This is a genomic window from Pedobacter sp. W3I1 (assembly GCF_030816015.1).
Taxonomy (GTDB): Bacteria; Bacteroidota; Bacteroidia; order Sphingobacteriales; family Sphingobacteriaceae; genus Pedobacter.
This window is the reverse complement of record NZ_JAUSXN010000001.1, coordinates 1,440,322-1,497,992: the sequence shown is the minus strand read 5'-3', so window position 1 is coordinate 1,497,992 and position 57,671 is coordinate 1,440,322. Positions and strand designations below refer to the sequence as shown.

General features: G+C 38.3%; 42 protein-coding genes and 1 pseudogene (1 of these 43 running past the window's edge). 21 read left to right on the top strand and 22 right to left on the bottom strand.

What is annotated here, in order from left to right; translation table 11 throughout:
* From QF042_RS06405 to msrA, 3 genes are all read left to right on the top strand, one after another.
* Positions 1 to 465, top strand: partial view of a class I SAM-dependent methyltransferase gene (locus tag QF042_RS06405; protein WP_307526434.1) — the 3' portion only. It extends 417 nt beyond the left edge of the window; the window shows 465 of its 882 coding nt (coding positions 418-882); the start codon falls outside the window, past its left edge; the stop codon is at positions 463 to 465.
* A 96-nt stretch (positions 466 to 561) separates the two neighbouring features.
* Positions 562 to 1,611: a hypothetical protein gene (locus tag QF042_RS06400; protein WP_307526432.1), complete on the top strand. Its 1,050-nt coding sequence runs from the start codon at positions 562 to 564 to the stop codon at positions 1,609 to 1,611.
* Between the two features lie 227 nt (positions 1,612 to 1,838).
* Entirely contained in the window at positions 1,839 to 2,381 is a 543-nt protein-coding gene (gene msrA, locus QF042_RS06395; protein ID WP_307526430.1) for a peptide-methionine (S)-S-oxide reductase MsrA, read from the top strand.
* On the opposite strand, the gene QF042_RS06390 is transcribed toward msrA, so the two are convergent.
* The 5 genes from QF042_RS06390 to QF042_RS06370 all read right to left on the bottom strand — a co-directional run bounded on the left by QF042_RS06390 (position 2,382) and on the right by QF042_RS06370 (position 10,368).
* A complete protein-coding gene (locus tag QF042_RS06390; protein WP_307526428.1) occupies positions 2,382 to 3,470 on the bottom strand; it encodes an acyl-CoA dehydrogenase in 1,089 nt (362 codons plus the stop codon).
* A 27-nt stretch (positions 3,471 to 3,497) separates the two neighbouring features.
* Positions 3,498 to 4,118: a nicotinamide riboside transporter PnuC gene (gene pnuC / locus QF042_RS06385; protein WP_307526426.1), complete on the bottom strand. Its 621-nt coding sequence runs from the start codon at positions 4,116 to 4,118 to the stop codon at positions 3,498 to 3,500.
* Between the two features lie 351 nt (positions 4,119 to 4,469).
* Positions 4,470 to 7,376 (bottom strand): DNA gyrase/topoisomerase IV subunit A, encoded by a 2,907-nt coding sequence (locus tag QF042_RS06380; protein ID WP_307526424.1) that lies wholly within the window; start codon positions 7,374 to 7,376, stop codon positions 4,470 to 4,472.
* Positions 7,377 to 7,982: 606 nt separating this feature from the next.
* Positions 7,983 to 9,608 carry a PNGase F N-terminal domain-containing protein gene (locus QF042_RS06375; protein WP_307526422.1) on the bottom strand — a complete coding sequence of 542 codons (1,626 nt, stop codon included), beginning with the start codon at positions 9,606 to 9,608 and terminating at the stop codon, positions 7,983 to 7,985.
* A 271-nt stretch (positions 9,609 to 9,879) separates the two neighbouring features.
* Positions 9,880 to 10,368, bottom strand: a complete 489-nt coding sequence (locus QF042_RS06370; protein ID WP_307526420.1) for a cytidine deaminase — start codon at positions 10,366 to 10,368, stop codon at positions 9,880 to 9,882.
* 108 nt (positions 10,369 to 10,476) lie between these two features.
* Between QF042_RS06370 and QF042_RS06365 the strand changes: the two genes are divergently transcribed.
* The 3 genes from QF042_RS06365 to QF042_RS06355 are packed head-to-tail and all read left to right on the top strand — an operon-like array spanning position 10,477 to position 18,836.
* Positions 10,477 to 15,507, top strand: a complete 5,031-nt coding sequence (locus tag QF042_RS06365) for a translocation/assembly module TamB domain-containing protein (RefSeq protein WP_307526418.1) — start codon at positions 10,477 to 10,479, stop codon at positions 15,505 to 15,507.
* Positions 15,491 to 17,806 (top strand): BamA/TamA family outer membrane protein, encoded by a 2,316-nt coding sequence (locus QF042_RS06360; protein WP_307526416.1) that lies wholly within the window; start codon positions 15,491 to 15,493, stop codon positions 17,804 to 17,806. Before QF042_RS06365 ends, QF042_RS06360 begins: the two co-directional genes overlap by 17 nt.
* Positions 17,807 to 17,813: 7 nt before the next feature.
* Positions 17,814 to 18,836, top strand: a complete 1,023-nt coding sequence (locus QF042_RS06355) for a YihY/virulence factor BrkB family protein (protein ID WP_307526414.1) — start codon at positions 17,814 to 17,816, stop codon at positions 18,834 to 18,836.
* A gap of 632 nt (positions 18,837 to 19,468) precedes the next feature.
* Here QF042_RS06355 and QF042_RS06350 read toward each other — a convergent pair.
* Positions 19,469 to 21,355 carry a DNA topoisomerase IV subunit B gene (locus tag QF042_RS06350; RefSeq protein ID WP_307526412.1) on the bottom strand — a complete coding sequence of 629 codons (1,887 nt, stop codon included), beginning with the start codon at positions 21,353 to 21,355 and terminating at the stop codon, positions 19,469 to 19,471.
* A 413-nt stretch (positions 21,356 to 21,768) separates the two neighbouring features.
* Between QF042_RS06350 and QF042_RS06345 the strand changes: the two genes are divergently transcribed.
* From QF042_RS06345 to QF042_RS06335, 3 genes are all read left to right on the top strand, one after another.
* Complete coding sequence (locus QF042_RS06345) at positions 21,769 to 23,106, top strand: APC family permease (protein WP_307526410.1); 1,338 nt, start codon at positions 21,769 to 21,771, stop codon at positions 23,104 to 23,106.
* 286 nt (positions 23,107 to 23,392) lie between these two features.
* Positions 23,393 to 24,727, top strand: a complete 1,335-nt coding sequence (locus QF042_RS06340; protein ID WP_307526409.1) for an MFS transporter — start codon at positions 23,393 to 23,395, stop codon at positions 24,725 to 24,727.
* A 47-nt stretch (positions 24,728 to 24,774) separates the two neighbouring features.
* On the top strand, positions 24,775 to 24,957 hold the full coding sequence (locus tag QF042_RS06335) for a hypothetical protein (protein WP_307526407.1): 183 nt from the start codon (positions 24,775 to 24,777) through the stop codon (positions 24,955 to 24,957).
* Positions 24,958 to 25,046: 89 nt separating this feature from the next.
* Here the strand turns inward: QF042_RS06335 and QF042_RS06330 are convergent, their stop codons facing one another.
* The 3 genes from QF042_RS06330 to QF042_RS06320 all read right to left on the bottom strand — a co-directional run bounded on the left by QF042_RS06330 (position 25,047) and on the right by QF042_RS06320 (position 30,250).
* Positions 25,047 to 26,759, bottom strand: coding sequence for a RagB/SusD family nutrient uptake outer membrane protein (locus QF042_RS06330; RefSeq protein WP_307526405.1), 1,713 nt, complete (start codon positions 26,757 to 26,759; stop codon positions 25,047 to 25,049).
* Between the two features lie 15 nt (positions 26,760 to 26,774).
* Positions 26,775 to 29,990: a TonB-dependent receptor gene (locus tag QF042_RS06325; protein ID WP_307526403.1), complete on the bottom strand. Its 3,216-nt coding sequence runs from the start codon at positions 29,988 to 29,990 to the stop codon at positions 26,775 to 26,777.
* A gap of 107 nt (positions 29,991 to 30,097) precedes the next feature.
* Complete coding sequence (locus tag QF042_RS06320) at positions 30,098 to 30,250, bottom strand: hypothetical protein (protein WP_307526401.1); 153 nt, start codon at positions 30,248 to 30,250, stop codon at positions 30,098 to 30,100.
* Between the two features lie 392 nt (positions 30,251 to 30,642).
* Between QF042_RS06320 and QF042_RS06315 the strand changes: the two genes are divergently transcribed.
* Positions 30,643 to 31,944 (top strand): DEAD/DEAH box helicase, encoded by a 1,302-nt coding sequence (locus QF042_RS06315; protein WP_307526400.1) that lies wholly within the window; start codon positions 30,643 to 30,645, stop codon positions 31,942 to 31,944.
* 162 nt (positions 31,945 to 32,106) lie between these two features.
* On the opposite strand, the gene leuS is transcribed toward QF042_RS06315, so the two are convergent.
* Positions 32,107 to 34,935 (bottom strand): leucine--tRNA ligase, encoded by a 2,829-nt coding sequence (gene leuS / locus QF042_RS06310; RefSeq protein ID WP_307526397.1) that lies wholly within the window; start codon positions 34,933 to 34,935, stop codon positions 32,107 to 32,109.
* A gap of 310 nt (positions 34,936 to 35,245) precedes the next feature.
* Entirely contained in the window at positions 35,246 to 35,674 is a 429-nt protein-coding gene (locus QF042_RS06305) for a hypothetical protein (protein WP_146175544.1), read from the bottom strand.
* Between the two features lie 199 nt (positions 35,675 to 35,873).
* On the opposite strand from QF042_RS06305, the gene QF042_RS06300 reads away from it, so the two are divergent.
* From QF042_RS06300 to QF042_RS06275, 6 genes and pseudogenes are all read left to right on the top strand, one after another.
* Positions 35,874 to 36,752, top strand: a complete 879-nt coding sequence (locus tag QF042_RS06300; protein ID WP_307526394.1) for an ABC transporter permease — start codon at positions 35,874 to 35,876, stop codon at positions 36,750 to 36,752.
* Entirely contained in the window at positions 36,752 to 36,979 is a 228-nt protein-coding gene (locus QF042_RS06295) for a DUF3098 domain-containing protein (protein ID WP_167296886.1), read from the top strand. Before QF042_RS06300 ends, QF042_RS06295 begins: the two co-directional genes overlap by 1 nt.
* Before the next feature lie 81 nt (positions 36,980 to 37,060).
* Entirely contained in the window at positions 37,061 to 37,855 is a 795-nt protein-coding gene (locus tag QF042_RS06290; protein ID WP_307526391.1) for an undecaprenyl-diphosphate phosphatase, read from the top strand.
* Between the two features lie 121 nt (positions 37,856 to 37,976).
* Positions 37,977 to 38,709 (top strand): annotated as a pseudogene (gene truB, locus QF042_RS06285) (tRNA pseudouridine(55) synthase TruB).
* Positions 38,706 to 39,566 (top strand): YitT family protein, encoded by an 861-nt coding sequence (locus QF042_RS06280; protein WP_307526389.1) that lies wholly within the window; start codon positions 38,706 to 38,708, stop codon positions 39,564 to 39,566. The pseudogene truB and the gene QF042_RS06280 overlap by 4 nt, the downstream one beginning before the upstream one ends.
* A gap of 178 nt (positions 39,567 to 39,744) precedes the next feature.
* Positions 39,745 to 40,734 carry a bifunctional riboflavin kinase/FAD synthetase gene (locus QF042_RS06275; protein WP_307526387.1) on the top strand — a complete coding sequence of 330 codons (990 nt, stop codon included), beginning with the start codon at positions 39,745 to 39,747 and terminating at the stop codon, positions 40,732 to 40,734.
* On the opposite strand, the gene QF042_RS06270 is transcribed toward QF042_RS06275, so the two are convergent.
* Together QF042_RS06270 and QF042_RS06265 are read right to left on the bottom strand one after the other, a co-directional pair.
* Positions 40,735 to 41,139, bottom strand: coding sequence for a type II toxin-antitoxin system VapC family toxin (locus QF042_RS06270; RefSeq protein WP_307526386.1), 405 nt, complete (start codon positions 41,137 to 41,139; stop codon positions 40,735 to 40,737).
* Positions 41,121 to 41,372: a hypothetical protein gene (locus tag QF042_RS06265; protein WP_307526384.1), complete on the bottom strand. Its 252-nt coding sequence runs from the start codon at positions 41,370 to 41,372 to the stop codon at positions 41,121 to 41,123. Before QF042_RS06265 ends, QF042_RS06270 begins: the two co-directional genes overlap by 19 nt.
* 632 nt (positions 41,373 to 42,004) lie before the next feature.
* Here QF042_RS06265 and QF042_RS06260 point away from each other — a divergent pair.
* The 4 genes from QF042_RS06260 (at position 42,005) to QF042_RS06245 (ending at position 46,962) form a co-directional block, all read left to right on the top strand.
* Positions 42,005 to 44,218: a cation:proton antiporter gene (locus tag QF042_RS06260; protein ID WP_307526382.1), complete on the top strand. Its 2,214-nt coding sequence runs from the start codon at positions 42,005 to 42,007 to the stop codon at positions 44,216 to 44,218.
* 123 nt (positions 44,219 to 44,341) lie between these two features.
* Positions 44,342 to 45,376, top strand: a complete 1,035-nt coding sequence (locus tag QF042_RS06255; RefSeq protein WP_307526380.1) for a DUF2157 domain-containing protein — start codon at positions 44,342 to 44,344, stop codon at positions 45,374 to 45,376.
* Positions 45,377 to 45,448: 72 nt separating this feature from the next.
* Complete coding sequence (locus QF042_RS06250) at positions 45,449 to 46,534, top strand: YhcG family protein (protein ID WP_307526378.1); 1,086 nt, start codon at positions 45,449 to 45,451, stop codon at positions 46,532 to 46,534.
* A 5-nt stretch (positions 46,535 to 46,539) separates the two neighbouring features.
* Positions 46,540 to 46,962, top strand: coding sequence for a secondary thiamine-phosphate synthase enzyme YjbQ (locus tag QF042_RS06245; protein WP_307526376.1), 423 nt, complete (start codon positions 46,540 to 46,542; stop codon positions 46,960 to 46,962).
* A gap of 2 nt (positions 46,963 to 46,964) precedes the next feature.
* Here the strand turns inward: QF042_RS06245 and QF042_RS06240 are convergent, their stop codons facing one another.
* The 5 genes from QF042_RS06240 to QF042_RS06220 form a co-directional block, all read right to left on the bottom strand.
* Positions 46,965 to 47,933 carry a YihY/virulence factor BrkB family protein gene (locus QF042_RS06240; RefSeq protein WP_307526374.1) on the bottom strand — a complete coding sequence of 323 codons (969 nt, stop codon included), beginning with the start codon at positions 47,931 to 47,933 and terminating at the stop codon, positions 46,965 to 46,967.
* 159 nt (positions 47,934 to 48,092) lie between these two features.
* On the bottom strand, positions 48,093 to 49,412 hold the full coding sequence (locus tag QF042_RS06235; protein WP_307526373.1) for a DUF3887 domain-containing protein: 1,320 nt from the start codon (positions 49,410 to 49,412) through the stop codon (positions 48,093 to 48,095).
* 155 nt (positions 49,413 to 49,567) lie between these two features.
* A complete protein-coding gene (locus tag QF042_RS06230) occupies positions 49,568 to 49,945 on the bottom strand; it encodes a DoxX family protein (RefSeq protein ID WP_307526371.1) in 378 nt (125 codons plus the stop codon).
* Between the two features lie 2 nt (positions 49,946 to 49,947).
* On the bottom strand, positions 49,948 to 50,361 hold the full coding sequence (locus QF042_RS06225; RefSeq protein ID WP_307526369.1) for a VOC family protein: 414 nt from the start codon (positions 50,359 to 50,361) through the stop codon (positions 49,948 to 49,950).
* 6 nt (positions 50,362 to 50,367) lie between these two features.
* Positions 50,368 to 50,793: a transcriptional regulator gene (locus QF042_RS06220; RefSeq protein WP_307526367.1), complete on the bottom strand. Its 426-nt coding sequence runs from the start codon at positions 50,791 to 50,793 to the stop codon at positions 50,368 to 50,370.
* A 129-nt stretch (positions 50,794 to 50,922) separates the two neighbouring features.
* Here QF042_RS06220 and QF042_RS06215 point away from each other — a divergent pair, with 129 nt between their 5' ends.
* Positions 50,923 to 51,909: a GlxA family transcriptional regulator gene (locus QF042_RS06215; protein WP_307526365.1), complete on the top strand. Its 987-nt coding sequence runs from the start codon at positions 50,923 to 50,925 to the stop codon at positions 51,907 to 51,909.
* A 263-nt stretch (positions 51,910 to 52,172) separates the two neighbouring features.
* On the opposite strand, the gene QF042_RS06210 is transcribed toward QF042_RS06215, so the two are convergent.
* From QF042_RS06210 to QF042_RS06195, 4 genes are all read right to left on the bottom strand, one after another.
* Positions 52,173 to 52,562: a hypothetical protein gene (locus QF042_RS06210; protein ID WP_307526363.1), complete on the bottom strand. Its 390-nt coding sequence runs from the start codon at positions 52,560 to 52,562 to the stop codon at positions 52,173 to 52,175.
* Positions 52,563 to 52,951: 389 nt separating this feature from the next.
* Positions 52,952 to 53,641, bottom strand: coding sequence for a ribose-5-phosphate isomerase RpiA (gene rpiA / locus QF042_RS06205; RefSeq protein WP_307526362.1), 690 nt, complete (start codon positions 53,639 to 53,641; stop codon positions 52,952 to 52,954).
* A gap of 525 nt (positions 53,642 to 54,166) precedes the next feature.
* Positions 54,167 to 56,131, bottom strand: a complete 1,965-nt coding sequence (locus tag QF042_RS06200; RefSeq protein WP_307526360.1) for a hypothetical protein — start codon at positions 56,129 to 56,131, stop codon at positions 54,167 to 54,169.
* 11 nt (positions 56,132 to 56,142) lie between these two features.
* On the bottom strand, positions 56,143 to 57,546 hold the full coding sequence (locus tag QF042_RS06195; protein ID WP_307526358.1) for a DUF1080 domain-containing protein: 1,404 nt from the start codon (positions 57,544 to 57,546) through the stop codon (positions 56,143 to 56,145).
* Positions 57,547 to 57,671: the final 125 nt, after the last annotated feature.

Sequence of the window (57,671 nt, the reverse complement as noted above, 5' to 3'; positions counted from 1 at the left end):
TCGCTAATTGCCAATGCAGCAGGTGCCGAAACTACCCACGTTGATTCAATTAAACAGGTAGTTACCTGGGCAAATGAAAACCAGGAACTTTCAGGTTTGAAAGACACCCGTTGGATGGTAGAAGATGCCTTAAAATTTGTAAAAAAAGAATTAAAAAGAGGCAAAAAATACAATGGAATTATTTTAGATCCCCCTGCTTATGGCCACGGCCCTAATGGCGAAAAGTGGAAACTCGAAGATCATATCCAGGAAATGATGCAGGATGTAGTACAGCTGCTGGATGAAAAAGAACATTTCTTAATCCTAAATACCTACTCATTAGGTTTTTCGTCAGTAATTGTAGAAAATTTAATCCGTACCTCATTCCCATCTGTTAAAAACCTCGAAACTGGAGAACTCTTTCTACAGGCTACATCGGGCATTAAATTACCATTGGGTGTTTTTGGCAAATTCTGCAATGTGTAAATGTTGATTACTTTATTTTAAACTACCAGATTTCCAACCTACTTTCATCAAACAGATTCGGAAACTGTCTAAACTTTAATTATCTATATAATATCTATGAAATTTCCTCAATTAGCAGGCACACTAATACTTGGTTTTGCCGCAATCAGCTTATTTGCCAACTGTAATTCAGACGGCAAGAGTAGTAGCGGTATCGGTAAAATCTTTTCTTCTGATTCGACCAAAAAGAAAACGGACTCAACAGTTAACGTAATGAAACCCGTTGATCCAAAGCTTTACGATTCGTTGGTAAAAAAACTGGCAAACGGAGATACTACCGGAAGATGGCCGGTAAAAAAACAACCATATCCTTTAGCAGGCGCTATCTTACCTTTTAAACGCATAGTTGTTTATTATGGAAACCTGCATTCGAAAAAAATGGGTGCGCTTGGCGAATATGCGCCTAAAGAAATGTGGCAGCGCCTAAATGCTGAAGTTAAACATTGGCAAAAGGCTGATCCTTCTACCCCAGTACAACCAGGATTACACTATATTGCCGCAGTAGCAAGTGGAACACCAGGAAAAGATGGAAAATACATCAACAGGATGGGCAATAAACAGATCGATTCTGTTTTGAAAATCGCTAAAATGCAACCAAACACTATTGTATTCCTAGATCTTCAGGTAGCTTTAAGTACTATTAAAGCTGAATTGCCACATATCGAAAAGTATTTGCAATTGCCATATGTTCACTTAGGTATTGATCCTGAATTTTCTATGAAAGACGGAACATTGCCAGGAAAAAAAATCGGCACTTACGATGCTGCCGACGTAAATTATGTAACAGGCTACCTTGCAGACATTGTTAAAAAATACAATTTGCCTCCAAAAGTATTTGTATTGCACCGTTTCACGAAGAAAATGGTAACCAATTCGCCTAATATTAAATTACGTCCTGAGGTGCAGGTGGTGGTACATATGGATGGATGGGGCGAACCTGAATTAAAAAAAGGAACCTATCGCCATTTCATTCAGGGAGAACCTGTACAGTTTACAGGCTTCAAGCTGTTTTATAAGAATGATTTAAAGAAAGACCCTAAGCGGTTAATGACTCCTGAAGAGCTATTAAAGCTTACACCAAAACCAATATATATTCAATATCAATAATACTTAAGCCCGTGAACGAAAATCATGGGCTTTTGCTTATCAAATAATTTTAACAGAAAAGTTTATAGTTTGTTCGCATAGCATATAAATACTATATTGACCTCCTGTAGGTTATCGGCTTTAAAACCTACAGGAATAATCATTCTTTAACCATACTTTTAATATCAAAAAAATGTCTTTTTTTGATTGTTTTATAAAAGTTGGAATAGATTTTAGATAGGTAGAATATGCAAACAGCAACATTTGGCGGAGGCTGCTTTTGGTGCACCGAAGCCGTTTTTCAAACGTTAAATGGAGTAAGCCAGGTTACAGCAGGCTATATGGGGGGAGATTTAAAGCATCCAACCTATATGGAAATTTGTAATGGCAATACCGGGCATGCAGAAGTAATTCAAATCGCATTCGATGAAAGTATTATTTCATTCCGTGAGCTTCTATTGGTATTCTTTAAAACCCATAATCCAGCAACCCTAAACAGGCAGGGTAATGATGTTGGTACACAATACCGCTCGGTGGTTTTTTATGGAGATGAAGATCAGAAAAAAATAACGGAGGAAATGATAGAGGATTTAACCCAGCAACATATTTTCGACAAGCCAATTGTAACAGAAATTTCTCCTATAGCCGAATTTTATGAGGCTGAAGACTATCATCAGAACTATTTTAACAACAATCAGGGAAAACCATATTGCGCATTTGTGATACAACCAAAGTTGAATAAATTTACTACTGATTTTAAAGATAAAATTAAAGCAGAGCTTTTGGAATAATTAAATTTCGAAGGTAAGTAAGGCATGCTGACTAGCCGTATGAATATCTCTCCAAACCCTATTAATTTCTGATTCTTTTTTTGCTGCCTCTAAACCACAGTATGGAAATAAAGTAGCTGCTGATCTCCAACAGGCATGGGCTAATTTACGGCTGATTGAACTTACTTCGCTTAATTTGTCTTCAGCAATTTCACCATCACCCATTAACTGCTTCCACGATTCATCAAATGTATGATAGAATTTTGTACGAAGGTTTAACACTTCTTCCTTACAACGGTTAAGTTCGCTGTTAAAAAACAAAATTTGCGCATCGCTATATCTCCCTAACCCAGAACGCGAATAAAAAGATTGTTCTACCAGTTTAATAAAATGATTGGTCATTCCTAAACTATTTACCGTTAACGTGGTTTCTGCGAGTTGTAAAAAGGGATAATCAAAGCCAGCATCTTTCACCTCAATGTGCTGGTTAATTTTAAAAGTCCTGTTTTCATTAACGTTTAAGTCGTTAACTTCAAAAGCATGGCTACCGGTAGCGATTAAACCAAAATAAGACCAACCTGGTAAAATATTTACTTCTTCTTTTTTAAGGATGAATGATTTAATTTCAGGTTCTCCATTTTCATCCAAAATATCATTGCCATTTTGGTCTTTAAGCGCGCAGTTGGCTGTAAATATAGTGGCATGCAATGCCCCGCTAGCATAACTCCATTTTCCATTAAGCAGATAACCCGTTTGCGTTTTAATGGCTACCCCGCCAACAGCACCACTCCCGGCAAAACAAACTTCACGGTCGGCAAAAATCTCTGCAGCCAATTCAGGATTTAAAAACCCGGCAAACCAGGCTGCACCAGCACAAAGTGTAATGGTCCAGCCTAAACTTCCGTCAGCTTCAGCCAATTCTTCTTCTAACCTTAAAATTTCGGGGAGTTTCTTATTTGGTCCTCCATAAATTTCGGGTACAAAAAGCTTAAACCAATTTTCCTGATAGGCCAGTTCCAAAATTTCGGGATGAAGTTTACCCATCTCTTCTGAAAGCCCTGCATAAGCTTTTGCTTTTTCCTGCCAGGTGGTGGTTAATGTTTCTTGCATGATATTATTTCTTACTAAAGAGGATAATTAAGCCAATTTGAGTTTGCTCTTGTTAATGATCTTCTTCCAGTCTAAAAATCCAAATATGGCTACAGTGAACAAAAAAGTAGTTAAGCAGGCCATAAGTGGCAGCTTTTTATGGAACAGTAACGGAATGGCAACAATATTAGAAATATTGAGAAAAATCCAGTTTTCTATTTTACGTTTGGCTAACAGCCACATACCTGCCCAGGCCGTTGAAGACACAAAGGCATCAAAAACCGGCACATCCGAATCGGTATAATGCCTCAACACGAGGTAGAGGACCCCAAAACCTATCACAGAAATTAAAACAGCAACGGTTAACTCGTTATTACTCGACCACGAAACCTGGTTTTCTCCGTCTTGTTTTCTTTTTTTCCAGATTATCCATCCGTAAACGCTCATCACCAGATAATAAATGCTCAGTAAGGTTTCTGCGTACAGCTTTACATTTAATAATAGAAACATCGATAACAGGATCGAAATTATCCCTGTTGGATAAAGCCAGATACTATTCTTCTTCGCCAGTAAAACTTCAGATACACCAAAACCAACAGCCAACCATTCAATTAATGAAGTGTGTAAAATCTGCTCCTGAAAAAGCTTAAACCAATCTTGAAAATTCATTTACAATAATTTGCTTTGCAGCCGGTAAAAATAATCAGATACTGTTTTCGGGGCGAAACAGTTGTAAATTTAACCTCTTCCTACGGCGGCATTACCCGCATCAGGTTCATTTAAGGTTGAGGGCTGGATGGTTTTAAGGTTGAGGGGAAACCCTCTGCCTTTTACCTTTCTACCTTTCACCTCAAAATGGGTATAATCTCAGCAAATTGATGGCAACAGACATTGCATCACCAAAAAGCACCCCTTTGAGCAAGGCAAATATAAGTTTAAAAATGAAAGGTTCTCATGGAAATGCGAAGAGTTGTCAACTTTCTTGCTAATTGCCATTAGCGTTGACAACTCACGAATCTATTAGAACAGGCCCAACTGTCCCTTATCGTCGATATCGATATCATCCGGATTGGTGATTTCGAAATCTATCTTCTTAGCTGGTTTCTCTTCTGTCTTGGGTTTATCTTCGGTTTTAATTTCTTCCTTTTTAACAGCTACAGGCTCTGGCTTCAGCTTTTCTACCACTGGCTTTTCTACAGCAGCAGGCTTTTCTTTTGCCTCTGGTTTTTCCGGCTTAACCACAATTTCTTCTTCAGGCTCTTCTTTGCGTTCGAACTTTGGTTTTGGCTCCTCTGCAGCAGGTTGATCAGCTATGGGCTTAAGTGCCTCTGTAGTTACTGTTTCATCGTTTGTAACTCCCTCCTCAGCGGTTAATTCATCACCTTCATGCTCTTCTTCAATGGTACTTTCCTCTGGCTCTTCAACGGCTATTTCAGGCTCCTCCAGTACCACTTTCTGTACATCATGTGGCGATAATCGGTTGCCATTTGCTTTCAGTCCTTTCACATCAATCAGTTCTGCTAAGGTTAAATCCAATGTTTCAGGAATTTGGGTTTTGCCTTTTAAAACATCAACGATAATTTTTGCTGCTGGATTTGAAGTAAGGTGCAATAACCTCGATTTCTGCTCCTCACTGATAAATATGGTTTTCCTTCCGTTAGCTTGCAGTTCGAATGTAAAACGTTTGATAAAGTAGTTCTGCGCTTTACCTTCAAAATGAACCGCTGCAAAAATCTTTTCAGGATTAAACTTCTCGATCAGAATCAGTCCATCGTCGAAATGGTTGCTCAGTTCGAAAGAACTTAATTCGTAATATCCATCTTTGTGTACCTGTAAAATACGATCGTCGCCATCAAATTCACCCAGATATTTTCCACGGCCGTCAACATTTAAGCGTTTTAATAAATCATCGTACCAGATTTTCAGACCCGATAAGGTAGAAACGCCTTTACTTTTCAGAATAATTTTTTTAACCGGATATTTCGAAATGATATTCCCCTGCGAGCCACGCCCTTTAATGGCAACCTCGGCAAAATCCTGATCGAACTGAAGCTTGCGCAATTTAGAGTGCGGTTTTAACGCAACATTCACTATCTCAGCTTCTCCGTTCGGGTTGGCAGTAAAATATAAAACCTTCGAACCTTTCGATCCTTTGGTTAAATCGTATTCCTTATCGCGTGTTACGCCAACTACGGCAAACCTTTTAATATAAGATGTACCGCTGGCACCATCTTTATAAACCATGTTGTAAATGGTACGCTCATCGTTTTTCTTAAATACCTGTGCGTGAATAATGCCTTTACCGACAAAGGTTTTATCGGCTACCTTGGTGATAATACATTTACCATCTTCACGAAAAACAATTACCTCGTCTATATCCGAACAATCGGCCACAAATTCGTCCTTACGTAAACCCGATCCAATAAATCCATCCTCACGGTTCATGTATAGTTTCACGTTCGCCAATGCTACTTTCGACGCTTCTACCCGATCAAACAAACGGATTTCGGTTTTACGCTCCCTTCCTTTTCCGTATTTATCTTTCAGTTTCTGGTACCAGGCAATGGCATAATCGGTTAGGTGTTTTAAATGGTTTTTAACCACTTTAATCTCATCTTCCAGGTTTTTCATCTGCTCATCTGCCTTTTTCACATCAAAACGGGTGATGCTACTCATTGGCTTATCAATCAGCTTCTTAAAATCTTCAGGTAATATTTCGCGGTAAAGCGACGGTTTAAACGGAGCGAATAAAATGTGTAATACCTCAACTACGGTTTCAAAATTGGTTGAGTTTTCATATTCAGGATTTTTGTACATCCCTTCCTGAATAAATATTTTAAGTAACGAACTAAAGAAAATCTTCTCTTGCAACTCGTGCAGGCGAATCTCCAGCTCCCTTTTTAATAAATTTTTAGTGTGTTTTGTATTTTCAATCAGGATATCGTTCACACTCAAAAAGAGTGGTTTATCACCTTGAATAATACAGGTATTTGGTGAGATCGACACCTCACAAGCTGTAAAGGCATAAAGTGCATCAATGGTTACATCAGGCGAAATACCCGGTGCCAGGTGCACTACAATTTCTACATTGGCCGCCGTGTTATCCTCAATCTTTTTAATCTTGATTTTGCCTTTATCATTAGCTGATAAAATACTATCAATAACAGAACCTGTTGTGGTACTAAACGGGACTTCGGTAATCACCAAAGTCTTTTTATCCTTCTCGGTAATTTTTGCACGCACGCGAATTTTACCTCCACGCTGTCCTTCATTATAATTCGAGAAATCGGCCATACCGCCCGTAAAAAAATCGGGCAATATATTCGGGCGAACCCCTTTCAGCGCTTCTATCGAGGCATCCAGCAATTCGATAAAATTGTGTGGCATTACCTTGGTAGCCAAACCTACAGCAATACCTTCAGCCCCCTGCGCCAATAACAAAGGGAATTTAACCGGTAAAGTTATCGGTTCGTTGTTACGTCCATCATAACTTAACTGCCATTCCGTAGTATCTGCATTAAACACCACATCATTGGCAAATTTTGATAAACGAGCCTCAATGTAACGTGGGGCCGCAGCACTATCGCCAGTAACCGGATCGCCCCAGTTACCCTGCATATCAATCAATAAATCTTTTTGACCGATCTGTACCATCGCATCGCCAATAGATGCATCACCATGCGGGTGATATTTCATCGTATTACCGATTACATTGGCCGCCTTATTAAAACGTCCATCATCCATCTCCTTAAGCGAGTGCATAATGCGCCGTTGAACAGGCTTTAGTCCATCGTTAATGTGCGGAACTGCCCTATCGAGAATTACATAAGACGCATAATCGAGAAACCAGTTTTCGTATAAACCGTTGATTGGGGTTATGGTATGTTTGTGCTCTTCGTTTACGTTTTGATCTAATTCTTCACTCATTTATTTACAAAAATTGGCAGCCGTAAATATAATAAAAATGATTTCATAGAATGAAGAGAGGTTATTCACATTTCGAGATCGAAAATTTGTTTTTAATGGATTTGAAAAGCAGGGTACAATGGTTTTGTTTAGCGTTTCCACCGGCTTTCCGATGCGATCTTTTTTGCCCTTCAGCCAAGTTCAGGGCAGCAAAAAGGATCTCCCCTGCAATCCGGTTTAGAAAGATAGTTTTGTGGTACTATTTGGGGTTGCAGGGTGTATAGAACCAACCCTAGACGCTATTTGAAAAGTAAAAAGAAGAAAACAATTATAGGTCAACCGAGCTTATATTCCCTTAAATGCCTTATATGGTAAAAAAGAGGCAAGAAAAAGATCCTTCACTGCGTTCAGAATGAAAGATTTAATAGAAAAGTCGTCATCTCGACTGTAGCGCAGTCCCGAACTTTCGGGAGAGAGATCTATCTAGACAGATTTCTCGACTGCGTTGCACTCCGCTCGAAATGACGATTCGCATGAGGATACTCATCTCCCGAAAAAATATTGCACTATTCCACCCCCAACAACACGCCTGAAACATTCCAAGCGCTTGAGCTCGAACCTTCAGGCTTACCCATTGGGGATGGTTACTTTTATGGTATGCGCGCCTGCCTTTAAATCTCCTAAACTGATCCATTCAGGATTGGTAACTGTTCCCGGGCACCAGTTGGAACGGCTTAAATCTGACGAGGAAAGGCCAGTTTCGAAATTTCCAGAGGCAGGGTTCGATAATCGGTACGAACCGCAATCCTGGCGCCATGGCGTAAAAGCGAATGTTTCTTTTTCATCCAGCCAGATGGTGTTTTTCCGTGGCACAAACTCATCACCATTACCCCAACCACCATGCCCGGTTGTAATGTAACGCAGTTTAGCATCCTTTAAGTCTTTTGCTAAGGTGAAAGAAACTTCCAAACCTTTATCACTGCTAAACATGGTTGCATATTCTTGCCCGGCCATTTCCATTACATTAGTCGAATTGAATAAAGGCAAAATTACTTCTTTGGCTTCTTTTTGTCTTCCATTATTGTGCAGCGTAATATTTAAAGAAACTTTATGTCCGCCCTTATCATAGTTACCAACAAAAACAGCTATCCAAACTTCTTTTCCATTTACTATCGGAAACAACTCCGAAATATCCTGCCTGTAGTAAACTTTCTCCGCCCAATTTTTATCCTTCAATTTTAAAGTATTGTATTTACCAACACCGAAAGGGGTAAAAAAACGCATCAATTCTATTACAGGATTATAATTTGCGGTGGCCACAACGCCCTGGTATTTCTTTCCATTGCCATTATCGTAAACAGGTAGGTCTTTAACAGAGTTTTTAAGTGCATCCATTAAACTAATCTGTTTATCAGTCGGGATGATAAATACCGATCCGGTTCTATCATAAGCATCGCCGTTCGATTGTTCAGTTAAATCGACAAAAACATTGGGGTTGGAGTGTAACTCAGGAAATTTAACTTTCCTTGCAATCACGGTTCCTCCAGCAAAGCGGAATACAGAATCGTTCGATTGTGGTTTATCCATAAAATTAATCGTTTCGTTATTAAAAACACTTAGTGTGGTAAACCTGCTTTTCCAGAGTAAATCTTTATAGGTTAACCCATCAGTTAGCTTAGCGCTTATTTTTTGCAGATCAATCGGTTTCGAATTTTTAATTTCTTCAATTTTTGTAGCGGTTACAAAACTATTGCCATTGCGCACCTGCTCTAAAACCAAACCAAGATTCTGCCCTAAACTGGTTGGCGCTGCTTTTATACCAGCATCGGTTGTGTACCATAAGTCTATTCTATTGGAGTTAACCACCGTGGAGGCCTTTTTACAGGTATAACCCAAAATCACTTTGGTTTCGTTGCTTAACTCAAAAGTTTGCTTGCCAATTGCAGTACTATCGGCGGTTGCGATCTGCTGATCCGCACTTAAATCGGCAACCTGAAATAAAATTTGTGCTGGTTTGGTAACAATGCTTTGTTCGTAAGGATACTTTGCTTTATGATCAAGAACAGTTGCATTGCTGATTAGATTCTGATTTGATGAAGCCAGTATCACTGTAGCATTACGGTCTTCTTTCGGTTTTCCATCAGCCGAACGGAAATACACTATTTTATAAGTTGCATTGCTTTTGAGTAAGCCCTGGGCTTGCAGGTTAAAAGAAAGAAAAACAGAAAAAATAAGGATGTAGAGATGTTTCATTGTGGTTAAAAAACAAATATAAGTATAAAAGTCTGATGTCCGAGGTGGGGAGTTGGAAGAAATATCTACATAATTAATTTGTAATATAATCGTAATATGCTGTAAATCAGATATATGGTAAATATACTGTCATTAATAGATTTCAATAATTAAATGGGCGTCATTTCGACTGTAGCGTAGCGAAATGGAGATATCTACCAAGATAGATTTCTCGACTGCGTTGCACTCCGCTCGAAATGACGACAAATCTAGAGAGGTAATGCTTCCGCCACTACCGCTCCAACCTATCCTCTACAAAAGCGAAAGGCAATAAACTTTTCACACTTTGCACTTTCAATACTTCCCCGTTTAGGCAATAAAAAATCACTTCAATTGGTGTATTTTGCTTACGTTCAAACTCTGCCATCACCTGCAAACAGCCACCACAAGAGGTAACGGGTTTTAGAATCTCAAAATTATCAGTTTGGGCAGTTATGGCCATACTTTCTATAACTGCATTTGGATAGGTAGCGCCAATGGTAAAAAGGGCAACGCGCTCTGCACAAAGTCCGGATGGATAGGCCAAATTTTCCTGATTGCTTCCCAGTACCGTTTCACCAGAGGCCAAACGGATTGCCGTACCAACCCTAAATTTAGAATAAGGAGAATATGAAGTATTTAAAGCCTGTTCTGCAAGTTCACAAAGCGTTCTATCCGCCACTGTTAATTCTGTAATACTTTCGTATTGTTCAAAAGATATATTTAGATTTATTGAATTCATTTGTAACTAATTATAAACCGCCAATGTTAAATTTTTATAGCGGGCGAACAATTTAAGTTATTTTTTGTATTATTTAATAAAAAGTGCCTTAAAATTAATTTTAATGGCATGCTTTTAGCATTTATCAAACACCAAACACGCTTAGCTTTGAATAAATACGTACGCAAAAGTCTTAAAATTTTATTGTGGGTAATTGCCTCCATCATCATCCTGGTTGTTGGTTTAGCCCTGTCTCTAAATATTCCGGCCGTTCAGAATTTTGTTAAAGAAAAAGCTATTAACTATCTTAAAAACAAAACCAAAACGGAAGTAAGTTTGGAAAGCATTAAAATTGCCTTGCCAAAAGATGTGGTTTTAAATAAATTTTATATCGAAGACCGTAAAGGCGATACCTTATTATATGCCGAAAAACTGGCAGTTGATATCAGCTTGTTTAAGCTATTAAAAAACACCATCGAGGTAAATGACATCGAACTAAAAAATGTACGTGCGAATGTAAAGCGTGTTAATCCCGATACAACGTTTAACTTTTCGTTCCTGGTTGATGCTTTTGCCAGTGATCAAAAAAAACCAGAAGAGAAAGTAAAGAAAGACACTACTTCTACCTTAAAATTCTCTGTTGATAAAGTTTCTTTCGAAGATATAGGCATCACCTATCGTGATGATGTAGCGGGTAATGACGTGAAATTATATCTTGGTGCGTTTAAAACTAAAATCAAAGATTTCGATTTAGCCAATCAGCATTATGTAATTAAAGAGTTGAGCCTCGTTAATACTTCCTTAAGTTATTTACAACAAAAACCCTTAACCCAGCTGGTGCAGCACATTACCAATAGTGTTGATAGCAGTGAAAAGGAACAGGGTAAATTGCCATTAATAGAAGTTCAGAACTTTATTTTCAACAATGTAAAGGTAAATTACGACGATCAGCTCTCTACAACCAAAGCTGTTGCCGATGTAAATGACCTGGGTTTGGTGAACCTGAAAGTAGATCTAACCAATAGCAAATATGCTGTTGATGATGCACATTTAAATAAATCTAATATTCTCTTTGCTTTTAAACCAGCGCCGAGTAATGATTTAAAAAAAGTTAAAGATACCGTAGTGCCCGAAAAATCGCCTCTGGGTTTGATCATCAAAAATATCAGTTTAGCGGATAATAAGGTACAGTTCGATAATCTTGGCGCAAAACCTACCGCCAAAGGCATGGATTTTAACCACCTAAAAATTAATCAGCTCAATTTAGGGGCTAGCGATGTAAGTTATAGCGCAGCAGGGATAAAAGCCAATGTTAAAAACGGCTCACTAAAAGAGAAAAGTGGCTTTGTATTGGATCAGTTGAGAGGTAATGCGGTGTATAACGACAAACAGATCAAGCTGAGTAATTTTATTTTAAAAACGCCCAATACTTCAATCGAAAATGCAACTGAATTAAATTTTACCTCGATGGATGATTTAACAAAACATCCTGAACGTGTGAAATTAAATCTGGCCTTTAAAAATACAAGCATTGGTTTAAAAGATGCTGGCTTTTTCAGCGATGCCATTCCAGCCAATTACCGTAACGAAAAAATAAAACTGAATGCCAATGTTAATGGTTACCTGAATAACCTGAACATTCCAAAACTGCAGATCAGCGGATTGAAAAATACGCAGATTGATATTAGTGGAAAGGCGAAAGGCTTACCGGATATCAAAAAAACCTACCTCGATTTAAACATCAAAAAACTTCACATTACCAAAGGAGATATTTTGGTGGCTGTACCTAAAAAATCATTGTCGCCAACCATCGAACTACCAAATGTAATTAATGCGAAGGGTAATTTTAAAGGCTCAATGACCGATTTTAACACCAACATGAATATCCAGACGGATATGGGTGGTGCTATTTTGGTGGCCGGAATGAAAGGGCCAAAAGGCAAAGAAAGTTATAAAGCAGATATCACTTTAAACAACTTTAATGTAGGTAGACTCTTAAAAATGCAACCTAAACTGGGCAGGGTTTCAGCTAAAGCAAATGTTGCCGGTATAGGGCTCGATCCGAAAAAGATTAATGCAAAGTTTAACGCAAAAGTGCTTAGTGCTTACTACAATAAATATACCTATCGTAATTTAAACCTTGCCGGCAATTACAGCAACCAGAACATCAGCATTAAAAGCAGCATGCCTGATAGTAATGCCAACTTTAATTTAGATGCTAAAGTGAATCTGGCAGGGAAATATCCAGCTGTAAAAGCCAATTTAAATTTGAAGCAAGTGAACCTACTGGCTTTAAATTTCAGTCCAACGGTATTAAGTGCAGCAGGCGTTGTTAAGGTAGACCTGGCCACTGCCGATGCCGATTATTTAAACGGCTCGGTTGATATAACCAGCCTGCAATTGGTAAAAGACAAACAAAAAATCAATGTAGATACAATTTCCATCCGGGCAAAATCAACCGCTACGGAAAACGAACTGACCTTAAGATCAGAAATTTTATCGGCAAAAATTGATGGCAAATATCAGTTAACAAAGGTAAGCAATGCCATTATCAATGAAATTAATAAATACTATGCTTTTGGCACTGTAACTAAAGTTCCCGATCAACGGTTAAGGTTTTTTGTACAGGTTTACGATTCTAAATTATTAAAAGAATTTGTACCCGAATTAACAGTATTCAAACAATCGCAGTTTTATGGATTAATTGATACACAAAAAGACAGTTTACAGATTAAGGGTAATTTCCCGCAGGTGGTATATGGCGACTTTAAAGTAGATACCACGGTTTTAAACATCAACAACGACAATAACAAATTAGATTATAGTTTAACCATCAAAAGTCTTCAAAGCCCAGCTATTGCCCTTTTCAATTCAGAAGTAAGTGGCGATGCTTCAAACAACAATTTAGGTGTTAATATCTTCCTGCGCGATAGGCAGCTTAAAAATAAATATGTAATTGGTGGCACCTTCCAATCGATCAATAAGGATTTCAAATTCACTTTAGATCCACAAAAACTCTTACTCGATTATCAAAAATGGATGGTTTCGCAAGATAATTATATCCAGTTTGGCGCATCAGGGATCCTGGTTAATCAATTCCAGATCAGCAATAGCGGTCAGTCGCTTTCCATTAATAGTAATCCTACCGAGCCAAATGCACCATTGGCAGTAGCATTTAAAGATTTCCAGCTGGAAACCCTAACCAAATTTGCAGAGACTGACACTACTTTGATTGGTGGCCGTTTAAACGGAACTGCGAACGTTAAAGACCTGGCCAGCACGCCAAAGTTTGAGGCAAATTTAACCATCGATCAATTGCGTTATCAAAAAGATCAGCTGGGCACCTTACGTCTTGCCGTAAACAATAACACTGAAAATGCTTTTGAGGTAAATGTTGCTTTAACCGGCGTGCATGAGTTAAGGGTTAACGGATTTTATTATACTGCACCAGAAAGCGCTTTAGATCTTACGGTAAATATCGATAAGATTGAAATGAAAAACATTGAGAGTTTATCTGCAGGTCAGCTTAAAAACGGCACGGGTACCTTAACCGGAGCACTTACCGTTAAGGGTGCGCTAACAGCGCCCAAAATACTTGGCGATTTAACTTTCAATAATGCAGGGATCAGAGTGGCTTATGTAAATTCGTATATCCGTATGCCGAATGAGAAAATATCGTTTACAAATGAAGGCATCAGTTTTAACAACTTTACCTTAATCGATTCTTTAAATCAAAAAGCAACCATCAACGGAAAGGTTTACACCACCGATTTTAAAAATTACCGTTTCGGTTTAGATATCCGGACGAACAATTTCAGGGCAATTAATTCGACCGCAGCTGATAATGATATGATTTATGGAACGGTATTTTTAACCAGCAACATCAAAGTCCGCGGAGATTTAAACCAGCCGGATGTGAACATGAACATCAATGTGAATAAGGGTACTAAATTCTTCTTCGCTTTGCCTTCAAGTGATCCATCGATTATTGATCAGGAAGGTATAGTGCAGTTTATTGATGCCGATGCACCTCCTTTTAACGGGCAAAAAGCGCTTAAAGTAGATAGTATCAGTAAATCACCTATTAAGGGCTTAAACCTGGTGGCATCGGTTAAGGTAGATCCGGAAGCAGAATTAAATGTAGTTGTAGATCCATCTACAGGCGATAACCTAAAAGTTAGGGGCGATGCAGATTTAAATGTAACGATGGATCCTAGTGGTAAAATCAGCATGACCGGTCGCTACGAGATAGTTGACGGATCATACAATTTAACACTGGCCGTTGTAAAAAAAGAATTTAAGCTGGTTAAAGGTAGTAACATTGTTTGGACAGGGGAACCTACTTCAGCTACTGCAAATATTACAGCATTATACGAAGTTAATGCTGCTCCTATCGATCTGTTAAATCAACCAGATCTATACGAAGCCAGGACTAAATTGCCTTTCCAGGTTTATTTGATGATAAAAGGTGAATTATTAAAACCAAGTATATCCTTTAAGCTCGATTTACCAGAAAATGAACGCGGTGCTTTAAATGGCCAGGTTTATACCAAATTGATTAATGTAAACCGTGATGAAAGTGAGTTGAACAAACAGGTTCTTGCATTACTTGCCCTAAACAGGTTTATCGCAAACAATCCTTTTCAAAGTTTGGCTGGTGGCGGCGGTGGCGTTTCTACCCTTGCCCGTTCGAGCGTAAGTAGACTGTTAACTGAGCAATTGAATAATTTAACTTCCGATTTAATCCAGGGTGTTGATCTTAATTTCGGCGTAAATTCATCTGAAGATTATTCAACAGGTTCAATGCAGCAAAAAACCGATCTGGAGGTTGGCTTATCGAAAAAACTTTTAAATGACAGGTTAACCGTTAGCGTAGGAAGTTCATTTGCTTTAGAAGGACCGCAGGCACCGGGAGAAAAGTCGACCAATATTGCAGGAAACGTAAATGTTGAATATGCACTCTCTGCCGATGGAAGATACCGTTTAAGGGCTTACCGCCGAAACCAGAACGATATGATTGTACAGGGCCAGATTGTTGAAACAGGTTTGGGTTTTACGCTGGTGGTAGATTACAATAAATTTAGAGAGATATTCCAAAAGAAAAGAATCAGAAGAATAAGAAACATTGAACAGAAAGCACAAGATGAGAAAACTAACTAGACCTCTTTTATTTTTATTGGCCTGTTTAGTTTGGGCGGCTTGCAGCAGTACCAAATCGTTAAAACCAGGGCAGATTTTGTATACCGGTGCTGAAGTAAAAATCAATCCTGATTCATCCGGGAAAATTGACAATGAAAAACAGATTAAAACCGACCTGGAAGCTAAAACAAGACCACGTCCCAATAAGTCTATTTTGGGGATAAAGTTTAAACTGGGCTTATACAATCTTGCAGGGGAACCCAAAAAGCCAAAAGGTTTTAGAAACTGGTTACGCAGACAGGGAGAAGCACCTGTGTTATTGAACGAGGTAAAGCTGAAATACAACAATGATGTATTATCCAGTTATCTTATTAGTGAAGGATATTTACAGGCAACAGTTACCGGCGATACCGTTGTAAAAGAAAAAAAAGGTAAAGCTATTTATACTGCAGTTACCGGGCAGCGATATAAAATCAATAAAATTAATTTCCCTCCTGATACCGGGGTAATCACAAAAATCATTAATGCCAACAAAGATAAAACCTTGCTAAAAGCTGGCGATTATTACGATATCGATACCTACAAAAATGAGCGGATCAGGATTGATAACGACCTGAAAGAAAACGGCTATTTCTATTTCAGTCCCGATTATTTAATTATGCAAGTGGATAGCACCATTGGTAAAAACCTCGTTAATGTTTCGGTTAAAGTAAAAGACATTGCTCCAGATGCAGCATTAAAACCCTATACCATTAAAAACATTAACATATACCCTAATTATTCGTTAAGAAGAGATAGTACATTAAGAAAACTAAAGCCGTTACAGTATAACGATTTCAATATATACGATGACCGTAATACCTTTAAACCAAGACTTTTCGACCGCTTGGTGTTCTTTCAAAAAGGCGAACCTTATAACCGTAAAGATCATAACCAATCATTAAACCGCATGGTAAATGTAGGTGCCTTTCAGGATGTAAGGGCTGAATTTTTACCAGTTGATAGTTTCAAAAACAATCAGCTCGACTTGAATATCTATTTGACCCCATTAAAGAAAAACTCACTTACCTTTTCGGTTGTAGGAACGAGTAAATCGAACAATTTCGTTGGTTCGGAAGTGAAAGTAACACAAACCACCAGAAACTTGTTTAGAAATGCAGAACAATTAGATTTGAGTGTTAGTGGTGGTTTTGAAACGCAAACCAAAGGAACCTCTTTAGGCAAAAATTCCTTATCATTAACTGCCGAAGGAAAACTGACTTTCCCCAGGTTTATTGTGCCATTTTACAAACCGAATAGCACCAATGCCTTCATCCCAAAAACCATTGCCTCGCTTTCTTACCAGATGCTGAACCGTGGTTCTGAATACACTTTACATGCATTTAAGGGGCAATTTGGTTACAACTTTAAAGAAAACCTGTACAAAGAGCATAATTTTAATCCAATATCAGTCAGTTATATTTCTACTGCTTTTCCAAATGACGATGTTAGAGACAGTTTATATGATGCAAATCCATTATTGAGAACTACCTTAGAAAGTCAGTTTATTATTGGCAGTAACTATAATTTCACCTATACTAACCAGATGGAAGATAGCCGCAGAAATAATACTTATTTTTTTGGTGGTTTAGAAACCGGTGGAAATGTATGGGGCACTTTTGTACCAAAAGACGAAGAAGGGAAACGTACACTTTTTAATATACCACTAACCCAGTTTATCAGGGCAGAAGCCGATTTAAGGGATTATTATAAAATTACCAGAAACTTAATCTGGGCAAACCGGTTAAACTTAGGTTATGGTTACGCCTACGGTAACTCTACTTCACTCCCATTTGTTAGGCAGTTTTTTGCGGGCGGGAGTAACGATATCAGGGCTTTTCCAGCCAGGACTTTAGGCCCGGGAACTTTTAAGGTGAGAGATGATGCTCTTTTTGCAGATCAGGGGGGTGATATTAAGTTAATGCTTAACTCGGAACTACGGTTTAAGATTGTGAGTGTGCTTTATGGCGCATTGTTTGTAGATGCAGGAAATGTCTGGCTAAGAAAAGAAGATCTCGGAGAACCTGGCAAACCAGAAACGGCAAGACCTGGATCTGGTTTTAAGCTAAAAAACACTTTTAACGAGCTGGCGGTGGGTACCGGCGCGGGTTTAAGGGTAGATGTCAGCATTTTTGTAGTCCGCTTAGATGTGGCCTTCCCCGTACGTAAACCATACTTACCAGAAGGACAAAGATGGGTGTTCGATGATATCGCATTCGGAAATAAAGACTGGCGTAAACAGAATTTAATTTTTAATATTGGGATAGGATATCCGTTTTAATTTTTCGATGAGAATAATTCACAAGATCAAACATTTTTTTATTGCGCTTTATCATCTTTTCGTTGCTGCCGGAAAAGGTTTTGTGGAAGACAGGGTAACCAAATTAAGTGCTTCGCTCGCTTATTACACCATTTTTTCACTTACACCGCTTATTATCATCCTCCTCTCTGCAGCCACTTTATTTTTGGGTGATAAAAAAAATGAGGAGACCCGGGGGAAATTTTTTGGACAGATTACCGAACTGGTAGGGAAAGATGCCGCAGGCCAGATACAGGGTTTTGTAGAACATGCCAACAGAACGGGTCAATCGGCTTTTAGTTTAGTCGTGGGGATTGTTGCACTTATTATTGGGTCGACTGCTATTTTTATTGAAATACAGGATAGTATAAATATGATCTGGAAGGTAAAGGCTGTCCCTAAAAAAGGCTGGATAAAAATGCTTTCTAACAGATTGTTGTCTTTTTCTTTAATTGTATCAATGGGTTTTTTATTGCTGGTATCGCTGGTGGTAAATAGCGTAGTGGTGGGCTTGGGTTCCAAATTGGCTAACCTCCTTTCAAAAAGCAATATAAATGACGTTATTCCGGTTGCAAATGATACTATGGCCCTGCTGATTTATATTTTAAACAATGTAATTACGCTTGCTGCCGTTACTGCTGTATTTGCTGTTATATTTAAAGTATTACCCGATGTTATCATCCGCTGGAAATCGGCAATAATCGGTGCTTTATTCACTGCTGTTCTCTTTAGTTTAGGTAAATACCTGATTGGGATTTATATTGAAAAAGGTAATCCAGGCTCTGCTTTTGGTGCAGCCAGTTCGATCATCGTTATTTTATTATGGATTTATTATACCTCGATTATACTCTACTTTGGGGCCGAATTTACACAGGCCTATGCAGAAAAGTATGATAATGGCATCTCCCCTAGTAAGTATGCGGTGTTTACCAAAATCACTATTGTAGAGAAAAAGGTAGATGTATTGCCTCCGCAACACCCCGAAGATACGGTGAATTTACCTAAGGAATAACGCGATCGTCATCCTGAACTTCTTTCAAGATCTTTTCAAAAGCGGTCGTCATTCCCAGATACTGGTTTTTTTTTGCAAAAGCAAAATTGTTGGAAAACAGGCTAATATAAATCGTCATTTCGACCGCAGTGGAGAGATCTTTGAACTATCCCATAAACATAGTTCAAAGATCTCTCCACTCCGCGTTGCTTCGGTCGAGATGACGATTTTTCTATTGGAGTTTGTCAATGGTATAGCATGAATTAATGCAATCTCCTAATACGGTCGTCATCCTGAACTAGTTTCAGGATCTTTTCAACAGGCGGTCGTCATTCTCGCGCAGGCGGGAATCTTAGCTATAATAAAATGGTTATAGCCAAGATAGATGCTGAAACAAGTTCAGCAGGACGTACATCATGAATTAATGCAATCTCCTAATACGGTCGTCATCCTGAACTTGTTTCAGGATCATTCCAGCAAAATAGTTGGATAACAGGTTAATATAAATCGTCACTTCGACCGCAATGAGAAATCATTGAACTATCCCATAAACATAGTTAAAAGATCTCTCCACTGCGCGTTGCTTCGGTAGAGATGACGATTTTTCTATTGGAGTCTGTCAAGCAGTTCTTTTAAAACTTGACTTTCTTTCTTTAGGCTACTTCTTCAGTAATCACTTCTTCAGTAATCACTTTAGGCTCTTCCGTTACCTCATCTTTCTCTACTCTTAGGTTACGGATAATATGCTGCTGCCTGTCTGGGGTATTTTTACCCATATAATATTCAAGCAAACTTTTAATCGTTTGATCTTTCAAAATAACTGGGTCTAACCTGATATCTTTTCCGATAAACAACCCAAATTCATCAGGCGAGATTTCTCCTAACCCTTTAAATCGGGTAATTTCTGGCTTATTGCCCAGTTTTTCGATGGCATTTCTACGCTCCTCATCACTGTAACAATAAATGGTTTCCTTTTTATTTCTCACCCTGAAAAGTGGTGTTTGTAAAATATAAACATGTCCTGCTTTTACCAGATCCGGAAAAAACTGAAGAAAGAAAGTCATCATCAACAAACGGATGTGCATACCATCCACATCGGCATCAGTTGCAATTACAATATTGTTATAATGAAGCCCTTCTAAACCATCTTCGATATTTAAAGCATGCTGTAGCAGGTTAAATTCTTCATTTTCGTAAACCACTTTTTTGGTAAGCTCGTAACAGTTTAGCGGTTTACCCTTTAAACTAAATACAGCCTGGCAATCTACATCGCGCGATTTTGTGATAGAACCCGATGCCGAATCCCCCTCGGTAATAAACAAGGTAGTTTCGTAACGTTTCTCGTGTGTGGTATTAAAATGCACCTTACAATCGCGTAATTTTTTATTATGTAAGGATGCCTTTTTTGCCCTGTCGTTTGCCAGTTTCTTAATACCTGCAATATCTTTACGTTCGCGCTCCGACTGAATAATCCGCTTTAAAAGGGCATCAGCTACATCCGGATGTTTGTGCAGATAATCATCAAGCTCTTTTTTAACAAAATCGTTGATAAAAGTAGCTACTGATGGCCCTTCTGGCCCCATATTCTGCGAACCCAGTTTTGTTTTGGTCTGCGATTCGAAAACCGGCTCCTGTACACGCACTGAGATTGCTGCGATAATAGACGAACGCACATCTGCCGCATCAAACTCTTTTTTGAAAAACTCCCGAACGGTTTTCACTACCGCAGCCCTAAAGGCCGCCTGGTGGGTTCCACCCTGTGTAGTGTGCTGTCCATTCACAAAAGAGTGGTAATCTTCGCCATATTGCTGACCGTGGGTCATGGCGATTTCAATATCTGGCCCAATCATATGAATAATCGGGTAACGGATTTCTTCTGGCTTATTAAATTTAGATAGCAGATCGTAAAGACCTCTTTCCGAAAAATATTTATGGTTATTGAAATTTATAGTTAAACCGGTATTTAAGAACACGTAGTTCCAAACCATACTCTCTACAAAATCAGGAATGTAGTGGTAGTTTCTAAAGATGGTTTCATCCGGATAAAAAGTAATTGCTGTACCATTACGTTGAGTAGTATCGATAATTGGCTGCTCATTTACAATTTCTCCTTTAGAAAATTCGACTTTTTTCGTTTTCCCATCACGGTACGATTGCACCATAAAACTAGTAGAAAGTGCATTTACGGCCTTGGTACCTACCCCATTTAAACCTACCGATTTCTGGAAGGCATTACTATCGTATTTACCACCGGTATTAATCTTGCTTACACAATCGATTACCTTGCCGAGTGGAATACCACGGCCGTAATCACGTATATTTACCTTTTGTTCGGAAACAGTAATTTCGATGGTTTTTCCGGTACCCATTACAAACTCATCAATAGAGTTATCTACAATTTCTTTTAACAAAACGTAAATACCGTCGTCCTGAGCAGAACCATCGCCAAGTTTACCAATGTACATACCCGGACGAAGCCTGATGTGCTCTTTCCAATCTAATGAGCGAATACTGTCGTCGTTATAAATTACTTCTGCCATAGTGTGTTTATCTGTTCTTCAATGAAAAACCCTGCATTTTTTCGCTTGCAAAGTGATGAAGAATTTGTAGAAATAACCCTGATGATTGAAATAAAAATATTTTCAAATACGTTCTTCAGAATTATTATACAATAATAGATTTATTCTGTGAGGCTCGCAAAAGAAAATTTCCACATGTAAACAATGGATGATGAGTGGTTCATTAGTTCACTGGCCATTGGTTCATTTGCTTACCTGTTTAATTGCCTTTGAGAATTACTAATTGGTAATTGCCAACTGATTATGTCCATCATCTCTTTTCCATCCTACATCATTCTCTCATTCAAACCTTCAATCATTCTCTCATTCAATCATTCTCTCATTCAATCATTCAATTTTCCTTATCTTCAACCCCATATTCATCATTCTATTTAATGCAACAAAAGAAGCAACTTTCGCTATTCGATTTATCCATGATTGTGGTGAGTTTGGTTATTGGAATGGGTGTATTCCGTACGCCTGTTAATGTAGCGGCGAAAGCGCAAATTCCAGAGTTATTTTATTTGGCCTGGTTTATTGGCGGCTTTGTGGCTTTTTGCGGTGCATTAACCTATGCCGAAATTGGTTCGCGTTTTCCCGTAACAGGCGGGTATTATAAAATATTTTCAGCGGCTTATCACCCCTCTATCGCTTTTGCCATTAATTGTATCGTTATTATTTCGAGTGCAGCATCTGTGGCGGCAATTTCAATTATTGGTGCAGAATACCTGAGCAAAATTATTCTACCCCTTGATAAACAAACCGAAACTTATCGGGTCGCCATAGCCATCATCACTATTTTAACTTTCTATTTTATTAATCTGTTAGGCTTAAAAGCGAGTTCAAAAACGCAGAACGTATTAACGGTCATTAAAATCGGAATGATTTTAATCTTAATCTGTGCTATATTTTTCGGTGGACAAACACAAACTGTTACGCCCATTTTTAAAACAGTAAGTGGTGCAATACCAACCTGGTCTGATTACGGGAAAGCCTTAGGCTTGTGCTTAATCGCCGTTTCTTTTTCTTACGCAGGTTATGCGCAAACCATCAATTTTGGCGGCGAGGTTAAAGATGCCAAGAAAGTAATTCCACGCTCCATTATTATCGGCTTAACCATCATTGTAATTCTTTATCTCGCCATCAACTATGTGTATGTAAAGGTGATCGGTTTCGAAGAATTAAAATCAGCCGAAAGTATAGCAGCGATATTAGCCTCAAAAATATTTGGTCCAGCGGGATTCAACGCGCTGTCTGTAATTATCTTTTTCTCTGTAATGGGTTATGTAAATGTAAACTTACTAAGCAACCCCAGAGCGATGTTTGCTATGGGCGAAGAAGGTGCACTACCCAAAATATTCAGCAGGATGAATAAAAAAACCGAGGTAATTACCATTAGCCTTACAGTTTTCACTTTAATCGCAGTTGTAATTATATTTTACGCCAAAACTTTCGATAAGATTTTAAACTATACCATTTTCTTAGAAAGCATCAGCATGGCCAGTTCGGCAGCAACAATTTTCATCCTTAGAAAAAGAACGGCACATCTTGATAAAAAAACCATCTACACTGTTCCTTTATATCCTATATTGCCTATTATTTTCATTGCTGCCTATACTTTCGTGGCCTTTAGCATTTATGCGGACGACCCAAATGCGGCATTGAACGGATTATATATTTTTGTTGGCTTTCTGGCAATTTATTTTGTGAGCAGATGGTTTAATAAGAAATAGTCTATATTTTGATTTGAAAAGCAGCTGCAGTGCTGGTCGGTTTCGATAGTCCCGCCATACGCTACAATCTTTTTGTCATTGTCATCCTGAGCCTGTCGAAGGAGCTACAAAAAGTATTTTCGCTGCTGTCGGGTTTAAGATAGTTAGGCAGACCTAAGTAAAATAAACCTGATTGGAATGAACATCCCGATTTTTCATCGGGATAAAATGGAAAGCAGGACTGATCTAACCGATCGACACAGGAACCTGCTCTTCAAAAAATAAAGAATTTAACTTTAAAAATTTAATGAACAAAACACTCTCCTTAAAACAAGAAATTGCTTACGCTGCTGGTATGATTGGTTGGAGCACGATGACGAATATTATCATCGTAATGCTTCCCTATTTCTATCTTCCGCCAAGCAACGCAGGTTTACCTCCATTGGTTCCACAACTTGTTTTATTGGGTGCATTTAATATCCTTTCTATTATTGCAGCATCAGGTAGATTGGTTGATGCCATTTACGATCCTTTTATTGCTTCTAAAAGCGATGCCAGCACCAACAAAAACGGCCGCAGAATGCCCTTTATGAAATGGGCTATTATTCCCGCTATGCTTTTCTGCGGACTGGTTTTTTATCCAATCCAAAAAACAGAAAGCCTGCATAATGCCTGGTGGCTTACCATAACACTTTGTTTATTCTTTGTATCGGTTACCACTTATATTATCCCTTATAACGCTTTACTGGCCGAAGTAACCAATACACCAAGACAAAAAGTTAAGCTGTCCAGTTATCAGCAGGTTGGTTTTGTCATCGGCATCATCTTATCGGCCTGTACCAACAACTTTGCAGATCTGGTTGAGGCTCATTTTCATGTGGCCAACCGCAGCGAATCCATCCAGATTGCCATATGGGGTTTGTGTATCTTGTCAGGACTGGTGATGTTATTGCCGGTTTTTTTCATTAACGAGAAAGAATTTTCGATGGCCAAACCTACTCATGTTCCTTTATGGCCAGCCATTAAGAGCACCTTTAAAAACAGTAATTTTAAATATTACCTGATATCTGATTTTGCTTTTTATACGGCCTTAAGCATTATATCGAGCGGTCTATTGTTTTTCTGTACGGTATTGTTAGGGCTACCAGAATCGGAAGGTGGAAAATTTATGGGTGCCATGGTTTTGGCTTCCCTGCTATTTTATCCGCTGGTTAATTTTGGTTCGGCTAAAATTGGCAAAAAACCCTTTGTTTTACTTGCCTTCGGTGTGTTGTGCTTAATTTTTGTTACCATTTTCTTTTTAGGTAAATTACCATTTGGTCCACATACACAGATTTACATTCTGGTATTATCGGCTTCGTTTCCATTAGCCGCCCTGGGGATTTTACCCACGGCGATATTGGCCGATATTGCCCAAAAAGATACTTTAGAAACAGGTGAAAACCATGAGGGGATGTTCTTCGCGGTGAAATACCTTTTTGTAAAACTTGGTCAAACCTTTGGCATTGCCATTTTCGCCATGCTCACCATTTATGGTAAAGATCCTGGAAATGATTTCGGATTACGGTTAAATGGAATTGTAGGTTTCGGGCTCTGTTTAATTGCGCTGTTGTTTTTTAGCAGGTTTAAGGAGGAGAAGTAGTTTGGCGTTGAGCGTTTTGAGTTTGGGGTCGACATAATCTAATAGATATGAATAAATCACTTATACAAAAAGACTTAAGGTTTAGGTACAAATCATTTTTAATCACTGAAAACGGGCTTGAGGTTAAACAGAAGAGTTTACTGAGTTCGAGTGAATATCTGATCGCTTACGAAAATGTAGGCACCAGAACTTATAAAAGCAATAAGGGTATTTATATCATTGAAGCTTAATAGCAGATTATCCAATAAGCAAAAAATACATGAACGGAAGTAATATCAACTACTACCTCCCGCTCATGTATCTCATTTATAACCTAATTCTAATATCCCGGACTTTGTTTTAATGCGCCCTTACTTCTGTCAATCTGATCCTGAGGCAAAGGAAAATAATCATCCCTAGCTTCAATGGTAATACCTTTTAAGTAGTTAAAGTACCCACCTTCAAAAGAAAAATAACTTTCGAGGGTTTGTTTTGCTATACCCCAACGCACAAGATCAAAAAACCGGTGTCCCTCCATGGCCAATTCCAATCGGCGTTCGAAACGCACCGCATTTCTGGCATAGGTATCATTTGGAAACGATACATACTCACTTACTTTATAAGCCGCTGCCGGCACCCCGTTTATTGATCGAGGTGTTATTTTAGCTGCCCTTGCCCTCACAGCGTTAACCAACGTTAAGGCCCTGTTCAAATCGCCTTTTTCTACCGCACATTCTGCCGCCATTAAATAAACATCTCCTAAGCGGATCAGATTCACATTTAATCCGGTTACGTTGGTATTTCCAGGTGCTGTTCCGCTCGAAATCTGTGCAACATCGATAGTATTCTTAACAGCCAGAAAAGGGCCGCCGTTACTGGCATCACGAATCCATGTATCGCCAGGCATTAAACCCCAATCGCGATAGGGAACGCCGCGTCTTCCTATTGTCGATTCAATTCTTGGATCCAATGGTAAGGTCTTGTCTACAGCATAATTTGTTTTATCTGTACCGGTTAATCCATAATCAGATTTATATGGATTAGTACGGTAGCTGCCATCCAATAGCGGTAAACCCAATGCACTTACCTTAAATGAGTTGGCCAAATCTATAGTTGGCTGAAAGAAACCACAACAGTTAATTGGCGCATTACCATACGGAAAGTTAAGCATATCACCCACATTACCATTATCACCTCCTGTGCCATCTGTTCCCACGGAATGTTGAACCGACATAATGGTTTCTGGACCATCTTCCTTGGTGATATCAAAGTTATCTGAATACGGCATATCAATGAGAGACGGTTTTGCCAAAATTACGGCATTCAACAAATCATAGGCTTCAGAATATTTCTTTTGATATAAAAATACCTTGCCAAGATAAGCCTGAGCGGCATATTTATCTACCCTACCTTTCTGATTTTTTGGTTTGGTTGTGCTTAGATTGGCAACAGCAAACTGAAGATCATCTACAATATTTGGATATATATCTTTATCATTTGGAACAAAAGTACCGCTTGTGGCCTCTGTAATGTATGGTACAACTTTAAATATCCGCACTAAAAAGAAATAATAGTGCGCGCGGAGCAACCTGGTTTCACCCTGAATTTCCTTTGCACGGGCATCGCTAAATTTTGCAGTACCTTTTCCTGCCTGCAGGTTAGCCAAAATTTTAAGGGTATTGTTACAACGCTGTATCCCTTCGAAACACCTGTCCCAGATATTCGATAAATTGTCGTTTGTACTGGTTGGTGCATGCTGTTCTATCGCATTCATTGGTGGCTGATCGCCAATTTCGCTTCCTTTATGTGCATTATCAGAAGCCACCTCACCAAATAACCATTGACTTGGTGCTGCGCCATAATTGCCATAGGTTCCGTTTACATTACCATTGAGCAAACCATAGGCCCCTACCAGCAAACCTTCAACACCATCTTGCGTAGTAAGCTGGTCTTCTGTTAATTCGCCTTGTGGCTGAAGCGTTAAAAATTCCTTTTTGCAGGAAAACGTACTGCAGATTAATAAGGAAAGAAGAATATATTTTATATGTTTCATTTTGATATCTTTTAATTAAAATCCAACATTAATACCGATTAAAAACTGACGTGGCGAAGGATAAACACCCTTATCAACCCCAAGTGCCGAAAAAGTATCAGCAGGCGGGCCCGAACTTCCAACTGAAGAAGCAGCATCTCTAGTTTGACTAACCTCAGGATCTAGACCAGTATAATTGGTAATGGTGAAAAGGTTAGTAGCACTTACATAAACTCTTATTCTTGTAATGCCCGATTTCGGCCCAAATGCTTTAACCGTTGGAATTGAATAACCGATTTGTATATTCTTCAACCTTAAAAAGCTACCATCCTGAACATAATAACTTGAAGAAGCCAGTTCAACATCAGATGCACCCACATAAGCAGATGGGGTAAGGCTTGAAGAATTGCTCGGACTCCAGGCATTTAACAATCTTGTACTTTTAGCACCTGCAAATGATGGAAAATCTGTAAAATAACGGGTAGCCTCAAATAAATCATTGCCTTGAACACCGTATATGAAGGCAGAAATATCAAAGTTTTTATACGATGCATTTAAGTTTACGCCATAGGTAAAGTCTGGATTTGGATTGCCGATAATGGTACGGTCTTTAGGATCGATTACGCCATCGCCATTAATATCCTGGTAACGTAAACCACCAACCCTTGCACCTGCATAAGATGGATTGTTTTGAATATCTGCTGTACTTTGATAGATCCCGACAGTTCTATATCCGAAGAAAGAACCGAAAGATTCGCCCTCCTGTAATACACTGGTTTGTAAACTTCTGTAATTGCCATAAATCTGATTGAAAATACCAGGCGCTAACCTTACAATTTTATTGTCGTTTTTAGAAAGGTTTAAACCAATATCAAATTTAAAAGGTCGCTCTGCTTCTCTTCCGTAGTGATAAGCAACATTAAACTCGACCCCTTTATTGCTCATATCACCGATATTAACATAAGGCGAACTACCTAAACCTACTACACTTGAAGGCAAAGGCAAATTATAAAGCATATCGGAGGTTTTTTTGTTGTACCAATCTAATGATCCGTCAATTGCACCGCCTAACAAAGTAAAATCAAGACCAATGTTTAAGGCCTTAAGCGATTCCCATTTTACATCTGGATTTTGATAAGCATTTTGCCACACACCTGTAGTAAGGCCATTACCACCGCCAACAGCATAAGCCGAGTTAACAATAGAACTTTGGTACCTGTTGATGTATTGGTATGGAGGTATCCGCTGGTTACCGGTTTGTCCGTATCCAATACGAAGTTTTAAATCGGTTATCCATTTAACACTTTTCATAAATTCCTCTTCCGATAATCTCCATGCTGCACTTGCTGCCGGATAATAGCCGTACTTGTTTGCAGGTCCGAAGTTGGAAGAACCATCCCGCCGAATGGTAACACTGGCCAGATAACGATCATGATAAGAATAATCTGCTTTGGCAAATAGCGAGAAAAGAGAGCCTATTGATCCATAACTTGAATTGCTGATGTTAGATGAACCTGTATTCAGGTAATAATAATCCTGACTGCCTAAAATAAAATAGCCATTTCTTCCGGCATTTAACTGTCTTGATCTCGACCTAATGGCTTCAGTACCCACCAGCACATTTACTCTGTGTTTTTCATTAAATACTTTGCTGTAGTTTAAGGTGTTGGTCCAGGTCCATTCGGTATTGTATCCCTGATACTCATTCAGGTTATTCGAATTATTACCTTCAGAAAATTCCAGGTTTGGATAACGCATCGACAAGCCATTAAAGTTTTCGTAACGCAAACCGAAATTGGTTTTTAATACTAATCCAGGAATGATATCGCCTTCTGCATAAACATTTCCGAAAAAGAAATTACTTTTATTTTTATTGTCTTTTGCTCGGTAAAGAAAGGCAACAGGATTTTCTGCATTTCCGAGCTGGCTTCCCCGGCTACCGGCAAAATTCCCGGCAATATCATAAACCGGAATAATGGTAGGAATCCGGTATGCCCAGCCCAGTGCACTTCCCTGATCCTGGTAATCGCCAGAAACGTTCGGGTTTACACCCAAACCAAAGCCTTCTGAATAACTATACTGTGCATTCTCACCAAAGCGGACCCTTTTATTAAATGCCGAAATATTGGTGTTCGATCTAAAATTAAACCGTTTAAATCCAGTGTATTTAATGGTTCCTTTCTGATCAAGATAACCACCCGAGAAAGTATATGTCGCATTTTCTCCACCTCCGGTAGCGCTAAGCTGATAATTCTGAACCGGTGCGGCTTCAGTAATTTCATCAAACCAGTTGGTACCTGTTTTATTTGCTCTTGTAATCTGATAAAAGAGATCAGGATCCCGGCTATAGTTATATTTAGAGGGGTCTGCATCTGCAGCAGTAACATCCTGACCAAGCTTTAAACCTGCCACCAAATATTCTGGTAACACAGGCGTTGAACCAGAACCATAATTTTTCCCTGCTGCAACTGGCAATCCTGCATTGGTATAACCATCAAATATATACTGGGCATATTGCTGTGGATTCATCATTTCAGGAAAACTATTTTTTCTAGGAACCTGTGTACCATAATATGAATCGAGCGTGATTTTTGGTGCACCCACTATCCCCTTTTTAGTGGTGATGATTACCACACCATTATTTGCCCTTGAGCCATAAATAGATGCCGAAGAAGCATCTTTCAATACCTGCAGGCTTTCGATATCATTCTGGTTAAGCCATGATAATTTACCCTCAAAAGGAACGCCATCAATAACATAAAGTGGTTCGTTGTTATTAATGGTACTAATTCCCCTGATTCTGATCTGTGGTGTCGAGCCTGGCGCACCATCGTTTATAATCTGCACCCCCGTGGCTTTACCCTGTAATGCTTCTACAGCACTTGCGGCCGGTTGGGCTTTTAACAATTCCATGTTCACTACTGCAACGGCGCCTGTTAAGTCTTTTTTCCGTTGAGAAGAATAACCGGTTACAATCACATCTGTTAAATTGTTATTCTCAGCCTGTAATATAACGGTAATATTGGCCTGTTTGCCCACAGCAACTTCTTTATTGCCGTAACCAACAAAGGAAATAACCAAAATATCGGTAGGCTTTACACTTAAAGAGAATGTTCCGTTGGCATCTGTGGTGGTGCCTCCAGTGCCATCCTTAATTTTGATTGTAGCACCAATAACAGGTAATTTGTCATCACTGGCAATAACTTTACCGGTGATTTTTGATTGGGCCGTTGCGCCAAGGGCAAATAACATCCCCCAAACACAAGAGAAGAAAACTCCTCTTGATACAAGATAGATTTTGTTTCATAGGTTATAATGGTTAGGTAAAATAATGCGTACTCAATATGACAGATTTGCTTCTAGGTTAAAAAGCCTAACAGCGTCAGTTCATCGCCGTCAGTTACGACGACATGTTTAAGTGGTTTAGTTTGCTGGATTATACCAATGCCCCAAAAAAGACAGGCATGCAGGAAGAATGGATTTCTCCGGGTAAGTAGTAGATTTTTTCTCATAAGTAGGTGGTTAGATAGGTTTGCTAGGTATTTTATTTATGATTTACATAGTGGCATTTTTTAATTAAATAATGTATTAGTGTATAATATACACTTTAATTAAAATAAATATACATATAAAAAATAATTATACTACAAAAAATACATTCATAAATAGACTACAAAATACTAACTATAAAAGATTAATGTATCGGACTGCAAACAAGTAGATGTAATAAATAAGGATTTGAGGTTACATTTATCAAATAACATATTCTCATACATTTTTTGTATCTTTGCCGCCGAAGCAGGAATAAGGGCTTGCCATTCTGAATGGCATATTCTCTCCGCAAGTTAGTCCTTCAACAAATGATTGTTCTAGCTTCTTCGATAAATATTACACAGAAACATACATGTTATTCAAAGAATTAAATCTCATTGAGCCGATTCTAAAGGCCCTTGAGACCGAAGGTTATACACAGCCTACACCAATACAGGAGCAATCCATTCCAACAATATTAAAAGGCAAAGATTTATTAGGTTGCGCTCAAACCGGTACCGGAAAAACCGCAGCCTTTGCCATCCCGATGTTGCAGTTACTGCACGAGAAACACATCAATACCAAAGCAACCAAAAATATTAAGGCTTTAATTTTAACGCCAACACGTGAGCTGGCCATTCAGATTGAAGAAAGTTTTAAAGCTTACGGCCGTCACTTAAATTTACGTCATTTAGTAATTTTCGGTGGTGTAAATCAACACTCTCAGGTAGAAGCTTTAAGAAAAGGCGTTGATATCTTAGTTGCAACACCTGGCCGTTTATTAGATTTAATGAACCAGGGTTTCATCAATTTAAATACCATCGAATTGTTTGTATTGGATGAGGCCGATCGTATGCTGGATATGGGCTTTATTCACGATGTGAAAAGAGTAGTAGCTAAATTACCGGCTAAACGCCAGACTTTATTTTTCTCGGCAACCATGCCAGATGAAATTCAGAAGTTGGCGAATACGATTTTATCTAGTCCGACAAAAGTAGAGGTTACCCCTATTTCTTCTACTGCCGAAACGATTGTTCAATCGGTTTATTTTGTAGACAAACCTGATAAAAAGAAATTATTGATCCACCTTCTTGAGGATAAAAAGATCGAAACGGCTTTGGTTTTTACCCGTACCAAACATGGTGCAGACCGTATTGTAAAGGATTTAGGTTTCGCTGGAGTTAAAGCTGCGGCTATCCACGGAAATAAATCTCAAAATGCCAGACAAAGGGCATTAACTGATTTTAAGGACAGAAAAATCCGCGTTTTGGTAGCTACTGATATTGCTGCCCGTGGTATTGATATTGACCAGTTATCTCATGTTTTCAACTTCGAATTGCCAAACATTCCTGAATCTTATGTACACAGAATTGGCCGTACCGGCCGTGCTGGTGCTAACGGGATTGCCATTTCTTTCTGCGATGCAGAAGAAAACGAATACTTACTGGACATCCAGAAACTGATTAAAATTACCTTGCCCATTGTTGATGATCATCCTTACCCGCTAAGCTGGGAAAGTATGTTAGCCAAAAACCAGGTTAAACGCAAACCACAGGCCCAATCTAAAGGCGGTGGCGGTGCTAAAAAAGGTGGTGATGGCAATATGAGTGGTAAACCACGTAACGCCAGCAACAACAGAAGATTTGGCGGAAACAAGAAAAGAGGAGAGAGATAAAAAAGGTAGAAGGTTTAAGGCAGGAAGGCTTAAGGTCTGAAAACCCAACCTTCCAATAATTTTCAACAAAATACCCGATTTGCGTTTTGCAAATCGGGTATTTCTATTTTTAAGGCAAGAGAAGGAAAACCCTCTACCTTATACCTTCCGCCTTCTACCTCTCTACACAACCACATTAATAATCTTTCCTTTAACGAAAATGATCTTTTTAGGTGCTTTACCATCTAAGAATTTCTGGAAATGCTCATCGGCCAATAAAATGCTTTCTACTTCAGGTTGAGCTAAAGTTAAACTCAAATTCAGGTTCATTTTCATTTTGCCATTGATTGAAACCGGATAAGCAAACTCATCTTCTACCAGATACTCAGGTTTAAATGTTGGGAAAGCCGTATATGATAAAGTCCCGGCTTCATTACCTAACAACACCCAAAGCTCTTCACAGATATGTGGTGCATAAGGTGAAAGGATAATCACCATATCTTCCAAAATCTGACGGTTTTTACATTTCAGATCGGTTAATTCGTTTACCGCAATCATAAAGCTTGATACAGAAGTATTGAACGAGAAACGCTCGATATCATCCTGTACTTTTTTGATGATTTTATGCAACGATTTCAATTCGGCTTTTGTAGGTACCGCATCGTTTACGTGGAAAATCCAGTCTTCGTTATGGAACAAACGCCAGAATTTACGCAAGAACTTAAATACACCTTCAATACCATTTGTATTCCAGGGTTTACTCTGTTCTAACGGACCTAAGAACATTTCGTACATCCGCAAAGTATCGGCACCATAACGCTCAATCAAATCATCGGGATTAACCACGTTGAATTTTGATTTCGACATTTTTTCTACTTCAACACCGCAGATGTATTTCCCGCCTTCAAGAATGAATTCTGCGTTAGCATATTCTTCTCTCCAGGCTTTAAATTTGGCGATGTCTAAAGTATCGTTTTCAACAATATTCACCTCAACATGTAATGCTGAGGTTTTATATTCTTTTCTTAAACCAGCCGAAACATAGGTATTGGTAGGTTTTCCGTTCTCATCGTTAATACGGTAAACAAAATTACTCCTACCCTGGATCATCCCCTGGTTAATCAGTTTTTTGAAAGGCTCTTCTTCTTTGGTATAACCTAAATCTTTCAAAAATTTATTCCAGAAACGGCTGTACAATAAGTGACCGGTTGCATGCTCAGAACCACCAATGTACAAATCGACGTCTTTCCAATATTCAACCGCTTCTTTTGAAGCAAAATCATTGTTGTTATTGGCATCCATATAACGGTACCAATACCAGCTGCTTCCTGCCCAACCTGGCATGGTACTTAATTCGTAGTGACCACCATCTTTAGGAACCCAATTTTCAGCCCTTGCCAAAGGTGGTTCACCTGTTTCGGTAGGCAAATATTTATCAATCTCAGGAAGCAATAATGGCAATTCTTCTTCATTTACCAAATAAGGCAATCCATCTTTAAAGTAAACCGGAATCGGCTCACCCCAATAACGCTGGCGACCAAAAATCGCATCACGCTGACGGAAGTTTACTTTTGCTTTCCCTACTTTCTCTGCTTCTAACCAGTTATTCAGGAATGGAACAGCTTCCTTATAAGTCATTCCGTTAATAAAACCCGAATTAATATATTTTCCTTCTTTGGTCGGGTCTGCCTGAACATCAATGTCTTTTTGACCATCCAAAATCTGGATAATCGGTAAATTGAAGTGTTTAGCAAATAGCCAATCGCGTTGATCGCCACTTGGAACCCCCATCACTGCGCCTGTTCCGTAACCCGCCAACACATAATCAGCAATCCACAACTGCACGCGTTCGCCGCTTACTGGATTGATAACATATGTTCCCGTAAAAGCGCCAGATACCGTTTTAGTATCGGCCATCCGGTCTAATTCTGATTTCTTTTTGGTTTGAGAGATATAGTTTTCGACATCCTGTTTTTGTTCAGGAGTGGTCAATTCTGCAACCCATTCGTGCTCCGGCGCCAAAACCAGGTAAGAAACACCAAAAATGGTATCTACACGGGTGGTAAAAACTTCTATATATTTTTCAGTTTTCAGTTTTGAGTTTTCAGTTTCTTCAACTGCCAACTGTGCATTGTCAACTGCAAACTTCACTGATGCACCAACACTTTTACCAATCCAGTTGCGTTGCATTTCTTTAATCGGTTCTGGCCAGTCGATGGTGTCTAAACCTTGCAAAAGCCGGTCAGAGTAGGCCGTGATTCTCATGCTCCACTGCATCATTTTCTTTTGTTCCACAGGGAAACCACCGCGCTCAGAGAAACCATCCTTAACTTCATCATTAGCTAAAACGGTTCCTAAAGCAGGGCACCAGTTTACAGTACTCTCGCGGAGATAAGTTAACCGGTATTTTAATAATTCAATCTGTTTCTCCTCATCGGTAAAGGTTGCCCAATCGCTCGGCATAAATTCTTTGGTATCTTCATCACAAACTGCTTTTACATCAGCTGTACCAGAAGCATTGAATTTTTCGATCAAAGTGGTAATATCTTCTGCCCTATCGTTTTCTACGTTGTACCACGAGTTGAACAACTGCATAAAAATCCATTGTGTCCACTTGTAATAAGAAGGCTCACTGGTACGCACTTCTCTGCTCCAATCGAAAGAAAAACCAATCTGATCTAACTGCCTGCGGTAGGTGGCAATATTTGCCTCGGTGGTAATGGCAGGATGCTGTCCGGTTTGTATGGCGTATTGCTCTGCAGGTAATCCGAACGAATCGTATCCCATGGGGTGCAATACGTTAAAGCCTTTAAGGCGTTTATATCTCGAAAAAATATCTGATGCAATGTAACCCAGTGGGTGACCAACGTGCAAGCCTGCTCCTGATGGATAAGGAAACATATCTAACACATAATATTTTGGTTTTTCAGAATTGCTTTCGGCTTTAAATGTTTGATGATCTGCCCAGAATTTCTGCCACTTTTGTTCTATTTCTTTGAATTGGTAATCCATTGCCAGTTTTAAATTTTTAAAGGTGCGAAAATACGGAAATTAAGGGGCTTAAAAAAGCAGTTCAGGATAATATTTTGCCAACAGAAATGCAGAATTAGAAGAGGTTAAAGATAAAACCTTGGTGCCTTTGTGTAGTCAGATGTTACCATCTGACTATCGATTACTTAAATAATGGAATATCTGGAATATGTGTTTTTAGTGTCAGTTGGTAACAACTGACACCACAACTAGCCATCCGCATCACCCCAAAAAAAATGCGCCATTGATTTTAAAAACCAATGGCGCAGCACATAATCGGGGGATTAAGATCTTATCTTGATAAAGAATATACTTTAGTAACGTTTGTTTTATCAATTTTAGCAGTAAACTCTAATTTGTTTGCTGTAATGCTGTTTATTTTACAATAATTCAATCCATCATTAATATCCATACTGAACTGATCGGAGTAAATAATCACATAAGTTCCGATTGTTCTGTTACCAGATAAACTCAATTCTACCTGATCGTCATTATTTGATTTGTAATCAACATAATCACTTGTTGTACCATAGGTAACCGTTCCATTAATCTTTTTCGGATCTTTTAATGTTTCTTCAGCAGTATAGCCGGAAGTTACAATTTTATTTAACGTCCATTTCCCTAACATCTGAGCTTTTAAGGAAGTATCATCTTTCTTGCAAGAAATAATTGTGGAGGCGATAAGTAAGAATAGGCTTAGAATAGTAATCTGTCTTTTCATAGTTAAATTTAGTTTTAAGATATCCATAATTAACGCCGTTTCAACAAATTTCGTACCGCCTTTCGAAAAAAATCAATTTTGTTAAAGAATTTAATCGTCAAACTAAAAGCTAATCGTGTACGTTAGTATTCATTTAGCAATCATTAATTGGTGTTTATCAGGTATAATTTATATTTTCGCAGAAACAAAAATGAAATACATGGAAGAATTCGAAGTAAGTGATGCATCTAAGAAAACCAAAACCGTTTATATTTCGACTATAATCAGTATTGCCTTGGTTTTACTAATGCTGGGGCTACTTGGTTTGGTACTTGTACATGCCAAAAACCTGTCTAACTACGTTAAAGAAAACATCGTTTTAAACATTATTGTTGATGAGGGTGCAAAAGAAGCTGATGTTTTAGCCTTCCAGAAAGAGTTAAATGCAAATGCTGCGGTAAAACAAACCCAATATGTAAATAAAGAGCTTGCCGCAAGAAATTTAACCCAGGATTTAGGTGAGGATTTTGTTAACTTTTTAGGATACAACCCACTAACTTCTACCTTCGATGTGTATTTAAAAGCAGAATATGCGAACAACAAAAGCATCGATGCCTTAAAAGCAAGTATTTCTAAAAACCCTGTAGTTAAAGAAGTGGTTTACCAAAGTTCTTTAATTGATATGGTAAACAAAAATATTAATACCATTGGTTTAATTATTTTAGCCTTTGCAGCATTACTACTGATCATTTCTATCGCCCTGATTAACAATACAATAAGATTAGCAATCTACTCGCAGCGCTTTTTAATTAAAAGCATGCAGTTAGTTGGTGCAACGAAAAACTTTATTCGGCGTCCTTTCTTATTGTATGCTGCTTTGCATGGCTTAATTGCCGCATTTATTGCCATCATTATTTTATTGGCAACTTTAATTTACGCCCGCAAAGAGGTACCTGAGATTATCATTTTAAATAACTACCAGGAATTTGGCTTCGTATTTATAGGCCTTTTAATTGTAGGTATTTTTATAACAGGTATTAGTACATGGTTTGCAGTAAGCAGATATTTACGTTTAAAATCTTATCATCTTTATAGATAATGGCAGAAAAAAAAACAGGTCCGGTTGTAAAGGACGTTAAAAGCGAATTGGTTTTTACCAAAAAAAACTATCAGTTATTATTAATCAGTATTGCAATTGTAGCAGTTGGCTTTATATTAATGATGGGCACTACTGGTAATATTTATGACTTCAGAAGAACTTTATTGGCACCGATAGTGGTGTTGGCGGGTTTTGCTTTTGGCATTTATGCGATCCTAAAAAAATAATTTTATCCTAAAGGATTATACTTGAAAACGCTTAATTTATTTGATTAAGCGTTTTCTTTATTTCTTATCTTTTCTAAAAATATGAACTATTTTGAAGCCATTATTCTGGCAATTATTGAAGGTTTAACTGAATTTTTACCTGTATCGAGCACCGGACACATGATTATTGCATCATCGTTTATGGGCATTGCATCAGAACCATTTGTAAAACTATTCACCATTGCCATCCAATTAGGCGCTATACTGTCAGTAGTTGTACTCTATTTCAAAAGGTTCTTCAAATCAATAAACTTCTACATTAAATTAATAGTCGCATTTATTCCTGCGGCAGTATTTGGCCTGCTATTAAGTAAAAAAATAGACGAATTACTGGAAAGTCCCATGGCTGTTGGTATTTCGCTCTTAGTTGGAGGCGCTATCTTATTATTTGTTGATAAATGGTTTAATAAACCAACCATCAATGAAGAGGAGGACGTGACCTATCTAACGGCGTTGAAAATAGGTTTCTTTCAGTGTATTGCCATGATACCGGGCGTATCTCGCTCAGGCGCAACTATTGTTGGTGGCATGAGTCAGAAATTAAGTAGAAAAGTTGCTGCAGAATTTTCATTCTTTTTGGCAGTACCTACCATGTTTGCTGCAACAGCTAAAAAACTGTACGATTTTTATAAAGAAGGTAATACGATTACACATGAACAGACCAACCTTTTAATTATTGGTAATGTTATTGCTTTTGTAGTGGCGCTTTTGGCCATTAAAAGTTTTATCGGATACTTAAACAAACATGGCTTTAAAGTTTTTGGATGGTACAGGATCGCTGCAGGTTTAATTATTATCATCCTGCTATTGAGTGGCCACAACTTACAAATTATATAATCCGTAGGAATATTAACCACAGATAAACATGGATGCCTATATCTGTGTGTATCCTTTTTATCTGTGGTAAAAAAACTTAGGCAAACCGCATCGAATCCGTATCTTTGCGCAAAAAAGATTTGTGAGTACTGAAAATTCAAAATTTAAAGATTTCCATTTTGCTGAAGGCGAATTGCTCTTAATTAACAAACCATACAAATGGACATCATTTGATGTGGTGGGCAAAATCCGTAATTCTTTAAAACCGTTAAAGCTAAAGGTTGGTCATGCCGGCACTTTAGATCCTCTTGCTACAGGCTTGTTAATCATCTGTACAGGCAAGCTGACTAAACAAATAGACACTTTCCAGGCTGAAGAGAAAGAATATACCGGTACCATGATTTTGGGTGCCACTACCCCGTCTTTTGATATGGAAACTGAGGTAGATCAAACCTTCGACATCAGCCACATTACCGAAGAAGATATATATGCTACTTGTAAACCTTTTATTGGCGATATAGAACAATATCCACCCGCACACTCCGCGGTAAAGGTTAATGGCGAACGTTTATACGTAAAAGCAAGATTAGGTGAAGAGGTGGAGTTGCGTAAGCGTTTTGTAAGTGTTCCAGCGTTCGAAATCACACGGATCGAACTACCCCGAGATCGATTTCAGGATTGTATGCAGCAAAGGCACTTATATCCGCTCCTTAATATCCGATTTTGGTAAAACTTTAAACAGTGGGGCTTATCTTTCCAAACTTACCCGTACCCGAAGCGGAAACTTTTTACTTAAAGATGCATTTGAGGTATTGGAACTTGTTAATTATATTCGTAGCAAGAAAGAAGAAGCTAAAACTGAAGCAGAAGCATGAACCGCATTAAAAACAGGAACATCAGGTTTATAAAAGAAATTCTTTTAATTATTGCAGGTGTAACTTCGGCATGTTTTGGCTTAAAAAGCTTTTTAATGCCCAGTCATTTTATAGATGGTGGTGTTACAGGTATTTCCCTTCTGCTAAGCACCTTAACAGGCTGGAATTTATCGTATCTTATTGCAATCATTAACATTCCATTTGTAATTTTAGGTTACAGGCAGATTGGTAAAGGCTTTGCCCTTAAAACCGCTATTGCCATTGCTGCGCTCTCATTGGCCTTAATTTTTCTTCCCTTTCAACCCATTACCCACGATAAATTGCTCATCGCATTTTTTGGTGGCTTGTTTTTAGGTGGCGGAATTGGATTGGCCATGCGTGGTGGTTGTGTAATTGACGGTACAGAGGTTTTAGCACTTTACATCAGTAAAAACAGCATTTTAACCGTTGGTAACATCATTCTGATTTTAAATATCATTATTTTCGCTTTCGCTGCCTATTTCTTAAACATCGAAACTGCGCTGTATGCCATTTTAACTTATTTATCTGCTTCAAGCACCATCGATTTCATCGTAAATGGTATAGAGCAGTATACTGGCGTTACCATTATTTCGGAACATCAGGAAGACATAAAGGAATTCATCATTAAAGATATGAAACGTGGTGTTACTGTTTATAAAGGCGAAGGTGGTTATGGAGAAAAGAAAGATATCGATATTATTTTCACCGTTGTTACCAAACTGGAAATGAGCAAATTACAAACTGCTATTCGCCTGATCGATCCGGATGCATTTGTGATTCAACAACAAATTGCCGATTTAAAAGGAGGGGTAGTGAAACGCCATGCTTTACATTAATAATAGAAATTTGGGCATGCCCCTAAGCTACGCAAAGGGTCGGGCTGTACGCTAAATCCCCGATGAAACCTGTAAAATAAGCAAGCATGCCACAAAATAATAAACAACAATGCTTAAATCGGGGGATACTGCTTCCATCCCTCATGCAAACCCCACACCAATAAAATAGATTTTACCATTGAAAATATATTATAACCTTTCAGATTTTAAAAAATTAGATAATGCCATTGTAACCATTGGCACTTTCGACGGTGTGCATTTCGGGCACCAAAAAATCATTAAACAACTGGTACAAAAGGCAAAAGTTGATAATGGAGAAAGTGTAATTCTAACTTTTTTCCCACACCCGAGAATGATTATCGATCCTGAAAACCAGGAGCTAAAAATGATTAATACCATTAATGAAAAAGCAGAAATTTTAAAAGGGTTAGGTGTTGATCATTTGATTATTACCCCCTTTACCAGAGATTTCTCCAATCAGCTGCCTGAAGATTATATAAAAAGCACATTGGTGAACAACATTGGCACCAGGCATATTATTATTGGTTATGACCATCGTTTTGGCAAAGACCGTTCGGGCAATCTAAGCGATTTAAAAGCCGCTGGCTTGCATTATGGCTTTAGTGTGGAGGAAATTATGGAACAGGATATTCATGATGTTGCGGTAAGCTCGACCAAAATCCGCCAGGCACTTTTAGCAGGGGATGTAAGTTTGGCTAACGATTATCTGGGCTACCCTTTTTCTATTTTTGGAAGGGTAATTAAAGGCGATAAAATAGGCAGAACTATTGGTTTCCCCACGGCGAACATCTTTGTTGAGGAGACTTATAAACTGATTCCGGGCGACGGCATTTATGCGGTTACCGTAGAGATGAGCGCCGATTTTAAAGAAGAAGATTTGGTATCGACAAACAGACTTCAGACTTCGGACTCCGGACTTCGGACTTATAAGGGTATGGCCTATATCGGGCAGCGGCCAACCATTAACGGAATGACCAGAAATATTGAAGTAAATATTTTCGATTTTAATCAGGAAATTTATGGACAGGATATTAAGATGAACTTTTTGAAATTCCTGCGCCACGATGTGAAATTCACCGGATTAGAGGCTTTAACTATTCAGTTACAAAAAGACAAGGAGGCTACTTTAGCTTATTTTAATGGGTAATTATTGCGCTGGATACAAAGTTAAATCACTAATAAATCTAAAATCTTTTAGATTATAAGTAAACAGCTTTAGCTTAGTTTCAATCGCCGTTGCAGCAATTAGCGAGTCAGGTATTGCAAGCCCATGGCTTAATTTAAAATTCTGCATTAAATTAATTGCGGTTAAATTTATCCTTTCGTTAATTAGTACAATACTAAACCTACTCAATTTTTTATTGATGATGTTAAGATCTAACTTATTAGTGGCTCCAGATAACAATTCCATTTTGGTAATGGATGAAATGATAACATTATCTAAACCGATGTCTGTTTCTAACAGCGTTATTGTTGACGCATTCCGACTTTTATTTTTATCAAAATAATCTATCAATACATCCGTATCACAAATTATTTTTTCCTTTGCCATGCAGTATTTCTTAATTCTTCAGCATTAAAATTCTTTCTTGTAAAAACATCATGTAATTCGGAAATATCAATCGACCCGTCTCCAACAATTACCGGAATACCATTAATACTTTCTTCCTTTTTAATCTTTGCTTTAGCTTTATGATCAGCAACAGAGAAATTTAAGTATTTGCCTAATTCCTTAAGTGCTTCCAAGGTTTTATTGCTTTTATATTTAATCGTTACTTCTTTCATTAGATTCAACTTTTCTCAATGTTCATTAATCATCTACACACAAATTTAATCAATATTTTCTTATAATAATACTCTTGGTATTTGTGGTCAACAAGCGCAATAATCGAAAGGCTGAAATCAATTTTAATCAGATTTTCCTTTCAAAAAAGCCTCTTTTTCGTTATATTAGCAGCAATGAGGCTTTTTTACATCATCTTCTTTCTGTTAATCTCCATTAATTTTGCGACTCTCGCATCGCAGGAAAAAAGAAATGATGTACCCTTTAAAAACACCAAAATAAGTTTCATTTCAAGCAAAAAAAACATCAAATCCAATTCTGGTTTCAATCAGGATAGTGAAAGTTTGCAAAAAGATTTCATTAACAGTTCAATTGTAAAAATATCATCCAGTGCTTTTGTCATCATCACTTTTTTGCTGTTCCTTTTTTTCAAGAACAAGATCATTAATGCTAAAGTTGTAATCAAAAGATTAAAGCATAATTATTGGTGTTTGTTTAAGATGCTCTATCCAAAACATGTTTTTTGGTAAGTAATTTCATTTTAACTACTTCAATGTGGGGTTTTCAATAAAATGCCGGATATTAAATTATATCTGGAAATAAATTATTTAAATATCATTACTCATTTTTATAGATGCATTTACCCGATTTAATCGCCGATTTAGGATTAATCCTTGCTGCCGCAGGAATAACCACGCTCATATTTAAACGAATTAAACAGCCCCTGGTTTTGGGCTACATATTGGCTGGCCTGTTGGTTGGCTCACATTTAGATTTTTTCCCATCCGTTACCGACACCAAGAGTATTACCATTTGGGGCGAAATAGGCGTAATTTTCCTTTTATTCAGCTTAGGTTTAGAATTCAGTTTTAAAAAACTGGTTAAAGTTGGCGGTTCTGCCTCCATCACCGCGATTGTAAAAGTGCTTTTTATTATTCTGTCCGGCTACTTAGTTGGTAAAGCAATGGGCTGGAAGGACATGGATAGTCTATTTTTAGGCGGGATTTTGTCCATCTCATCAACCATGATTACCATTAAAGCTTTCGAAGAACTTGGCTTAAAACATAAAAAATTTGCAGGCCTGGTTTTCGGTGTTTTAATTGTTGAAGATTTGGTTGCCATCTTATTATTAGTGTTGTTTTCTACTTTAGCGGTAAGTCAGCAATCGGCAGGTACAGAAATGCTGTATTCCATCTTAAAACTGGCTTTTTTTCTGGTGCTTTGGTTCCTGGGCGGAATATTCCTGGTTCCTTCATTTCTTAAAGCAACCAAAAAATTAATGAATGACGAAACCATGTTGGTGGTATCATTAGCCTTATGTTTGGTAATGGTATTATTGGCCGATAAGGTCGGCTTCTCTCCTGCTCTGGGTGCATTTATTATGGGTTCCATTTTGGCAGAAACCACACAGGCAGAAAGAATAGAACACTTAACCAAATCGGTAAAGGATTTATTTGCTGCTGTTTTCTTTGTTTCGGTTGGTATGCTGATTGATCCTTCTATGCTGGTTAAGTATGCTGTACCGATTATCTTTGCTACGTTAGTGATTATTTTAGGAAAAATTATATTTACCATTTTAGGTGCATTATTATCTGGTCAGCCGTTAAAAACTTCGGTACAATCGGGCATGAGTTTGGCGCAAATTGGTGAGTTTTCATTTATCATTGCCTCATTAGGCTTAGCCCTTAAAGTAACCAGTGATTTCCTTTATCCTATTGCGGTAGCAGCAGCAGCGATTACTACGTTTACTACACCATACCTGATTAAACTGTCAGAGCCTTTTTACCAGTATTTAAACCGTGTTTTACCCAAGAAATGGCTTGATGGTATCGAAAGATACAGCTCTAGTACAGAAGGAATGACCACGTTAAGCGATTGGAAGGTTTTATTGCGGTCTTATATCTTTAATACCATTATCCACTCGGTAATCATCATAGCTATCATATTTCTCGCCTATAGGTACGTGCAGCCTTTTATTATGAGCAATATTGCCAATAATTTAACTTCGATCATTATCAGCGTAGTGGTTTCATTCATTTTAATGTCGCCGTTTTTATGGGCATTATCCATCCGGAGGATCCAACGAACAGCCTATTCACACCTTTGGCTGAACAAAAAATATACTCGCGGTCCGTTAATTGCAATCGAATTTTTCAGGATTGCCTTAGGGATTTTCTTTGTAGGTTTTTTAATGTATGAATTTTTCGATACCTGGATTGCTGCTGTGATCGCACTGGGCCTAATCATCTTAGGAATGGTTATCTTCTCCAGGAAACTGCAGTCTTTTTATGATAAACTGGAAAGGCGTTTCATGTTGAACTTAAATGCACGTGAGAATCAAAAACCTGATATTTTGCCCTGGGATACTCACTTAACAGAACTCACTGTTTCTCCTGAATCGGAAGTGGTTGGAAAAACGCTCACCGAATTAATGATCAGGGAAAAATATGGAGTAAACATTGCTTTAATTGAGCGTGGAAGAAATAACATTCCAACCCCAGGCAGAGATGAGCGGCTTTATCCAAACGATAAACTGCTATTAATTGGTGCTGATGATCAATTGGCTGCTGTTAAAGCACTTTTAGAAGTTGATGCTCCGGAAACAGCTGAAGAAAGTAATTTCCCGAATAAAGAAATGACCTTGCAAAAGGTAGTTGTTCATACCGAATCGCCAGTTTATGGATTAAGTATTAGGAATGCTGGTATCCGCGAAAAAGCACAGGCGTTAATTGTTGGTATAGAAAGGGGTACTGATCGGATATTAAATCCTTCATCAGATTTTGTATTCGACAACGGTGATGTAATTTGGATTGTTGGGAACAATAAGAAGATTAAAGAGGTTATTTAAAGTCCGGGTCGGGTGTCCGAAGTCGGAGGTTTAAGCTGTAAGGCTAATTTTTGAATTTTATCATCGGACGTCGGACTTTTGACTGAGGACTAAAAAAACCTATCTTCGTGTATAACCTAACCTATGAAAGTTGACAGAGAAAAGAGTGAATTTCTTGATGATATGATTGAGCAGTGGCAAAGCGATGGCTTAATTAATGAGGAAACAGGCAATAAACTCCGCAAAAGTTATGAGGCTAAAAATTTTGATTGGTTACGCTTAGCACAATATGCATTTTGGGTAGCTTTGGCCTGTGGTTTTATTGCACTTGGATCTTTATTAATTGATAATTCGATTTTAAACTACCTCAAACGGGTTTACAATACACCAAACATTGTAATTGCCCTGGTTTCTGGTGGATTAGCCGCGTGGCTTTATATCCTGGGTTTCAGGCGGAAGAAGAAGCTGGCGCATTTAAAGTTTAGCAATGAAGCCATCGTTTTTTCAGCCATTTTACTTACCGCCAATGCCATTGCTTATTTTGGAAAGGCGGTGGATAATGGTTCTGGCAATTTCTCTATTCTGATTCTGATATCCGTTTTCATTTATGGCGGTTTAGGTTATATCTTCAATTCGCGATTGATCTGGATTTTCGCTTTGATATCATTAGGTGCATGGTTTGGCACAGAAACTGGCTATTTAAGTCGATGGAATTATTACTTCCTTGGTATGAATTATCCTTTGCGCTTTGTAGTTTTCGGCGCTGCATTAACCGCAGCATCATTCATTATGAAAGCTTTTCCGAAGACACAAAACTTTTTCCAGGTTACTTATATCGCTGGAATGGTATATCTTTTTGTATCGCTTTGGGCCTTATCCGTATTCGGCAACTTTGCCAGTTTAGAGGAATGGTACCAGGTTAGGCAGCTAAGTTTATTTTATTGGGCATTAATTTCAGGAGCTATTTGTGTGGCAAGTACTTTATTTGGTTTAAAATACCGTGATGATGTCGCCCGCGAATTTGGGATTACTTTTCTCTTTATTAACCTCTACACACGCTATTTTGAATACTTCTGGGACAGTTGGCATAAAGCTTTGTTCTTTTCAGTCCTGGCAGCATCTTTTTGGTTGATTGGCAGAAAAGCAGAAAAAATATGGAATGTAGAGTTTTTGAAATAATAGTCAATACCAGTTTTAAGTGAAAAAACCATTCTCAATTTATAAGATTAATACATTTTTATTGTAATAAGCATGCAAGTTGAAAATCAAAATTTATATACAAGGGTTATAGAACTGCTTAACCAAGCGAGGCAAAACGTAGCACAAACCATTAATAATACTATGGCTACTGCTTACTTCGAAATTGGCAGAATGATTGTTGAAGAAGAGCAGCAAGGTAAAGAAAAAGCAGAGTATGGTAAACGGGTTTTAAAAGAGCTATCTGAAAAATTAGTAGTCGAATTTGGCAAAGGTTTCTCTGAAACAAATTTGAGGCAAATACGCAATTTTTATTTACTCTATTCAATTCAGCAGACAGTGTCTGCTGAATTGGGAAAAGATCATACAGCCCCTCACGAATTCAAAAATGAAGAAACTGCCGATACCGTATCTCGTAAATCTATAAATCAGCAGACACTGTCTGCGCAATTCAAACTCACTTGGTCGCATTATCTTAAATTAATGAGGATAGCAGATTTAAATGAGCGTAATTTCTATGAGATAGAAGCAATAAAAAATAATTGGAGTTTACGCGAGTTGCAGCGCCAATACGATTCGGCATTATACACACGCTTAGCTTTAAGTAAAGATAAAGCAGGTATATTATCCCTTGGCCAAGAGGGACAAAAAATTGAAAACAGTAAAGATTTAATAAAAGATCCTTACATCTTAGAATTTTTGGGTTTACCAGAAAAAAGCTTTTATTCTGAAAGCGATTTGGAGCAAAAGTTGATCGATAAATTAGAGCATTTTTTATTAGAATTAGGCAACGGATTTACCTTTGTAGCCCGTCAAAAAAGAATAACTTTTGAAGAAAGACATTTCAAAATAGACTTAGTTTTCTACAACCGTATTTTAAAGTGTTTTGTATTGATCGATTTAAAGATTGGGGAATTAAAACATCAAGATATTGGTCAGATGCAGATGTATGTGAACTATTTTGATAGAGAAGTAAAGCTTGAGGACGAAAACAAAACCATAGGTATCATTCTTTGCCAAGATAAAAGTGAATCAGTAGTTCGGTACACGCTTCCGGAAAACAATGAACAAATTTTCGCAAGTAAATATTTAACTGTTTTACCAAGCGAAAAGGATTTTATCAAAATTATTGAGAATTAATTCAAATGAAAATATATCAACAAACCTTAGCGCTTAGAGAAAGAAGAAGGGGTTTCCATATCATTACTGATGAGGTTGAGGATGCCCTGCCTCAAATTGACGAGATTAACATTGGTATTTGCCAGGTTTTTATACAACACACTTCTGCTTCGCTTACCATCAATGAGAATGCAGATCCCACGGTTAGGACAGATTTTGAAATGTTCTTTAATAAAACTGTAAAAGAAAACGACCCTGATTATGAGCACGACTATGAAGGATCGGACGATATGCCTGCCCATTTAAAATCTGCACTTTTAGGCAGCTCTGTGACCATTCCGATTAGAAATGGCAGACTGGCGCTTGGTACCTGGCAGGGCATTTATCTTTGCGAGCACCGTAACCACGGCGGCCAAAGAAGATTAATCGTTACGGCTTGGGGTGAATAAAATTAGCTTTTCTTTACCTCTTCTTTAATTTCGGGGTGATTATCCTGAATTGATTTGCCTTCGGTTTCTACCTCTATCTCTTTTGTGGTAACCGCATAATGCGAAGGGTAAATCTCAGATCCAAAAGCAACTGCATAGGCTTTGGTAAATTCGGCACCAAAATATAAAATGATAGAAGAATAATAAGTCCATAAAAGCACTACCACCAATGAGCCCGTTGCGCCATAAGTACTCCCGACATTGCTTTGTCCGATGTAAATTGAAATGGCAAATTTACCGATCATAAATAACACCGCCGTTACTATTGCTCCTGCAATTACATCACGCCATTTAATAATCGCATCGGGCAATACTTTAAATATTACACCAAATATTAATGAAATAACGGCAAGGGTTACTATTTGGTTGATGATGTAAAATAAAACAACAGATACCTCTGCGAACCGGGCTTGCAAACGGTTACTAAAAGCATCGAGTATAGCTGTAACGCCTAACGAAACCAGCAATACAAAACCCAGACTAATAATTACCGAGAATGACAAGAACCGGTTTTGGAGCATCTTTACCCACCCTCTTTTCGGTTTAGGTTTTAAACCCCAAATGGTATTAATAGAATCCTGAATATCGCCAAAAACAGTAGTTGCCCCAATTAACAGGGTTATAATACCAATAATTAAAGCGATGGTGCTTTTTCCATCCAAATAAGCATTCTTGATTAACTGCTGTAAGGAAACGGCTGATTCTCTACCTAAAAATCCTTCAAGCTGGGCATAAACCTGTCCTTCGGCTATTTCTCTCCCTAAAAATATACCGCACAAAGAAATAATAACCACGAGCAGTGGGGCCATAGAAAACACCGTATAATAGGCTAATGAGCCACTAAGTTTCGTTACCTTATGGTTGTTAAATCCTGTAAACGATGCTTTTAAAATGCCCCATATTCTTTTTAAAGTGATTTTATTCTTTGCCATAAACAAACTATTTAAGATGAGATACTCTAAACTTAAACCGCTTATTTTTTGAATTGTTTGTTAATTCATTAGGCGAAGACAGGATGTAAAGAAACTAAATGCACAAAAAAAGCTCCGAATTTTGGTCGGAGCTTTATTCTTTATAATAGGTGATTGATATTATTTGGCCTTAATCCATAATGCAATATCGTTAACTAAAGTTTCGGATACGCTTACAGCTGCTTGATATTGAGCCATTGTACCCTTTTCGCTTTGAGAACTTAACAGGTGATTTAAATCCGGGTAAAATTTAAGAACCACGTTTTTCTTTTTACTCAAGGCAGCATTCCATAAATCAAAATCTACTTTGCCTACCTGAAAATCATTCCCGCCCTGCAATACATATATTTTAGGTTTTGAAAGGCTTTTTGCTACAGCAACCTGATTGTAGGTATTTAAATCTGTCCAATATTTTGCAGGCAGTCCTAAAATTAAAGAATCAGGTTTTATAGTAGTTCCCAATTGCGAAATTCTACTTTTATCAATTTCCACATAAGCATCTGCCAGTTGCTTTTTAAAGGCAGCTGTTGTATCGCTAGCCTGATCGAACATATACTTATTCTGATCAACAATAATATCTGTTAGTTTTCTTGCAGGTGCTGCCGCCAAAATAATCCCTGCTAAATCAGGTGTAATGGTTGCCATTTTAGGCGCTAGCATCCCGCCTAAACTGTGACCGAATACATAAACAGCCTTGGGATTAGCGCCAACAACCGTTTTTGCTAGTGCAATAGCTGCAGTAGCATCATCCAGTACCTCTTCTTTTACGGTAAAGGCCTTGCTAAATTCGTTCGGATAGATTAAGGTTCGTTTTACATAACGAACAGAGGCAATTCCTTTAGAAGCTAAACCGCCAGCTAAATCTTTAAAGGGTTTATTCGCCCCAACGGTTTCATCCATATCGGCCGGACCGGAGCCATGTACAAAAACCACTACAGGGAAATTTTTGACATTTTTTGGCGTAGTGATAATGGCCGCCAATTGTTTTCCTGCCGGACCAATGTATACCGACTTTTCCTGGTATAAACTGGTATCAACATAAGTCGGTTTTAAATAAGCTGCCGCTTTTCGGGAAGGCGCAAGGAAGATTCCGACTATTTTTTGTAGTTTATTAAAACCTAAAATAAAGTTCTGATCACCGTTGGCAAATTTACCTTCAACCGTTACGGCGAAAAACTCGCCCTGGGCTTTACTTTGAATGGCATCTAACGATTCTGCCTTTCCATATTTTGTTCCAATATCTCCCCAAAGTTTTTTCAAACTCTCTTCTGTTAATTTCGTTTTTAAAGTATCATCAAAGAAAGCATGCGCATCTTTAAATTTCTCTTCCTGTAACAGTTTAAAAAAGTCGTTTGCACCGTTGAAAAGCTGAATCACATTTTGAGAAAATGCTGAGGTTGTAAATAATAAAGCGATTATAAAGAAAAGGCTTTTTTTCATCCGTGTTTTGTTTAAATGGTAATGAGATTTCATGATTTATCCTTGTCCGGATCTAAAAACCATGATGGTTTCATGTATTGTGTTTGGTGTTTACAATACCCAAAGTTAACAATATTTGGTTCTGAAAAGCCATTAGCTAAACTAGCCGTTTAGTTTTAACTAATTTTAACATTTGGTGCCAGTTTCTTCCATAGAATATACGGAATAAACATAATTACAAGGGCAATAAGCGGAGGGATTAAAAGCGATATACCATCGCCAACAAATGCTCTGGAGGCAAAGGCGCCAATAAAATTAATGGCAAAACCTGCATAAGCCCATTCTTTAATGGTTATAAATTTATTTTGTAAGATGGATGCTGCTCCCAGCAGTTTTGCAATGCCCACGATAATAAGCAAATACATCGGATAACCAAGGTGTTTAAGCACTTCTTTACCTGCTTCCTGTTGAGTAATCCCTCCAATGCCATCCATAATCATCATTAATGCAAAAATAATGGTGGCAATCCAATACCACGTTTTTAGCTTCTTCATATTTATCTGTTTTTATCGTAATTAATTAACCAATTATTTCCAAAGCGATCTGTTAAATCGCCAAAAAGCGCTCCCCAAAATGTTTCCTGTAGCGGATGCGAGGTCTTCCCGCCGGCTGAAAGTTTATGGTAAAAAGAATGGGCCTCTTCTTCCGAATCACAAGTCAGCATTATAGAAATCGAATTTCCCTTAATTAGTCCACGTTCTCCTACCATATCTGTTGCCATAATCACCAAATCATCTTTAGTCAAAACAGCATGCATAATACTCCGCTTCATATTATTGGGCATTTTATCAACCATAACCGATTCTCCAATGGTTTCCAGGATCAGCTCTCCCCCCAAACAATCCTGATAAAAAGTCATTGCTTCGCGGCAGTTGCCGTTAAAAGTGAGATATGAATTTATACTTGCCAATTGATTTTATTTTTTGATGCCCACCATTAAGCGCACATCGGTTTCATTTATATACATTTCAAGGCAATAGCCGTTTGGATCAATATTAGGCTGATCCAATAGTTTTTCGAAGGTCTTCCCAATCTGGCTCACATCTTTCATAAAATCGGGAACCAACTCACTAATAAATGTTCCTTTTCTTATCGTAAAGGTTTCAACACCAAATTTCTCCGCTTCGCCATCTGCTATTTCTTCAACGGCAGCCTTATAAATAATCTCCCGCTTTTCGTTAGGCCTGCTTATCCCAAAATACCTGCGTTGGTTATCGTGCGGAAACAAAGCATGAAGTTTTTGGTGTGCAGCTAAAACCCCGTTGGGAAAAGATTCGGCAGTAATGCTCATCACTTTAATATCCTCATTTAAAATATACTCTTCCATTAGCATTATCGGCATTACCGCTTTAAAGATTCAACTGTTAACAATTAACAACACAAACATACGGGCAGAAATTAATAACTTTAACTTGTAGAAACGACAATTACGAGGGTTGTTTACGACAAATAGCCTCGTTATATTTGAACTATGAAACATGTATCTATTTTAATTCCAGAGACTGCCGTGATCGAAGCCATTGCAGATCCCCGCTATCTATTTACCGCTGTTAACGAATTTTTACAGGCATCGGGCAAACTCCCGCTTTTTAAAGTTGAGCTTATAGGGATGACGAAAGAGGTGAGGTTAAATAACAGCCTTTTCTCCGTGCACGTCGATAAACTGTTACATGAGGTTGAGCATACCGATCTTATTTTTGTACCAGCCATTAGCGGTAATATAGGTTATGCGATGGAAGCTAACCAGACTCTGTTACCATGGATTATAAAACATCATGCTAAAGGTGCAGAAGTGGCCTCGCTCTGTATGGGTGCATTTCTACTGGCCGCAACCGGTTTATTAGATGGACGAAAATGTTCTACGCATTGGCTGTTTGCCAATCAGTTTAGAGAAATGTTCCCTAAAGTAGAATTGGTAGATGGCAGTATTATTACTGATGCACAGGGTTTATACTCTAGTGGTGGAGCAAACTCTTACTGGAACTTACTTTTATACCTGGTTGAAAAACATACAGATAGGGATACCGCCATTTTAGCAGCTAAATACTTCGCTATTGATATCGACCGCGAAAGCCAGCTGGCTTTTATGATGTTTCAAGGGCAAAAGGGCCACGAAGATGCAAAAATTAAAAAGGCGCAGGAATTCATTGATGGCAATTATCAGGAACGGATTACAGTAGACCAACTGGCAGATATGCTGGCATTGGGTAGAAGAAGTTTCGAGCGGAGATTTAAAAGTGCAACTAAAAATACAGTGATCGAGTATATTCAAAGGGTTAAAATTGAGGCTGCCAAGCGAAGTTTCGAATCGAGCAGAAAAAATATTACGGAGGTAATGTTTGATGTAGGTTATACAGATACAAAATCGTTTAGAGATGTTTTCAAAAAAATTACCGGCTTAACACCGATTGAGTACCGGAACAAATACCATAAAGCTATCCCTGTTTTACAGGTTTAACTGCATTGCAGAAAAAAATAAAAAAAATTAAGCTGTACACAATATATTCTATTTACAGCGTTTATGTATGTGAGAGCGTTAATTTAGATGACGGGGATACTGCCTAAGGGTGGAATCCCCGTTTCTTTTTATCAGGGGCAATTGCATGGAGCAAGGTCCATAGCGATCAAAGCCCGAAGCTCCGTGCCCTATGCTATTAAGCACAAAAAAGGGACATTGTTAAAAAATGTCCCTTTTTAAGATATATGATGGAGTTAAGAATTTTAGCTTTCTTTATCAGTAAAATCAACTGGTTTCTTTTCAAAATACTGATCGAAGTTTTGCACTTTTTTAGGTTTTAGAATTACATATAATCCTAATCCGATTAATACTAAAGCCGTGCTGATTCGTGAAAGATCGAAATCAAAAATGGTTATCGCTTTAAGGGTAAATAAACCACCTATTATGGTTAAGGCTAACCAGCTGCTACCCTGGAAGTTTTTGCGGTAACCCATCCACAAACCTATACCTAACATAATGGTGTGCCATTTCAATATCCAATATGGAACATCTATTCCTGTGTTTCTTAACAAGAACACCGAACCGATGGCAATGATTAAAATGCCTAGACCAAATTGTTTATCTGCTTGATTTTTTTTGATTAAATTTTCCATGACCGTTTTGTTTTATGATTCAAATGTATCACGAATACCAACGCTGGAGAATGACTTTTCCCTTAGTTGTGATGTTTTATCGGTGAGTGAAATAAAACGGTCGGTAAAAAATTTGAGCGGATTTGAGTAAAGGGAAAATTATCGGTGAAATTGTCGTTAAGTCGGCAGTCCGAAGTCCGGAGTCTATTAATTGGTTTGACCTATTAACATGCCAATATACAAATGGCCGTACGAAAAGATTGCTTCACACTGCGCCACAATTAACCGGTTAACAAGACAATGAAACTAAGCGGTTGGCGTTAAGCGCCTCACAACAGTTAACCAATTTATACAATTAACCGATTAACCATACAAATGAACTAATGACTAATGAACCAGTGAACTAATAGTTATTCAAAAATGATAATGTCTGTCCCTTCGCTCATGATTACTTTTGAAGTGATGTTAATGAATAAGCCATGGGCCAATAATCCGTTAATCTGATTGAGATCAGAAGATAGTTTTGCAGGATCATCAATAAGACCGAAATCAGCGTCGATAATCAGGTTATCATTGTCAGTAATAAATGTCCGACCCTCTATAGCTCTCAATATACCCTTTCCACCAAGTTTATTAATCTGATCGAATACGTATTGATAGGCCAATGGTATTACTTCAATGGGAACAGTAAAAGCACCCAACTTTTTAACTTTTTTCGAAGCATCGGTAATGATGATAGCATTTTTACTGAGTGAAGCAATTATCTTTTCTCTAAATAACGCCCCGCCTCCTCCTTTAACCAGATCGAGTGTTTCAGTAAATTCATCAGCTCCATCGATACTGATATCAATTTTGCTTAAACTACCGAGATCCAAAATTTCGATGCCCAATGATTTCGCGAGTGCTTCTGTTCGGATGGAACTTGCTGCAGCTGTAATATTAAGCCCTTCTTTTACGCGTTTGCCTAATTCTTTAATGGCAAAGGTCGTGGTAGATCCTGTGCCCAGGCCCACAACATCGCCATCTTTTACAAGCTTTACTGCAGCCAGGGCAGCCGCCATTTTTTCTGCATCTTGTTGGGTTTTATCTATAGTAGCCATAAAGTAAAAATAGGTTTAAATGATAAACATCGCAAAAAACGAAAAAAAATTACAGCTGATGCAATAAATCGTTTTTATAGCGTTTATGTATATGAGAGCGTTAATTTAGATGATGGGGATTCTGCAATAGTGGAATCCCCATTTCTTTTTCTAAGCATTTGTCATCCTGAGCGTAGTCGAAGGACCTGTTTTAAATGTCTTACAAAGCGTTTCGACAGGCTCAACATGACAAATTCGAAGTGAATTACAATTTATGATACAGCCTAAACGAGCTAGCGTGTAGATTTCTCCATTCCTTTACACTTCAGTCGAAATGACGATTACACGCAATGACTGAACTGTCACTCACAAATCATGGCGAAAAAAAATCATACCCATACAATAAATCCTATTTATAGCGTTTATGTATGTGAGAGCGTTAATTTAGATGATGGGGATTCTGCAATAGTGGAATCCCCATTTCTTTTATAACAAAAAAACGGCTAGCATTTCTACTAACCGTTTACTAACACTATAATAACTAACTTATTTGTTTAAAGAATTGATCCAGCTGGCAATTTTTAAAGCCTCTGCTTTGGTTACCTGCGGCATTGGTGGCATTTCTGTTGAGTAACCCGGCCAATTTTGTGGTTGTGGGTTGTGGATCAACTGAAATATTTTCTCCGCTGAATACTTACGTTTTGCAATTTCTACGAATGGTGGGCCAATTTGCCTTTTGGTTTGATTATGACAGGCCAAACAAGTATTTTTAGTTAACAAACCCTCAACTTCTTTAAAGGTAGGTGCCTTAGCTGTAGTAACAGGTTTTGCTGAAGTGGCTGTTCCCTTTGCTTCAGGTGCTTTGCCAGTGGTGCCTTTTGGCACTGCCGTTTTTTTAGCAGGAACAGTTGCTGGTGTTGCCGCTGAATTTCTGGTGCTCACTTCACTGGCAGAAAGTTTATTTCCATCAGGAATTTGGTTCAAGGTGTAATAAGCTACCGGGTGAACTAAAGAATAAAAGCCATCTTGCGATCTTAAACCATCTAATGTTAAGGTATGGATATAATATTGGCGAAGGTTTTTTACAATAATTCTGGCTTTTAAGCCATCTGCGGAAACTTTAACCCCAGAGATTTTTAGTTTCTCCGTATTTACAGGAGGTGAACCATATACAGGGTGATATTTATAAATAAAACTTTCTGCATCATATGAAGCTAAATCCTCAGCCGATTTACGATCAACAGGCATGGTAAACTCTACTTCAAAACCATCAGGCATTGCCCTAACGGCTTTCATTTCGAAAGGGGTTTTATTGTTGTACACCAATCTTTCTAAACCTTCGTTGGCATCACCAGCCGATCCCCAACCGCGGTTGGTTTCTCCAACAAATAGTGAACCATCAGTACCCCACTCTAATCTTAGCACTCCCGAACGGAAACCTTTACGAAAAAGGAAGGCAGCACCTTGTTCTTCACCTTTCACGGTCTCCATAAAAATTCTCGAAATGATACTCATCCCCTGATCGCCAACCAGAATCTGACCAGCAAATGGCCCAAATGTATTGGCAGGAATTTTAACAGGCTCTGCAGAAGAGATGCCCAAAATACCATAAGGCAGCCAAACCGACGGTAAACGCAGTTCAGGGAATACTTTCTTCATTTCGAATAAGGTTTTAAATGATTCATTTACCCTATTCTCTGGTTTGATGTATCTCCCCTGTTCGTTTTTGGTTCTACGTTCATCTATTTGCGAGTAAAAGAAATCTGATTGAAGTTTAACCGGAGAGTTAGGCAAGTTTGTCCATCTTAAACTGGCTGGATGACCCATAAAATCGCCTTTATTTACTTTCCATAAACCACCTGAACCTACCCAGTCGCCCTGGTTTTCTGTGTAATAAAACTGGCCATCAATACTACCGATCCCTGCAGGCGAACGGAAACCTGCAGCGTAAGGACTCATTTTACCATCTTCGGTAATGTTCATGGCCCAGCCACGCATCGGTACGCGGCTTTCGGCACGCCACCATTCTTCATCGCCAAAGGCCACGTTTCCGGTAACCATAAAAGTACCATCGGGCATTAACTTAGGGCCGAAACTATATTCGTGGTAGTGACCGCTTAACGGCCATGCGTAAATGGTTTCGTATACATCGGCTTTGCCATCCTGATCTTTATCAACCAGTTTGGTTAATTCACCGCGTTGTGCTACGTATAATGCACCATTTTTGTAGGCAATGCCTAAAATTTCGTGCAGACCATACGCAAACCTGCGCCAATAAGGTTTGGCACTGGTTGGATTTTCTACAATATACACTTCTCCCCTACGGGTAGAAATGCCTAAATCGCCATTTGGCAGCGTAACCAAACCACCAACTTCTAAAATGGGGCCTTCAGGTACGCGTACTTTATTTATTTTGAAAAAATCTTCTTCTTTCGGTGTTTCCTGTGCAAAAACTGTAGTAAAGCTAAAACTTAATGCCAGTATTGCTAATTTTTTAAATGTATTTCTCATTACTATCACAATTAAAACAAAATGGTATAATTCAACTTACTTCCAATGGCTGCAATAATTTCCCATTTGCCATCAATATTCCTAATAACCGGTTTTGCGGTCCCTTCACCAAGCTGTATGTAATACGCTTTATCATCAATTAAATACAAACCTTTGCCAGCTTCTTCAATGTTTGAAGCAGTAGCCAAAAGGAAATACAAATCTTTTGATGGTTTATCAACAGCAATCTCTCTGGTTAAACCTTGTCCATTTTCCATTATTTTAACCGCATCGGTAATGGTTGTTCCATTAATGATGTACTTAAACTCCGGACGGTCTTGTTCATCCATTACATAACCTTTGGTTTTGAAACCAGTACCAGCTGTGTCGGCAATCCACTTAGCCTGGTCGTCTGCTAACTTTGAAATGGCTAAAACAGGTTTTTTAGTGAAACGGGTAACACTGCCCAAAGCACGTGAGGTACCGTTTCCACGGCCATCCCACATGGGTGTAGCATCAATAAAATCGCCATGCCATCCCTGTAATAAGGTGCCATTATCCAAATCGTAACTATAAGCAACTTTTTCTGGTCCACCTACCGAAATGGCATGTACCGAACGTACTCTTGGTGCCACATCAACAAAACTTCTGATCATGTTGTTGCTGGCGGCTTCAATATAGATTGGATCTGCACCATCGTTTTGGTTTGGTTTTGGAATTTCAGATAGTTCGGTAATTTGGATATTTCTGAACGCTACCGAACCATGATCGCCTTGTAAGCGTAAAGGTCCTTTTGCTTTTTCAGCACCTGCAGCTCCTCTGGTTGCGCCGAATAATTCAACATTTTCATGAATCAGCACACCGTTTAGTTCTGCGCTGATGATTTTAGCATTTTGAGTTTTCTTTCCTGACGCATCAAATTTTGGTGCCTGGAAAATAATTTTAATGTGCTGCCATAAACCTGGTGCCTTGCTTGCGTTTTGACGGGGTGCAACACCACCAAATCCTTTCTCAGCTTCGGGTTTACTATCGTCCCAGCGTTGATAAATACCACCATTATTTGATGAACTTGGGTTTTTCAGGCCCCATGCATCATCAATCTGGATTTCGTAATTACCTTGAAGATAAATACCAGAGTTTGTTCCTTTTGCAGTTAGATAATCTAATTCTACAGCTACATCACCATATTCGTTTACGGTGTATAAATCAGATCCGGCTTTTTTTGCTGTAGATTGATTGATCAATATCCCTTCACCTTTGGTTGTTTTTAAAACATTTTCGGCGTTCAGGTCGGCCACTACATTTTGGGCCAACGACCATGAATTTGAAGGGTTTTTAAAGGCTGAAAGATCTTTGAGATCAATACGCTGGCCAAATGCCAACAGGGTTCCGCAAAGCCAGAAAATGGCTGTAAAACCCGTCTTTGAGATGTTCATATACTTGGTTTGTTAGTTCTGGCCCTGCATAAGAGCCAATTATTACTTTTAAAATGAGACTGTATCATATTTGCAAACTAAATCTGTCCTTCGACAGGTTCAGGATGACAATTCTCTTTTTATGA

Coding starts and splice junctions, on each gene's coding strand:
- QF042_RS06195 (WP_307526358.1), bottom strand. CDS start 57,546: ATGAACATCTCAAAGACGGGTTTTACAGCCATTTTCTGGCTTTGCGGA.
- QF042_RS06215 (WP_307526365.1), top strand. CDS start 50,923: ATGAAACATGTATCTATTTTAATTCCAGAGACTGCCGTGATCGAAGCC.
- QF042_RS06335 (WP_307526407.1), top strand. CDS start 24,775: ATGAATAAATCACTTATACAAAAAGACTTAAGGTTTAGGTACAAATCA.
- leuS (WP_307526397.1), bottom strand. CDS start 34,935: ATGGATTACCAATTCAAAGAAATAGAACAAAAGTGGCAGAAATTCTGG.
- QF042_RS06250 (WP_307526378.1), top strand. CDS start 45,449: ATGCAAGTTGAAAATCAAAATTTATATACAAGGGTTATAGAACTGCTT.
- QF042_RS06400 (WP_307526432.1), top strand. CDS start 562: ATGAAATTTCCTCAATTAGCAGGCACACTAATACTTGGTTTTGCCGCA.
- pnuC (WP_307526426.1), bottom strand. CDS start 4,118: ATGAATTTTCAAGATTGGTTTAAGCTTTTTCAGGAGCAGATTTTACAC.
- QF042_RS06200 (WP_307526360.1), bottom strand. CDS start 56,131: ATGAGAAATACATTTAAAAAATTAGCAATACTGGCATTAAGTTTTAGC.
- QF042_RS06315 (WP_307526400.1), top strand. CDS start 30,643: ATGTTATTCAAAGAATTAAATCTCATTGAGCCGATTCTAAAGGCCCTT.
- QF042_RS06305 (WP_146175544.1), bottom strand. CDS start 35,674: ATGAAAAGACAGATTACTATTCTAAGCCTATTCTTACTTATCGCCTCC.
- QF042_RS06270 (WP_307526386.1), bottom strand. CDS start 41,139: ATGGCAAAGGAAAAAATAATTTGTGATACGGATGTATTGATAGATTAT.
- QF042_RS06360 (WP_307526416.1), top strand. CDS start 15,491: ATGAGAAAACTAACTAGACCTCTTTTATTTTTATTGGCCTGTTTAGTT.
- QF042_RS06350 (WP_307526412.1), bottom strand. CDS start 21,355: ATGGCAGAAGTAATTTATAACGACGACAGTATTCGCTCATTAGATTGG.
- QF042_RS06265 (WP_307526384.1), bottom strand. CDS start 41,372: ATGAAAGAAGTAACGATTAAATATAAAAGCAATAAAACCTTGGAAGCA.
- QF042_RS06260 (WP_307526382.1), top strand. CDS start 42,005: ATGCATTTACCCGATTTAATCGCCGATTTAGGATTAATCCTTGCTGCC.
- QF042_RS06390 (WP_307526428.1), bottom strand. CDS start 3,470: ATGCAAGAAACATTAACCACCACCTGGCAGGAAAAAGCAAAAGCTTAT.
- QF042_RS06380 (WP_307526424.1), bottom strand. CDS start 7,376: ATGAGTGAAGAATTAGATCAAAACGTAAACGAAGAGCACAAACATACC.
- rpiA (WP_307526362.1), bottom strand. CDS start 53,641: ATGGCTACTATAGATAAAACCCAACAAGATGCAGAAAAAATGGCGGCT.
- QF042_RS06370 (WP_307526420.1), bottom strand. CDS start 10,368: ATGAATTCAATAAATCTAAATATATCTTTTGAACAATACGAAAGTATT.
- QF042_RS06220 (WP_307526367.1), bottom strand. CDS start 50,793: ATGCCGATAATGCTAATGGAAGAGTATATTTTAAATGAGGATATTAAA.
- QF042_RS06255 (WP_307526380.1), top strand. CDS start 44,342: ATGAAAGTTGACAGAGAAAAGAGTGAATTTCTTGATGATATGATTGAG.
- QF042_RS06320 (WP_307526401.1), bottom strand. CDS start 30,250: ATGAGAAAAAATCTACTACTTACCCGGAGAAATCCATTCTTCCTGCAT.
- QF042_RS06210 (WP_307526363.1), bottom strand. CDS start 52,562: ATGGAAAATTTAATCAAAAAAAATCAAGCAGATAAACAATTTGGTCTA.
- QF042_RS06290 (WP_307526391.1), top strand. CDS start 37,061: ATGAACTATTTTGAAGCCATTATTCTGGCAATTATTGAAGGTTTAACT.
- QF042_RS06355 (WP_307526414.1), top strand. CDS start 17,814: ATGAGAATAATTCACAAGATCAAACATTTTTTTATTGCGCTTTATCAT.
- QF042_RS06345 (WP_307526410.1), top strand. CDS start 21,769: ATGCAACAAAAGAAGCAACTTTCGCTATTCGATTTATCCATGATTGTG.
- msrA (WP_307526430.1), top strand. CDS start 1,839: ATGCAAACAGCAACATTTGGCGGAGGCTGCTTTTGGTGCACCGAAGCC.
- QF042_RS06325 (WP_307526403.1), bottom strand. CDS start 29,990: ATGTTATTTGCCCTTGGCGCAACGGCCCAATCAAAAATCACCGGTAAA.
- QF042_RS06245 (WP_307526376.1), top strand. CDS start 46,540: ATGAAAATATATCAACAAACCTTAGCGCTTAGAGAAAGAAGAAGGGGT.
- QF042_RS06330 (WP_307526405.1), bottom strand. CDS start 26,759: ATGAAACATATAAAATATATTCTTCTTTCCTTATTAATCTGCAGTACG.
- QF042_RS06235 (WP_307526373.1), bottom strand. CDS start 49,412: ATGAAAAAAAGCCTTTTCTTTATAATCGCTTTATTATTTACAACCTCA.
- QF042_RS06340 (WP_307526409.1), top strand. CDS start 23,393: ATGAACAAAACACTCTCCTTAAAACAAGAAATTGCTTACGCTGCTGGT.
- QF042_RS06280 (WP_307526389.1), top strand. CDS start 38,706: ATGAACCGCATTAAAAACAGGAACATCAGGTTTATAAAAGAAATTCTT.
- QF042_RS06295 (WP_167296886.1), top strand. CDS start 36,752: ATGGCAGAAAAAAAAACAGGTCCGGTTGTAAAGGACGTTAAAAGCGAA.
- QF042_RS06375 (WP_307526422.1), bottom strand. CDS start 9,608: ATGAAACATCTCTACATCCTTATTTTTTCTGTTTTTCTTTCTTTTAAC.
- QF042_RS06240 (WP_307526374.1), bottom strand. CDS start 47,933: ATGGCAAAGAATAAAATCACTTTAAAAAGAATATGGGGCATTTTAAAA.
- QF042_RS06365 (WP_307526418.1), top strand. CDS start 10,477: ATGCTTTTAGCATTTATCAAACACCAAACACGCTTAGCTTTGAATAAA.
- QF042_RS06300 (WP_307526394.1), top strand. CDS start 35,874: ATGGAAGAATTCGAAGTAAGTGATGCATCTAAGAAAACCAAAACCGTT.
- QF042_RS06230 (WP_307526371.1), bottom strand. CDS start 49,945: ATGAAGAAGCTAAAAACGTGGTATTGGATTGCCACCATTATTTTTGCA.